This is a genomic window from Paenibacillus alvei DSM 29, assembly GCF_000293805.1.
Taxonomy (GTDB): Bacteria; Bacillota; Bacilli; order Paenibacillales; family Paenibacillaceae; genus Paenibacillus_B; species Paenibacillus_B alvei.
In genome coordinates this window covers 315,687-373,357 of sequence record NZ_AMBZ01000002.1, presented here as the reverse complement: position 1 = coordinate 373,357, position 57,671 = coordinate 315,687, and the positions used below count along the sequence as shown (strand labels likewise).

Sequence of the window (57,671 nt, the reverse complement as noted above, 5' to 3'; positions counted from 1 at the left end):
CGCCCAGGAGGGGCTGAACATCCTCCCGTGGACGAAGCAGGCGCGCCAATGTCAGGCGCGGCTTCAATTCATGCATCGGCATTTGCCAGAGGAATGGCCAGCTGCTGGTGAGGAGGAGCTTCTCGCCACCTTAGAGGAGTGGCTCGGTCCGCATGTGTACGGCATGAGAAGCCGTGACGATCTTGGCAAGCTGAACTTAGTTGCAGTGTTTGAATCGATGCTGTCATGGGAACAGCGTCAGCAATTGGATCAAGAGGCGCCAACGCATATCACGGTGCCGAGCGGTTCTCGCATTGCTGTAGACTACAGTGATCCAGAGCGTCCATTGCTGGCTGTCAGGCTGCAGGAGGTATTCGGTTTGCACAATACGCCGCGCATTGCCAGGGGCCGCGTATCGCTAACAATGCATCTGCTCTCTCCGGCACAAAGGCCGGTTCAGGTAACGCAGGATTTGGCGAGCTTTTGGGCGAGCACTTATTTTGACGTGAAAAAAGACTTGAAGGGACGATACCCGAAGCACTATTGGCCGGATAATCCACTCGAGGCGGTTGCAACTCGGCGAACGAGGCCATCAGCGAATAAAGGATGAGATATCGCCCTATTGAGTTGATTTGTAGTAGATACAAGTAGTCTTCTGCTGTCTATTGGTATGTGAAATCAGAATTCGATATAATAAAATACAGGAAATGACCAGCGGGTCTAATCTATACAGAATAAAAACAGCGTTAACACGGCTTGTAGTTTATGGAGGTGAAGGTGCATGTCACATGCACTCGTGTCATCACAGTTAATGTCGCTTATTGTGTCCTTGTGTGCAGGGACAGCAGTTATCGTGCTTCGTTTGCGCGCGTCGAACAAGCCGACCTCAATGAAGAAGATTATTATGCCGCCAATTGGCATGGCAACAGGCTTCGGCATGTTTCTCGTTCCGGCGGTGCGCATTCCGTGGCTATGGGCCATTGGCGCTTTTCTTGCAGGGGCTTCGATCTTCGCCTATCCGCTTATTCGCACATCGCGTTTTGAACGGATCGGCAAGGAAGTTTATTTAAAACGATCGAATATGTTCATTGTTGTAATTGTTGGGTTGCTCGTACTGCGACTCATCCTGCATGATGTCGTGGAGCAATATGTTTCAATTTCACAGAGTGCGTCCCTGTTCTTTATTCTTGCATTCGGCATGCTGCTGCCATGGCGCTTGGCTATGATGATGCAGTATAAGAAGCTGATGGCAGAGAAAGTGGAAAGTGAGCAGTAACAAAATCTTTTATGGATGTTCGATAACGAAAGAAGCTGTATCCTGTCTTGAAGAAGCAAGGCAGGATACAGCTTTTATGATAGTAATAAAATATTCTTGGGTATTTTTACTATATTCAAAATAAAACCTGGAGGCGGTTCAGGCATTTATTCATAGCACTGTAACTATGCCGTGCCCCACACAATGCCCAGCTCCTTCAAATATTGGCGGTAAGCGATGCTGACACGGTCGCATTTGAGCGATAATTCCACTTGCAAATCAAGCGGCAAATCTTCAGGTTTCTGATTTTCCACAATCGGCTTGTCCTGTGCAAAAATCATGTCTTGGAACTTCACAATCTCATCATCAGCCAAACCTGGGTCATAGTTGAAGGATAGAATTCCGTATGCGACAGAGGTTACTTCATCCTTCGGCTGCACCGTTAACAATATGGACATGAGATGACCTGTCTCCTTGTCGCGCTTCGTAAACTTGACGGTAAGCGGACGGGCAATTTCATACGTATAATAGACATTCTTTGCTTGACCGGAGCCGTCCGGATCTGGCTGAAACACTTCAATTTCCTCGGAGCGAATGCCTTCTGGAACGCGGTGAACTCGGTAATCGCCAATTTCCGTATGCGTTTCGACTCCTAGATAACCTTCGTGTACGACAGCAAGATGTCCCACATCAAGGAAGTTCTCTACAATGCGAGGCGGCTTGGCACCCACGGACTGAGGGCCCCATATAACATTGCGCCAGCCTTCAGCACCGAATTCTTCAAATGGAAACCACGGTATATCCGCATTCCCTAGATTGACCCAAATGAATCCATAGCGTTCCTCACAACCATACGTAATCGCATGAGCCTTTTTCGGAATGGCTTGTTCCGCGGGCAGCTGCGGAATTCGGGAACAGGCGCCGGAGCCCTCGAACTCCCAAGCATGATACGGACAGACAAGCTTGCCATCCTTCACGCATCCTAGCGACAAGGCGGCCCCACGGTGTACGCACAAATCCTTGAACGCATGCACACCTTCCTCATTACGGAACAGGACGACGCGCTCTCCCATTATCAGCACCTGCAGCGGCTTCTCTTGCACATCCTGCGCACGGCAAGCAACAATCCATTCATTACGCAATACGGCATCATTTACGATCATGATGTAGACAGTCTCCTTTAATGATCCGGCAATCAAAAGCTGAATCCGAATGTAATGTTCTCATCTATTGAGTGAGCAAAATCATGTGTAGAAAAGTATTAAGAAATTGAATGAAATCTTTCGTCTTTTCTGCGCACACGTTTATTTTAGGGAATATATTTGTGCGAGTCAACATAAAACACGAACAATATACAAAAAATATTTAATTAATATTCGTAATTTACCTATACAAAACGAAATGTACACTCTATAATCAGGGTGTGATCAAAATCATAACGAACGTTACAGCATACGTGGGGGGGGATGAGCATACATGGAACAATCAGCGAAGTCGAACACCCTTGTCGTTGGAGTGGATGATAAGATCAGTGCCGGAAAGGCCTTTCTGTTAGGACTCCAGCATGTGTTGGCTATGGATTTGTACATTGCACCGATCATTATTGCAGGATTGCTGTCACTAAATGCAACGGATACATCGTTTTTTATTCAAATGTGCTTTATCGGAACAGGAATTGCGACCTTAATCCAAACTGGCTTCGGCTTGCGGCTTCCTGTCGTTCAGGGGCCGTCTTACGTGCCTATTGGCGCAATGGGGGCGATTGGAAGCAAGCTTGGATTAGGAGCTATGACGGGGAGCTTGATACCGGGTGCATTGCTGATGATGCTGCTCGGCATGCCGCTGAAATGGTTCGCGAAGGCAGTACGCCGGATGATTCCACCGCTTGTAGGGGGAACGGTTATTTTGATCGTCGGCATATCGCTGATGCCAACGGGAATGAATAATATTTACCGCGCGGAAGGCAACTTGTGGACCAACATTCTGATTGCCGCTGTATCTGCAGGCGTTTTAATTATCTGCATGCTGCTTGGTCGCCAATCGAAGAAGCTGGGCACGGTGTCACGTCTTATTTCCGTCATTGTCGCGATTGTGGCAGGAACACTTTTTGCGTCGATGTTTGGCAAGGTTGATTTCTCACGAGTGGCAGAGGCTGATGCATTTTCCATTCCTAGCTTCTTCCCATTCGGTGCGCCTGAATTTAATCTAAGTGCGATTGTGACCATGATGTTCGTCTACTTCATTATCTTGATTGAAACGACAGGAACATGGTTCGTCATCTCCTCTATTACAGGCAAGGAGCTTACAGATGAGCGCTTGAACCGTGCAGCAGCAGGAGAAGGCTTGGGCTGCTTCGTAGGGTCATTGTTCGGCGGAACGCCAATGACAGGATACTCCTCTAATGCAGGGCTTATCGCGGTTACCGGCGTAGGGAGCCGTATGGCGATTATGGCAGGCGGCGGTATCTTGATTGCTCTTGGTCTTATGCCGAAGCTGTCTGCGGCGATTACTTGCATTCCAGAGCCGGTTATTAACGGTATCTTCGGTGTTGTCTGCGTGGCTATTGTCGTCAATGGGTTGAAAGTCATTCAATTTGTCGATCTGGACGAGCGTGCCATGATGATTATCGGCGTGCCAATTTTGCTTACGATGGCCGTGACAGTATTGCCAGACGGAGCGTTAAAGGGCTTGCCTGACTTCGCCGTGTACGTATTATCCTCCGGCATCACGGTTGGTGCTTTAGCAGCCTTGATTCTCAACCTGGTCATTCCAAGCGGCAAGCACAAGGCAGCGGCAGAAGGCACATTGGTGGCGTCCGGTGGGGAACAGACTGCGTCATAATTTCTTAGCTATTTTTCCTTCTGACCGAGCAACACATCGACAGAAATAGAAGAAGGCAGCAAGCATCGCTTGCTGCCTTTTATCGTATCTTCTATCCGATCATAATCTTTCCTTCAGGGTAACGGTATAAGGACTGCTCCTTGCGGTTGCCAAGCGCGTATGCAAGCGTCATGGGGCCGATACGGCCGATGAACATCGTGGCACATATGACGAATTTGCCAAATGCCGACATCTCAGGTGTAAGGCCCATAGATAATCCTACCGTTGCTACGGCTGATACCGTTTCGAAAAGCAGTGTGATGAACGGCTGATCTTCAGTTATGGCCAGCAGCATGGATACGCCCAGCACCATGAATATAGCGAGGAATATAATCGTCAGTGCCTTAATGATCTGATCCTTGGCAAGCCGATGGCGGAACAGCACAGCATCCTCACGGCCGCGCAGCATCGCATAGACGGCAGCCAATAGGATAGCGAATGTCGTCGTCTTAATCCCGCCACCCGCAGAACCAGGAGAGGCTCCGATAAACATGAGAATAATGAGCCCGAATTGGGTTACCTGCTTCATATTTGCCACATCAACCGTTGTCGTTCCCGACGAACGGGCGGAAATCGACTGGAAGAAGGAAGCGTATATTTTTCCGTCCCACCCAAGTGATCCGAGCGTATTCGTATTTTGGAACTCGAAAATGAAGATGAAGATGGCGCCAGCAACAACCAGGATGCTGGTCATGGACAATACCACCTTGGAGTGCAGTGTTAATCGTCGTGACTTCGGATAATCGTACAACTCAGCCAATACGATGAAGCCAAGCCCTCCGGACAGCACGAGAAAAGTAGCAACTACATTCGTTACGAAATCATCCACATGCAGTTGGAAGCTGGAGCCAAATAGATCGAATCCCCCGTTGTTGAACAAAGAGATCGAGTGGAACAATCCGTAATAGAATGATTGCAGCAGGGGCATATCAATAGCCCAGCGCAGCGTTAGAATGATCGTTCCTACTCCTTGGATAATGAACACGAATATAATGACACGGCGGATTGTTCGTACAATGCCCTCCATACTGTTCGCATTGATCGACTCCTGTAAAATGAGTCGTTCCCGCAGGGAAATGCGTTTCCCAAGCATAAGATAGAAGAGCAGGGCTACGGACATGAAGCCTATGCCGCCGATTTGTACGAGTGAAATAATAACCCCTTGTCCAAATGCAGAGTAGGTTGTCCCGATGTCGACGACAACCAGTCCGGTTACGCATACAGCAGAAGTTGCCGTGAACAAGGCGTCAATGAAGGAAAGGGAATGGCCAGCCGCCAAGGATATCGGCAGCTTCAAGATGCATGTCCCGATTGTGATGATAGACAAAAAGCCGAGAACCAGCACACGAGCAGGCGTCCAATGCATTGTCCGTTTTCTCCATGAAGTCATGTGAACGTCTCCTTTAACAATAAAAAAGTAATGAGGAAGGATTGAATCCTGTTACAGTCAGGTGCGTACGTTGGATAATCATTCGAATCAATCATTTTCCAAAACGTTCACTAGTATATCGTTCCCCAGAGTGGATGTAAATGGTCGATTTTTATTTACGAACATTTTCCTATTTTGAGAAGGACAATGCAAGGGAAGTGATTCTATCGGTATGTGAATTTAAAAGGGATGATACATGTGCGATAAGATATGAAGAGAATCCTGTTGTTCGTGAGATAGAAGCTTAGCTAACTTGGGAAATGGGCTGGTGGGGATGCATGGGGGAGTCTTCTTAGAACTGTTGGGGCTAGAGGGGTGCCGTTTACGACACCCACAACCGGCCATATACTTTCCAATTTACAAATCCGCGGCTAATCCAATACGTTGATACATGAAGTACGATAAATGCAATAAGCAGAGTTGGTTCAATGAGAGCGAATAAGGCCCATAAAATGACTAAAATCCATGGAGACAGCTTTTGCAGCATCTGGGCTGGCCACCATACGAGTCGGAACCACGGGTGGGATTTTTGTAGTGCATCCATATATTCGTTTCTCACTTGGCTATCTTCAGGATTTAAACGGATGGCCTCTTGCATGAATTGCATAGCGCGATCGTGCTCATCTCGCTGATCTGCCGCCCAAGCAAGCTGCATCAGGGTGTAAGCATGTTTCTCCTGCCAGGCTAAAGCTTGGCGTTCTGCTTCGCGGGATTCCGGATACCGCTTCATTTGCGCTAGTACATAGCTGTAGGTAGCATAAGCAATACCGGCAGGCTCAATGTCGATACTGCGCTCCAGCGATAGAAGTGCTTGATCCAGTGCGCCTTTGCGCAGCTGATACTGGGCAAGCAGCAGATGGGGCGTTGGATCTTCTTCTGCCACCAAGGCAAGCTGCCTCGCTGCTGTCTCGAAAGCAGGCCATTCTCTGCGCTCATAATAGATGGACATGCGAACTCGCCAAGCATCCGGAAGTCTCGTATCGCGCTTCAATGCCTCAGAGGCCCAATGCAGCGCCTGATCTGGTGCGATCGGCTTGTGAACAACTGCTGCCAGCGACATGACGGTTGGATGCTCCGGATATTGCTGCTGCAGGCGCATAGCCTCTTCCAGCGCTTCCTTGTAGCGCTGCTTCTGATATAGCTCATTTACCTGATGAATGGCCTCCTGGAGGCGTATTCTCTCTTCCAGCTCTTTGGCTGTCACGTTCTGTTCGCCAGATTCATCGGGCTGGTTCTCTTTTTCTGCAGTTTGTTCCAGCTCCTCATGCTCTACTTGTGGCATCCTCCATCACCTCCATGATGTACTCGGTTGTTATCTCTATTGCAAATCCATGAATGTTGAAATGATGGATCGACGCGTATGATCATCTTCATCGTCTGAGCCTTGAATGATGATCCTCTGGGTCGTTTTAACGACCTTCAAAGGGATTCGATAGATGCCTTATGTGTCAGCTTTAGCTTCGCTTCTTCAATCATCTACTCATTCGTGAAAGCTGTCTATTAGACTGCGCTTGTTGGCCGCAATCCCTCAGGTGAAGCTGACAATATTGTAGACCCACACTGCGTTCGGAGCAAGGGAAATAGGGTTTCCATTTTATATAATTATTTTGATTTGGCTGCCACAGTACCACATTACGGCAGATACCCCTGTTGAGAGAACAGCTTTTTACGCCGGAAATTTACTTGCTACGATATTCCCTTTGCCCATTGATGAAGGGTGTTATCGCTTGGAAGCATCCATGTCAGAAGACCGAATAAAGGAAGAAATCCACATACGATCATTACATTTTCAATTCCCCACGTGTCTATGAAGTACCCGAGTGCAAGTGCGCCAATGCCTCCCATGCCGAAGGCGAACCCGGTTATGAGTCCAGATACCGTTCCGATGTTGCCGGGATGAAGCAGTTGTGCGTAGATTACCGTAACGGAGAAGCTGGACAATAAAATAAATCCGGTCAAGGCCAAAACAACACCAGCCCAAAACAGCGATAAATACGGCAATATGAGGGCAAGCGGCGCAGTCCCAAGCATAGAGACGAGTATCAAGTTGCGTCTTCCGAAGCGATCGGCAAGCGGGCCGCCGAAGAACGTTCCGACTGCTCCTGCTCCGAGGAATAAGAATATGTATATTTGTGCGTCATCGAGTGTCAAATGGTAAGCATCCATCAAGTAGAAGGCATAGTAGCTGCCTATGGCGGCACTGTACCAGGAACGGGCAAAGACGAGCACAACCAATACGATGGTGGCGGCAATAACTCGGTTGCGCTTCGATGGATCCATCGTGCGTGCCTGATGCCGCTTTTTGAAGGCATATCCGCTATCCAGCATTGTACGGTACCAGCGTGCAATATAGGTTTGTACGGCTATGCCTGCCCCTGCAACGATCGTGAATACGAGTGCACCCGATTGCCCCAAGGGGATAAATATCCATTTTGTCAGCATGGGCGCGAGGGATTGACCCGCGTTGCCGCCTACCTGAAAGATTGATTGGGCGAGTCCTTTTCGCGCGCCTGCTGCCATATGAGCAACTCTCATTCCCTCTGGATGGAAGGCGGCTGATCCGAAACCGACGAGCACGACAGCCAGAAGCACCAGAACATAGTTCGGAGCATAGGCAAGCAGCAGTACGCCTGCGAAGGTGAAGCACATTCCAATTGGAAGCAGTGCTGGTGTCGGTCTGCGATCCGCTGCATACCCAACGACAGGCTGCAGCAAGGAAGCCGTCACATTGATGGCGAAGGAGATCCAGCCAATTTGAGCATACGACAGATTCATAGATGACTTCAGAATGGGGAAGATTGCAGGGATGACAGCTTGAATCGAATCATTGAACAAGTGCACGAAGCTAATGGCAAGCAGAATGCGGAACACCGTATCTGCTTGAAGATGGGGTGCAGGCTCCATGCTCGGAGATTTCATTTGTGATGCAGTCTGATGCCTGGGCGCTGCAATGGTTGATGCTTTATTGTCCATGAAGGAACTCCTTTCCTTAGGTGAATTGATAGCAGAGCGTTGTTTAATCGCATGAAGATTATGGAATGATGTAACGATAATCGTTTTTCCTTATTGTTGCAATCGAGAAAATGGCCCTGTTATTGGAGAAATATAGAAAATATCTCGCCAGACAGGGCCATTTCTTAGATTTTCATAATTAAAATAGTAGATGTGCCGCTAGCGCAATAATCGGCAGCGTGATAAGCGTACGCAGCAGGAAAATAATAATCAAATCCTTCATGTTCACAGGCAGCTTAGAGCCAAGTAGTAATCCGCCGACCTCGGACATATAAATGAGCTGCGTGACAGACAGGGCAGCAATGACGAAGCGGGTCATTTCGCTTGTAATGCCGGAGCCCAGCACTGTAGGCAGGAACATGTCTGCGAATCCAACAAGTATCGTCTGTGATGCTGCCTCCGCTTCAGGAAGTCCTAGCAGCTGCAGCAGCGGAATGAATGGCCAGCCGAGCCATTGAAAGACCGGAGTATACTCGGCAAGTGCAACGGCAATTGTGCCAATAGCCATCACAACCGGAATTACGCCGAACCACAGGTCAACAATGTTTTTGAAGCCCTCGCGAATGAAGGAGCCTGCACCCTCATGTTGCCGTGCCTTATTGACTGCTTGGCGAAGTCCCCACTGCCATGGGCTCCATGATGATGGGATTGCCTCTTCTTTAGCGGGTACTGCCCCTGCTGCATACGTGTCGGGCTTGCGCGATAGCGGCGGTATGCGCGGCATAATAACGGCAGCGATCATACCAGCTAATGTTACCGTCGCATAAAAGGGAAGGAACATGTGAGCCAGATTCACATTGCTCAATACGATGAAGCTGAACGTAATAGACACGGCAGTAAATGTCGTTCCGATGACGGCAGCTTCTCGCTTTGTATAGTAGCCATTCTCATATTGCTTGCTGGTCATCATCACGCCAATCGTACCGTCGCCGAGCCAAGACGCCATGCAGTTGATGGAGGAGCGTCCGGGCAAAGTAAAGATTGGACGCATAATTTTGGTCATGAGCGTGCCGAAGAACTCAAGCAGTCCGAAGTCAACGAGCAGCGGCAGAAGCAAACCTGCAAGCATAAAGACAACGAACAAGCCGGGAATAAGGCTCGAGAGCAGCATGCCGCCAGTATGTTCCGACCATATCCACTCGGGTCCAATCTGAGAAAAAGTAATGATCGCAAATATCATTCCTATTGTTCGAGCGGCGAACCAGAAGGGGGATATAGCGAACAATGCATTCCATAATGGCTGATGCAGCAGCTTCTCCGGCTTCAGCCAGCGGGTATATGCAGTTCCGATCCAGGCCAGGACGATGATGATCGTGGCAGCCAGTGGGAGCCAAGGCGCAAGCCATTGTCCGATCACCTTGGCCAAAAATGCAATGGGTACCGTTACTTCCCCATTCCATGGCACAGGAATAACGAAGAGCAGTAGCCCAAGTAAGGATGGTATGGCGAAATGCAGCAAGCCTGTCCAACTCAAATGCTGTGTGGAAAGCGAATTTTGCTGCATGTTGTCGTTTTTAACTGTCATGTATGAATAATTCTCCTTAGAGTGCGGTATATTTATGCAACATCGTTTACTTTAATACAAATAGAGTTGAATTCCAAGAGTAGAATAGTTAGAAAAAAGTGGAATCCCAGTTAAGTGCAGTATACCAGTTTTTCCTATGTTTTGAAAATCCCCGTTAAGTCATTATAGTGAAGGCACTCGGGTTATCATCGAGCAGTACTTGACTCCATTTCATTCGTGCGAAATACTTGATTCATCGGCTGCATTCATATGTGGAGCAGATCAGGAAGGGGGACTAGCATGTATGTTGTAGAGCTTACATATAAGAAGTCTGTGGAAGAAGTAGATGTTTATTTGGATGCCCACCGTGCATTTTTGGACGAGCATTATGCGAAGGGCGTATTTTTGTTATCAGGACCGAAGGAGCCTCGAACAGGAGGAATCATCATCGTAGATGCGCAGACAGAGGAGGAGGCTCGTTCTTATATCGAGCAGGATCCATTCTTTGTACATGGTGTGGCGGCGTATCATTATATTGCCTTCCGACCAACGAAAGCAGATGAGGGCCTGCAAGCGCGTTTATTCCAACGGTAGCTGCGGCTGAGGAGAATCATGAACCGTGGGTTCTGTTTACGAAGGCGCATACATAAAGGATATAAAAAAAGCGAGATTGCCTAAATGTGTAGGCAGTCTCGCTTCGCTTATAATCGGAGTTATCCTTCTACTTGTGGTGTGGAGGTTTCAACTGATCTCTGATTCATTTTCTGCATGGCAAGGCCTGCACAATAGCCAACCGCCACACATGTTCCTAAATTATTGGTGAGATGGCCCATTATCGCACCCATCATGATTCCAGAATAAACCCAAATTTCCCCCGTACCTTTCATTTTGCTCCAAGTGTCCTTTACCGTTTGTTGTTTTTTCATAATATTTAACGTCCTCTCGTTTGATTTGATACCTTTATTCTATAGGCATCTACATGTCCATTCCTTATTTTCTGGTTGAAATGCGCCTTTTTCGGATTGAACGAAGCTAGAGGAGGGATGAGTGGGCACATTGGAGCTTATTTGGATGAGGCCAACACAGCAGTAGAGCAGAATACGCAAGCTGCATAGAATGTATGAGCCGCTTCAATAGCTTCAAGTGTTATCGATATGAAAGGATAAAAAACGAGTCGTTCTATTTTGGTGACAAGCGCATATAATCCAGATTATATACTCGATTTTCCCGCCTTGCGTATAATGGCTCAGGAGCTCTTAAGGTTTAGTTGAGAGACAATAATGTTCAACGGGATATTGCTTGAGAAGCTGCATCCAGATATAAGTGCGGGGGAGAGAGGATTTAGCAGAACTCATTTGGGAAGCGCTTACAATAAAATAAGATGTGCCCGTACTCTTACTCCAATACTGGATAAGTGGATGGAACAGGGCATCTGTGAACGAGGCTGATCGAGATATGGAATTAGGCGTTCATCCTGAAGTATGGCAAATCAGCATGCTGGAGCTTACATTTCGCGTCATTATTGCCGTTGTACTGGGCGGTGCAATTGGTCTGGAGCGCGAATTCGGGGAGCACGCAGCCGGATTTCGCACGCATATTCTCGTTTGTCTAGGATCTGCGCTCATTATGATGCTGTCGAGCTATGGATTTTCAGACTTTATTTATGAAACGAATGTACGCATGGATCCGGCCCGGCTGGCGGCTCAAGTCATTAGCGGAATCGGATTTCTTGGCGCGGGTACGATATTACGTACAGGCATGACGGTATCAGGCCTGACGACTGCCGCCTCCTTATGGGTAGTTGCCGCAATCGGCTTGGCGGTTGGAGCAGGCTTCTATTATGGTGCGCTTTTGACCGCATTTACGGCATTTTTCAGCTTGTTCATGCTCAACAAGTTGGAGAAAAAATTCTCACCCTTCTCAAAGTCTGCTTCTGTAAGGAAGCTTGCACTTGTTATTGCGGATGGGCCGCGCCATATCGGAAAGGTACTATTCATTCTGAAGGAACAGAATATTGCTATTTCAGACATTTCTATTGAGCCTGTGGAACAAGGGGAAGAAGCAAGTACAACAGGCCCCTTATCGCCGGAGGATTCAAGTGACATGGATATCCATTGTTGTGTGCTGCTGCAGGTAAGCTTAAAATGCCGGACCTGGCATATCGATAAGCTGCTGGAAAAGCTGTTGTCTGAGCCGTGTGTGAGAGCCGTAAGGCATTTTGGCATTGATGAACCGATTGCTGAAAAGAGCAAATGGGGCTTTAGCGATTTATTTGAACGCAAGCAGGAGGATCACTCTACAGAGGAGAGCTCCAAGCAATAACTTATCACTCACAAACAGCACAGTCCTGAGGATTTCCGCTCATGGAGCTGTGCTGTTCGTGTTGCAGATAATAGAAAGCCGCTGTATATTTCTCGGGAAATAATGTATTTCCTGTCGGACAAACTCATTATGCGTCGTAACGTTTGCTGCGATATACAATCAGTGTAATGATAATTGAGGCGGCCATCCAGATGGTGATAATGCCTACGTGGATTGAAATGGAAAATAACCCTTGACCGTCCCACAGCTTCTGAGCAGCTTCCGACAATTGAGATGTTGGCAGGTATGCCACGATCGTGTCTACCACACTGCTGTTGAAGACATTGCTGAATGCAGGCCCCATAAGGAAGACAATCATAAGCGGCATGCCAACGAAGGAAGTTTCCATCGTCGTACGGGACAATAAGCCAGTTAGCGTACCGAATGCTACATACATGATAAGACTTGGCACAATCAGCATAGCAAGGCCAATAAGCGGAAGTCCTGGCGTTTTTGCAATCAGAAAAGTTGCGATCAGCGCACATAATGTCAGGAATACGGAGATTGCGCTCTTACCCAGCAGTACCTCGATCGGCTTGGCAGGGGACAACATCAGTACGCGCAGCGTATGCTTCTCCTTCTCTTCTGCCACCATCATCGATTGGGCAAATAAACAAGTAATCAGCAATGCCATGTTGATTGGCATCATCAGAAGAGTAGCGCCATCATCGATGGTCCCATTGCTGAACATGAAGGCGAAAATAAGCGGCAAAGCTGCTGTAATTAACAGCATTTGATTCCTCATAGCTTCTTTCCATTCCTTCTGAATCATGGCAGTTACTCGATTTATAGAAAATGTCATTGTAATACGCCTCCAGTCACTTTAATGAAAATATCGCTTAATGTTGGTTCATTTGAATGTATCGATATAAGCTTGCCGGATGTCATCCAATCGTGAATACGATTTGCTCCAGCCTCATTGCGTTCAACGGTATGTGTTCCATCAGTCGTGACCACCGTAATGGCGTGATCCATGTGGGCCAGCCGCAGCCGCTGCGGTGTATCCATAGCAGCGATGCATCCCTGATGAAGAAAGGCGATGCGATCACACAGTGATTCCGCTTCCTCCATATCATGCGTCGTCAAGAAGATGGTTGTTCCCATGCGGTTCAACTCCCGCAAGGCTTCATGTATTCGTTTCGTATTCGTTGGATCGAGTGCAGATGTCGGTTCATCCAGGAATAAAATATCTGGCTTATGAAGCAAGGCGCGAGCCAGTGTTACTCGCTGCTTCATCCCTTTGGATAAATGCTTCACTGTCGTTTTACGCTCGCTTGTTAAGTTGACCTGTTCTAGTGCTTCCTGTACTCGGCTCGTCGGCACATGATACAGCTTGCAGAAAAACACAAGATTATCCTCAATGGTAAGCCGCTCGTACAAGGTGCTATTATCCGTTAATATGCCGATGCGGGACAGATGCTGCTGGCGTTCTGAATCCTTCATTTTCGCGATGTCTACATCGAATACGCGGGCTGTTCCAGCCGTTGGAAGGAGCTGGTCTGTAAGTATCTTCACGGTCGTAGTTTTACCTGAGCCGCTTGGGCCGAGAAATCCAAAAATTTCGCCGCGCTGAATCGTAAAATCGATTGGCTTTATGGCTTGCTTGTTGCCGAATGTCTTGGTCATTGCTCTTACTTCAATAATTGGTTCCATGAGTCACCCTCGCTTTATCTAAATGATATTGTATACGATTCGAATGTCAGTGCCCGCTGTTGCTCATTTGCGGTCGGTGCAGCTCATTGCTGCGCTGCCGTCCCTGTCGACATCCTTATCGTACTGTGAAAGGGTGATCGGCACCTCAAAAACCCCGCGAATAGCGCACTCCAGTGGTTGAATGGAGCGTTTCGCAGGGAGGATGGAACCGATTAGAAGCTGATTTGATACGACGTTGCGGCTAAATGGAGCGGTCATCCTATCCGATTCCCATAATAGCCTTCATTTCTTCGTATTTATTCTTGGAGAGCGGCACCTTGCTCTTATTCTCATCATCAAGCACGAGGCTGTAGCTGTTGCGGGACCAAATAATGACTTCACGGACACGCTGCAAATTGACCAAGTAGGAGCGATGGCAGCGGAAAAATCCGAATGCCTTGAGCTTGCGCTCCAATTCTGTCAGCGTCATCGTGCAGGGCAGCGAACCGGAATGCATATGAAGCTGGGAAGCGCCATCTTGGCTTTCGATATAATTCAATTCAAGCGGATCAATAAGCACGATTTTATCTTCAATACGTGCTGGAATTTTGTCAAAGCTAATTTGCGGGACGAAGCGTTTGCCTACTGCTGCCGAATCAAGCTCGTCTTCCTTTTCCTCAGGCTTCGCATTAGGAGCGTCCTCTTTATGTACAAGTTCGGCATCTTCTTCGCTTAGCTCAGTATCTGATGTGTCTAAAACTGCGGCTGTACTCTTGTGGCCTTCCTGAGCTATTTCTTCCAAGCCTGACTGCTGGGCGAGGTTGGCTTGTTCATCTACGTTAAGGGCCTCAACCTCGGATATTTGATTTACAGGCTCGTCCTCAATGATGACTGGCTTAAAGCCGACAGGCGTTAAGCGTACAACATGATTGGTCATTGTGAGCGCACTCTCCAAGGAAGGCACAGTCATGAAGATGGAAACGCCCTCCTCGCACATCGTGTTAATCCATTGACGGAGCAGGTAGCTGCTTTCCAAGTCCATATGGAATTCAGGATCCTCGATGATAATCAACTCTGGACGATGAGCTGCGGCTCGTGCTAGGTGGAATCGGCGCTGTTCGGGCAATGAGCATTTGCCTAGCGGCGTATTCATGCGCTCATACAAGCCGGTTAGCTTCAAGAGCTGTTCCAAGCGGTCTTTATGGTAGGCCCCATACATTTTCATAAAGAAGGTCAAGGCTTCCTTCGGTGTTAATCGTTCATATAAGGCTTCACTCTGCCGAATCAAGCCGATTTTAGTGGCGAGAGAAGCGAAGGAAAATGGAATGCCGCGCCATGTCACGCTTCCAGCCGAGGGCTTGGCTCTATTTATTAGTAAATCAATAATCAACTGTCCGGTGATATGGTTGCTTTGCACCGCAATGCACTGTCCCGGATTTATTTGTACGCTCAGCGCATCTAAAAGTGTGGAGTTGCCTTTTGTCATCGATAGTTTGTCAATAATCAGTCCATCCCCAGCGGGGGGTTCAAGCGCGTTCATACGCGTGCCTCCAATCGTATGCATGCCAATCTTTGTTGTGAGTTATATCATAGGTAAATCATATATCGATAACCTCATTTTGGGTAGATGCTGACTGTGAAGGGGGGGGCAGTTTTGAATGCAGCAGGGAATAATGAAGCAAGTGGACAAAATAATAATGTTCGGAATTTGCTCTATTTATAATCGTGATTAGTAAATTATGATGTGGGATTAAAAATAATTAACGAACAATGGGCGTGAGTGTTGTTGACTTGTTCGTTAAATTTAGATACAATAAGGTTGCTCCCGCGGAAAGTGGAGAGCAAGGATTGATTGGCCATTATTTTGTTTATCCTGTTCGTATATCCCAGAGATAAGGTCTAGGGGTCTCTACCAGGAGCCGTAAATTCCTGACTACGATAGGTATGCTTTGGTATACCTGCACGTAACAGGATATTTTTTTGCCCAAATAGGTGCAGGCTCATCGGATAAGAGATAAATAGACCGAAACATCGTGAGCATCGAGGAGGAAACAATGAGTAAATATGATGTAATTGTTGTAGGAGCAGGTCCGGCTGGTATTTTCACTTGTTATGAATTATCTTTGAAGGCTCCACATCTGAAAGTATTGCTCGTAGATAAGGGACATGATATTTATCGCCGCAACTGTCCGATTTTGGAGGAGAAAATCCAAAAGTGTCCTCCAGCGGCAGGAAAGAAGGATTTTGCCGGCTGTCTCCCAGCTTGTTCGATTACAAACGGCTTCGGTGGAGCAGGGGCATACAGTGATGGTAAATTTAACGTAACGACAGAATTTGGCGGCTGGCTGACTGATTATTTGCCGGCTTCACAAGTACTGGACTTGATCAAATATGTAGATGCAATCAACCTGGAGCATGGAGCTACAACGGATATTACCGATCCAACAACAGAAACGGTACGTCGTATTGAACAGCTGGGCTATTCTGCTGGCTTGAAGCTACTGCGCGCACAGGTGCGTCATTTGGGAACGGAACAGAACCTGGAGATTTTAAAATCCATTTATGAATATTTGAAGCCTCGCGTCGAAATGGCCTACAAAACAGAAGTCGCGGATCTGATTTCAGAGAAGCAGGATGGGCGCTATATTGTGAAGGGGATTGAGCTAAAGAGCGGTGAGAAGCATGAAGCTGATCAAGTGGTAATCGTGCCGGGACGTGACGGCTCAGCATGGTTGACGGAAATATTGAAAAAGCGCCGCTTGAAAATGTACAACAACCAAGTCGATGTTGGGGTGCGGGTAGAGACCTCCGATATCGTTATGCGCGAAATCAATGAACACCTGTATGAAGGGAAATTCGTGTTCAATACGTCTGTTGGCACACAGGTGCGTACCTTCTGCAGCAATCCGTCTGGCCATGTCGTGGTGGAGAACCACAGTGGCATCATGTGCGCGAACGGGCACTCCTTCAAGGATCCGAAGCTGGGCTCTGCAAACACGAATTTTGCGCTGCTTGTATCGCATAAGTTTACGGAGCCGTTCGATAAGCCGAATGAGTACGCTCGTGAAATCTGTAAGCGCGCGAACGATTTGTCCGGAGGCGGCATTATCGTCCAGAAGTACGGGGACATCATTCGTGGACGCCGCTCAACAGAAAAGCGCATCCAAGAAGGATTCCTGGAGCCTACCTTGAAAGAGGCCGTTGCTGGGGATTTGGGTCTTGTACTTCCATACAATACGATGAAGAGTCTCATTGAAATGGTTGAAGCGCTTGATCGCGTAACGCCGGGCATCGCTTCTGAGCACACGTTATTTTATGGAGTTGAGGCGAAATTCTACTCCGCTCGTCCAAAGCTGGATACGACATTGGAGTCGGAAATTGAAGGCTTATACTGCGGCGGAGACGGCGCTGGCATTACGCGCGGACTCGCACAGGCAGGTGCCGCAGGTGTACACATTGCACGCAGCATCGTTGCCAAACGCGGCGCGTAAATGCACGATGCCACTCAAGCCAATTCATAGGGGAGGGCCAGTGAGTCGAGACCTTGACTTGCTGGCTTTTTTTGTATGCTGTGCACCTATTTCCTTGTATACGCAAAATGGTCAATATTTGAAATATACTTTGTGATAAAATGCACAACATCATGGTGAGGGCTTCGTTACAATGAATTTGCAACCTGTTCAGTTGACATTCCAACCGGGGTGAATCGCATCTGGGTAGGTGCGAATGGAAAGCAGGCCTTGGGATGATCAGGCTTGCATCGGAATATGCACAAGCAGGAGGTTATGTCGATGTCAGGTTATTTGAAGCCGCAGCAAATTGCGGAAGCAACAGTGGAAACCGGAACGATCAAAGCGAGAAATCCTTTGTCTGCCATGCTGATCTTAGGTTTTCTTGCCGGGGCATTTATTGCGCTCGGTTATCTCTTATATATACGGGTGACGGCAGCCGCGCCCGCGGAATGGGGAAGTATTAATAGCTTGATTGGAGCAGCGTTGTTCCCCGTAGGGTTGATCCTTGTCTTATTAGCTGGCGGAGAGCTGTTGACCGGGAATATGATGGCCGTACCGCTCGCTCGAATGAAAGGCTGCATAACGACCGGAGAGGCCATCCGAAATATCGTGGTGATTACGTTTGCTAATTTCTTGGGGGCTTTGTTTGTAGCGTATTTCTTCGGTCATGTAGTGGGGCTTACGAGTTCTGGCCCATATTTGCAGAAGACAGTTGATGTAGCGGCTCATAAGCTGGATGAAAGCTTTATTCAGGCTTTTGTCAGCGGGATTGGCTGCAACTGGCTTGTTGCACTGGCGGTATGGTTGGCTTATGGGGCGAAGAGCTTCAGCGGAAAAATTATGGGCATTTGGTTCCCGACGATGGCTTTTGTAGCCATCGGGTTCCAACACGTTGTTGCCAATATGTTTGTCATTCCAGCAGCCATTTTTGAGGGGCATTTCAGCTGGGGGCAATATATGTCGAACTTCATTCCTGTCTGGCTGGGCAACTTGGCCGGAGGGGTTGTCTTTGTAGCAGGTGCTTACTATATGGTGTACTTGCGTTCGCAGCATGTGAACAACCAGAAGGTAACGAATGGGGCTTCCGAGCATCTGCATTCGAAGGATGCAGGTGCTGAAAGCAACGCGATGCCTTCGGGAGCGGCGAGCTCGCCTGTTCACTAACTGAGGCAGCAGCGCAGAACATTGGTATGTAAAGGTAGGCAAGATCGAGTCATGATTAGGCTCGGTCTTTTTGTTTGCCGAAAACGCAGGTATGCTGCTCTTTATATAAATTCACGGGCTTGTCACCTCCATTACAGATAGATGTGGTAAACTACGGGTGACTAGTGTGCGCCATATATAGAAGAGAAGATAGCGATATCATGTCGTATCTGTAAGCGCATCCAACAACACGTGGGGAGGGATCTGCTGTGAAGTTACAGTTTATAGGCAGTGTCGAGCAACTATTGCCAGGGATCCAAGAATTGCAGTCGTTATTAAATATGGAAGCAGGTACAGAAGGTACTCTCGTACGAGTGGAGCAAGAGGAAGGGCCGCTTCGTGCCGCATGGGATGGAACAAAAGGGGTGATTTGCTATGAGGCGGACATTCATTTCTTCCGTGCGCTTGGCCTGTTCGTCGAGCAGCTTCGCAAAGGACAGCCGTTCGATATTACGGAGCACCCGCAATTTACGTATAACGGAACGATGATCGATGCATCTCGGAATGCGGTTCCGAATGTGCATATGATGAAGCAAACGCTGCGCTCAATGGCGCTGATGGGCTTGAATGGCGCAATGCTATATACCGAAGACACGTATGAAGTTCCAGGACGTCCGTATTTCGGCTACATGCGCGGACGCTACTCAACTGAGGAGCTGTATGAAATTGATCAATATGCCGCCATGTTCGGTATTGAGGTAGTCGCTTGCATTCAGACGCTTGGCCATTTGGCGCAGGCGCTGAAGTGGGACTATGCGAACGAGATGAAGGATACGGAGGATGTCCTTCTCATAGGCGAAGAGGAGACGTACCGTTTCATAGAGGATATGGTTGTAGCGGCAACGAAATCGCTTCGATCCAAGCGCATTCATATCGGGATGGATGAGGCGTTCGGTCTCGGTCTGGGCAAATATATGCACAAGCATGGCTTCCGTGAGCGTTTCGATATTATGAATGAGCATTTGGCTCGCGTCTTGGAGATTACGGGCAAGCACGGCTTGACTCCAATGATGTGGAGCGACATGTATTTCCATCTGCTTATGAAAAATGGCGGGCATTACTATGATCTTGACATTAACTTCACAAATGAGGTTGTTGATCAAATTCCGAAGGGTGTTCAGTTTGTCTATTGGGATTACTATCACGATGATCAAGGCTTCTATGAAGAGTTCATCGAGAAGCATCGCCAGCTTGGATCTGATCCAGTATTCGCAGGCGGCGTATGGGTATGGGGCGCTATGAGCCCGAACTATGGCAAGACGTGGCAGAATACGAATCCAGCCCTGCTCGCCTGCAAGTCGAAGGGGATTCAGGAAGTATTTGCGACAGCATGGGGCGACAATGGCCAGGAGACGAACCATATGACGATTCTCCCAGGCCTGCAGTTGTTCGCTGAGCATGGTTATACCGAAGGCGAAGTGGATGAAGTGAAGTTGAAGGAACGCTTCCAACTGTGCACAGGCCAGAGCTTCGATGATTACTGGCAATTGACTTATTTGGATGAGACTCCAGGTGTTGCGGAAAATAATATGCACGGCTCGAATGGATCGAAGTTCCTGTTGTTCCAGGATGCGCTGCTCGGGCTGTTTGATATCTACCTTACAGAGGAGCTGGAAGCGAAGCTGCCGAAGCATTACAAGGAGTTGGCGCAACGCCTTGCGGCTGCACGAGATAACACGACGGGCGATCATGCGCTCGTATTCGATATGTACGCAAAGCTGTCCGCGGCTGTCGGTGCAAAGTCGATGCTTGGTGTACAGGTAACCCGTGCATATCGGAATGGCGACAAGGAGGAACTGCGTCGCATCGCTACCGAAGTGATACCTACGATTCGTCCGCTCGTGGATGAAGCGCGTAAGGCGCATCGGGCACTCTGGATGGCGACAAGCAAGCCATTCGGCTGGGAAGTGATCGATAGCCGCTACGGTACCGTAATGGCACGTCTGCAGTCGGCGGAAGAGCGTATCCTCGACTTTGTTGACGAACGTGTAGCTTGCTTGGAGGAGCTTGAGCAGGAGCGCCTTCCTTTCTACAGTGATGATCCAGTCGGCGAGCATCGCGTAGCGCATCAGCCATTCTTCCATCGCATCGTGACCGGTACTGTATTCTCTGCCATTTAATAGATGAAGCATATGCTGTCATGCAGCTGAACAGCTGAACATCGCAAGGAGGAGACTCTGCCTTATCTGGCATGGGTCTCCTCTTTGTCGGTTACGGGGGAAGGAAGCATGTGGATTAACTTATATATTAAGGGAAATTGAAACGAATCTTTACAAAGGAGATGCTAGAGTGGAAATATACGGCCTCCTATTGGTCATCGCCTCTGCCTTTGCACATGCCACCTGGAATATGTTCGCGAAGCGGAGCATTCATAAGGAATCTTTTTATTTTGCTTGCACGGCTTGGCTGCAGTTGTGTTTATGCCGTTTTTTGTTCATGATTTGTTAGTTATGAATTGGTCATGGGAAAATGGGCTCCTATTATTCTTATCTCTACTGCTTCAGGGAGTTTACCTATGGCTCGTATCAAAGGCTTATCAGGTCGGCGATCTGTCCAAGGTCTATCCAATGATGCGAGGAACGGCTGCACTCATCGTACCTATTGTGAGCGTATTTCTGTACGATGAAAGCTTATCTCTAATCGGCTGGCTTGGCTGGCTGCTGATTGTCGGAGGATTGTTTGCGCTCAGCGGCATGTTCTCCTCGAAGGAGCCGCGCAGCAGACTCTGGTGGCTAACCTTAGCAATTACGACCATCGTTGGGATGTGCACAGCCAGTTATACGCTGACTGATAAGATGGTGGTGGAGTTTTTCAGTCCCTTGGGACTGATTCAAATTTCGAACTTAGGCGCGCTTCTGTTCTTAGCACCTTCTATCATACGTACGAAGCGGATACGCCATGAGTGGAAGGCAAATTGGCGTACGATTGTACTGGGCTCTATCATTTCGCCTGGTTCTTATTTATTGTTCTTGTTCGCAATGACACTGGGGCCGCTTGCCCATCTCGCTCCGATCCGCGAATTCAGCATTGTAATCGGAACAATGTTAGGTATCGTTGTACTGAAGGAGCAGCAGGGGTGGACGAGAATCGCGACATCGGCTGTTGTGGCATCCGGCATGGTCTTGATAAGCATGTGGGGATGAAGGTCGATTTGCCTCGTTGAATATCAGAGCATATGTTTGAAAAAAGCAAGCGCCCGCTATCTTGAATCGACTGCTAGAGCAGGTTCGATTAAGGCAGCGGGCGTTCTATTTTTCCGATAAGTAGCTTATTAATTGACAATCTTATACTTATCGTTCGTTAACTCGAAAATTTCCTTAATGCCTGACGTACAGTACACCTTGTGGTCGGTCGTTATGAAGATGGCCTCGACATTCGGATCTTCTTCGACGAACTTCAAGCCCTTCTCTACGCCGAGGGCGAATAGGGAAGTGGACAGCGCATCGGCATCCGTCGAGCTGTTCGTCACAATCGTCACACTGCTGAGACCATTATCGACCGGATAGCCGGTAGCGGGATCAAGTATGTGATGATAATGCTTGCCGTTCTCTACAAAATATCGTTCATAAACGCCGGACGTCACAATCGTCTTGTCCTGCACCTTCATCTTGCCGATTTGGTTGCCGCGAGTTTCATCTGGATCTTGAACGCCGATCGTCCAATCCGAACCGCCAGGCTTCGCTCCAACCGCAAAAATATTGCCGCCTAGATCAATGATAGCGCTCGGGAAGCCGTTATTGCGCAAGTAGTCCGCGATTCGGTCGGCGGCATACCCCTTGCCGATACTGCCCATATCAAGTTCCATACCTTCACGGTTCAACTTAATGGCATGCTTCGCAGGATCAAGCGTCACGTCCTTATAATTGACCAGCTTTAACGTCTGTGCCAGCTTGTCTGGATTCGGCACCTTAGCATTCTCATGGCCAATATTCCATAAGTCCACGATCGGGCCAACGGTAGGATCGAAGCGTCCTTCAGTACGCTTGGCATAATCCAGCGATTTGGCAATCAAGTCAAAGGACTCCGGTGTGACGGTAACAGACTCCTTGCCCGAAGCAGCATGGATCTTCGCCAGCTCACTTGTGTCCTTTGTCCGGTTCAGACGCGAGTCGATTTCATTCAAAAGGTTCTCAATATCCTTGAATTGTTTTTGATCCGCTCGCTCATCATAAATCTTGACGGTGACGATCGTATCGAAGATAAAGTAGGATTGCTGCTTAATGGCGGATTTCTTGCTAGCAGTATCGTTCGTGCCCGAGGCCTCCTTTCCGCTGCTGCCGCATCCGCTCAAAATAAGGGCGCAAGCAGACAGCAGAACGATGGCGCTGCGAAGCAGGCTGCGTGAACGTGTCATAAGGCGATTCCTCCATCTATATGTGTAATGAAAAAGATAGGTTTTGAACATCCTTTTTATTAAGGGAATGGGGCTGTAACCAAGCATTTTATTATAGCAGTTCCCCAAAAAGTTGCAAATCAAGCATATCACAACAGAACGGTTAGCGAGGCTGAAATCCGTTGATGTTCACGGTTATGCCATGGACGAACATTGAACCTTCTTTCACGAAGAGGTATAATAAAAATAGCTTCAAAATTAAAATGAAACCCGAGGAGTCAACAAGATGAAACGTGGAGATCTGATTCTCATCGGAGTCATTATTGTCGCGGCGCTTGCATTTCTTGTGCCGAAATGGTTCTTTCAAAATGAAAGTGAAAATTTGCACAATTCCAAGGTGTTTGCTCATATCACGGTAGATGGGAAACCCTATAAGAAAGTGGAATTAACCGAGAAAGAACAAACCATTCGAGTCGAAACGGATCATGGCTTCAACCTTTTGAAGGTGCATGACAAAGGAATCGAAATGATCGATGCCGACTGCTCTGACAAGGTATGCTTGTCGTTCGGCTTCGTGTCTAGACCGAATGATACAATCGTATGCTTGCCTCATCGCGTGCTTGTCGAGCTGTTCAGCGAGGGCGATGCTGGCGAGGAGAGTGACATCGATGCCGTCGTACAATAATACGAAGCGTGCAGCCGTATCCCAACAGTCGGAAGCGTTGAAGAAGGCGGTTATTATCGCAATATTCAGCGCTGTCGCTGTTGTACTCGGCTTCGTGGAGGCGATGCTCCCGGTGCAGACGATTCTGCCTATTCCGGGAGCGAAGCTCGGTCTAGCCAATGTGATGATATTGGCTTGCTTATATTTCTTGAATGGAAGGGACGCCTTGACGCTCGTCATCTTGAAGACGCTGCTCATGACGCTCATGCTGGGGACATTCTCGGCCTTTCTATTTAGTTTCTTAGGATCTTTGTTCAGCTTTATGGTGATGTACGCCATTTTGAAAATTGGCCGCGACAATGTCAGCCTGATCGGTATCAGTGTTGTTGGCGGCGCCGCGCACAACGCCGGTCAGTTGACTGCGGCGTATATTGTGTTTGGCACGGCAAATATTTTCTATTACTTGCCGGTGCTGCTTATTACAGGTGTTGTAACAGGTATCTTTATCGGCATTGCGGTGAAATACATTGTTGCAGCACTTGCCAAGCTTCCGCTGTTCGATTCGCTAGTTCCGCAAATCGATGCGTCGGACGGCAGGGGGAATGAAGCGGAAATTAATGCGGCACATGCACGTTCACAAGCTGGCGGATCGGTGAGTGCAAATGTTGTGGGGGCTTTACATGCTAAAAGTGACGGGGGTGCTTCAAGTGTATCCGACACAGCCGTTTCTTCTCATGAAGAAGCGGTGTTTATGGAGAACATCCATTTTCAATACTCAAACGGCCCAGCGTTATTCGATGGCATATCGCTTCAGGTTCCCCGGGGCCAATGGGTATCCGTTATCGGGCCGAATGGCTCGGGCAAATCGACGCTCCTGAAGCTCATCAATGGTTTGTTCACTCCGCATAAAGGGAATATCTATGTGAATGGGAAGCAACTGAACGAAGAGAGTATTGCAGAAATTCGCCGCTGCGTAGGGTTTCTGTTCCAGAATCCAGACAATCAGTTCTTCGCCACGACCGTGCGGGATGACATTGCATTCGGTATGGAAAATCGCCAAATGCCGCTTGCTGAAATGGAACGGCGTTTGGAGCGCGCAGCGGATGAATACCAGGTGCGGGAATGGCTTGATCGGCATCCGGCAGAGCTGTCTGGAGGACAGAAGCAGCGTGTGGCGATTGCAGGCATGATGGTGCTCAATCCCGACATTTTGATCTTTGATGAAGCAACCTCAATGCTGGATGAGCGTTCGAAAAGGCAACTGACTGCACAGCTCAAGAGCTTGCATGCTTCGAATCGTTATACGATTTTATCGGTTACGCATGATGCGGAGGAAATTCTTGCTTCAGATCGTGTCATCGTTGTTAAGGATGGCGTGATCGCGGCTGACCTAACGCCAACCGAGCTGTTTGCAGACGAAGCGCTTATGAAAGCATGCCGCCTGCAAGCGCCATTTACGCTGCAATTGGCGAAGGCGCTGCAAACGAACGGGATAGATGTGCCGGATACGAATGATGAGAGAGAGCTGGTGAACGCACTATGGCCATCATAACTGCAGAACGGGTAACGTACCGTTACCATGGGCAGGGAGTACAGGGCGCTCCTGCACTGGATAAATTGCAGGTCACGTTCGAGCAGGGGCAGTTCATCGCGCTGCTTGGCGCAACCGGCTCCGGCAAATCAACATTGCTTCAGCATTTGAACGGTATATTGCAGCCTACTGACGGCAAGCTGCAGGTGCTCGAGTATACATTCCAAGGAGGCACGCAAGAGCGCGGCTTGAAGGAGCTTAGACGGCGCGTAGGTCTTGTCTTTCAATTTCCAGAGCATCAGTTGTTCGAAGACACGGTGGAACGGGATCTTCTGTTCGGCCCCTTGCAGTTCGGGCAGAGCGAGGAGGAAGCGAAGGCTTCCGCACGTACGGCGATGCGGCAGGTAGGGCTGCCGGACACACTGCTTGAGAAGAGCCCGTTCGAACTGAGCGGCGGACAGATTCGCAAGGTGGCGATTGCAACGGTGCTTGCCTCGAATCCGGAAATTGTTGTATTAGATGAGCCGACAGCGACGCTAGATCCTGTGAGCCGGACAGAGCTGATTGAGCTGCTCTACAAGCTGTGCAAGGAAGAAGGCAAGACAGTCATCATGGTGACCCACCGTCTGGATGAGCTGTTTGCTTATGCCGATTCCTTTGCCTTAATGAAGGACGGACGAGTTACGTTTCAAGGCACTCGCTCAGAACTGATGGCGCAGCCGGAGAGGCTGGAGGAGGCAGGAATATTATTGCCCGCCACGATGCGGTTGGCCGCCCTTGTCATGGAGCGGACTGGTGTGCCGAAGGAGAAGCTGCCATGCAGTGCTGCCGAATGGGCAGAATGGATAAAGGCACAGATGGAGCACAGATTACAGGAGCAGGGGAATCGTCTACCGGTGGAGGAGGAGGAATAGCGTATGCAGGCAAAAATGATGCTAGGCCGCTACGTAGCGGCCGATTCCTGGATTCACCGCCTTGATCCGCGCGCGAAGCTGATCGCGATGGTTATCTACCTTGTCGCTGTCATTCTCGCGGAACAGTTCGTGGAGCTTGCGGCGCTTACGGGCTTTGCGCTGCTCATGATGTCAAGCTCGCGTATTTCGCTGTACCGCTATTTTCGTGCTTCTCGTCCACTGTGGCTCATAATGGCCTTCATGTTTATTTTCTATCTTCTGTTCGATTCGAGCGGCAGTGCTTTGGTGCAGGTAGGCGGCTTGAAAATAACGACTGGTGGCGTTACTTACGGAGCTTACGCCGTATGGAGAATGGCGCTGCTTGTCACGCTGACGGCGATCCTGACATTTACAACGGCCCCAGTGGAGCTGAATCTCGGGCTTGAGCGCGTACTAAAGCCGATCCGGCTAATCGGCGGTTCACCGCAGCGCTGGTCCATGATGATCGGGATATCGCTTCGCTTCATTCCGACGATATTCGAGGAAGCGGAGAAGGTAATGAAGGCACAGGCATCCCGCGGAGCGGATTATGCGGATTTGTCCTTTGCCCAGAAGGGCAAGCTCGTCATGACACTGATGGTGCCTGTTATCGTGAGCGCCTTTCGCCGTGCAGAAGAGTTGGTGCAGGCGATGGAAGCGCGAGGATACGTACTGAATGCGCCGCGCACGTCGCTGCGTCAATTGGTATGGAAGCTGACGGATACGTTGTTCATGGCATTGTTTGTTGCGATGTTAGTACTAGTTCTACTATGGTAGAATGGTAATGGTGCGCAGTTCGTTGTTTCTTTTCTAACGAAAAGGAGGTGCAGCGAATTGCGCGTTATTTATTGTATATATTGTGAAATTAGTCACATAAACAATTTTAATATGGTATATTTAAGATATAAATATTTGGTTTTTGGTTATTTGCTTATTCTTATAAGGACATATTTCGATACGTTGGACAAGACTACTGAGAAGAACTGACTTGGGGGAGAGCGACTGTGGCTAGATATTTTAATGGAAAAGAAATTGAATTGTTGGCACCTGCCGGAACGTTTGACATCTTTAAAACGATCATTGACGCGAATTGCGACGCTGTTTACTTCGGGGGACCGTCCCTGAACATGCGGATGATGCGCAAGGGCTATAATCTTAGCTATGAGGAAGTACGTGAAGCCGTGAACATGGCTCATGACCGCGGCAAGCGCGCTTATATTACCGTCAACAACCTGCTTAATGAAGTTGATTTGGACGAGGCAAAGCGTTATTTATCGTTCTTGAACGAAGTAGGTCCAGACGCCATTATTGCACAAGATCTGGCCGTATTCCCACTCATCCAAGATATGCAATTAACGAATGTACCGATTCATTCTTCTGTTATGATGAATGTACACAACTTAGATATGATTGAAGCGCTGAAGGAAATGGGCGTAACTCGTGTTGTTGCTTCCCGTGAAATGGATTTGCATACGGCAGAGCTGCTGCAGGCGAAGACAGGCATGGAGTTCGAATATTTCGTCCATGGTGACATGTGTACAGTACATGGCGCCAACTGCTTCTACAGCTCGATGCTGTATGGCAATAGTGCAAACCGCGGACGCTGTATGAAGCCTTGCCGCTGGGACTACCGAGTGAAGAAGGACGGCAATGTGTATCCGACCGAATATCCGCTGGCGGCAAAGGATATGTACATGTATGAGCATATTCCTGAACTTATTAAAGCAGGAATTACATCATTCAAGCTTGAGGGGCGAATGCGGGATCTAGAGTTCCTGCTTATGATCGTCAACAGCTATGGCGACGCGATCGATCGCTATATTGCGGATCCGCTTGGCTATAATCGGAAGAAAGACAGTGATACACTATATGAAAACCGCAAGCGCGACTTCTCCACGGCCTATGCGTTCGGCAAGCCAGGACTTGATTATATTAACACTCGCTATGAGGGCACGGGTAAATTTTACAGTACGGGCAAGGTATTCAGTACACCTACTGCTGAGCGTGAGGTAAAGCCAGAGCGTCTGGAGCAGGTGCGCGAGACGTTAGCTGATGTCCGCCAGCCAGAGAAGATGGAACAGCCTCAATTGTCTGTTCATGTTAACAATGTGGAGCAGGCGAAGGCTGTTATCGAAGCAGGCGCAGACATTGTTTATTTGACCGGCGACGTGTTCCAGCCAGATGTGCCATTTACGCGCAAAGATATTGAAATGCTGACCGAGATGAAAGATTCCTCCCAAATCGTTCTCGGCATGCCGCGGATGATGAATGAGCTGCATATGGAGCAGTACAATCATTTCTTGCAAGGTGGGAAATACGGTCTTGACGGCCTGCTCGTTACGAACATCGGGGCCATGCATAAGTTCCGTGATTGCGGGCTGCCGATGATAGGCGATTTTAACCTGAATGTGTTTAACCATATGTCGGCGAAGCTCTACCATGATTATTTCGGCCTGGAGCGCGTACATGCATCGCTTGAGCTTCCGCTTAACGATTTAGCGAACCTGCTGCAAGAGACGAAGCAGGTGCCAGTAGAAGTCATCGTGCACGGTTCTCCTATCGTCATGTATTTGGAGCTGGATTTGTATGAGAATACGGTTGCGATGGAGCCGATTATGCAGGAGGATAACAAGCATGTCGACAATCAGTATCTCGTGCTGATGACTGACAAGGGCGAGAATCCGGTGTACCGCGACTGGAGCGGACGCAACCATTTGGCGACGGCCAAGGAGCTGTGCTACCTGCCATTCTTGAAAGAGCTGCATGAAGCGGGTGTTAACCATTTCCGCATCGAAGGCAAGTCTTACACAACAGAGCAGCTGCGCAGCATCGTGGGCACATATCGTACAGCACTTCAAGATCTGTCACGGTGCGGCGAATTGTATGCAGGCATGAAGCCGGTATACGCAGGTTATACGCTTGGTTCGCTGCAATTCGGTCAGGCGCTGTCAATGGACTTGGAACCGGTGCATGCCTAACTTCTTTTTCTTGTGAAATCGAATGTGTACTTCCTTGCGCTTGACTGATTCCGAATGAGTAGGATGCGCACATGACATATAGATAAAGTAATGAATGCAATTCAAGTATTGAGATGAGAAACGACATGGCTTGATAGGAAGCAGTCAGGCCGTTTCCGCAGTTTAGGATGAGAAAGGGTGCTTACGACGTGAACAAGGAGCAAACATCGTATATCGGAGCAGAAGGTGTCATTGAGAAACGGAAGCAATACTTTTTCCCATGCACACAACACTTCTATCGCAATCCGCCGCAAATTGTACGCGGCTCGATGCAGTATTTGTACGACGAGAAGGGTACACAATATACTGACTTCTTCGCAGGGGTGTCGGTCGTAGCGAGCGGTCACTGCAATCCAGCAATTACGGGTGCAACAATTAAGCAGTTACAGACGCTTCAGCATACGACAACAATTTATTTAACACAGCCGATGGTCGATTTAGCGGAGCGGCTTGCAAACGGCGTTCTGCCGGGCACTCTGAAGCGTACCTTCTTCTGCAACAGCGGCTCGGAAGCGAATGAGGGTGCGATGCTGCTCGCCAGACTGCACACGAAGCGCCGTAACTTCATTGCACTGGAGTATGGTTTGCACGGACGCACGTTTCTGACGATGGGGGTAACAGGCATTCCAATGTGGCGTGCTGATGATTATCTGGACAGCGGCGTTACCTTCATCCCGCGCCCATATGATCCAGAGACAGATGATGAGACGGCTGCACGCCGTTCTATTGAGGCGTTAAAGAAGGTGCTGGAGGAGAAGGGTGAGACTTTCGCGGCGATGCTTGTAGAGCCGATTCAAGGCAATGGAGGCATGATTGCGCCGCCAGATTGGTATTTTCGCGAGGTGAAGGCGCTGCTGGAACAGCATGGTGTCCTGATGATTGCCGATGAAATTCAAACCGGCTTTGGCCGTACAGGCCGCATGTTCGCGATGGAGCATTACGGCGTTGTGCCTGATATTATTTCGATGGCGAAGGCGCTTGGCAACGGTGTGCCAATTGGTGCATTTGCGACAACGGATGAAATTGCAGCAAGCTTCAACCGCGCGTCAGCTTCTACATTTGGCGGCAACCCGGTATCCTCCGTTACTGCACTGGCTGTGCTTGATTATATTGAGCAGGAAGGCTTGGTAGGACGTGCAGAGCGACTAGGTAATCAGTTGAAGACAGGATTGCAGGCGCTGCAGGCGAAGCATAAGGTGCTCGTGGATGTGCGCGGCAAGGGGATGATGCTTGGTGCGGAGCTGCACGGTACAGATAACTTGGATAGTGCGGCACTAACGGATCAAGTCCTGGAATCGATGAAGGATCGCGGCTATATTATCGGGAAAAATGGTCTTGGACGCAATGTGATAGCCTTCCAACCTCCGCTCGTCATGACAGAACAGGATATCGACAGCATGCTGAAGGAACTGGATGAAGTATTAGCGGAGGCGGTCCAATAGAATTTCCACGCCGCAATCCAGGAATGTCGATAACACGGTAGATAGAGAATGCTTGCAGGGAAGCATAATTGCACATATTATATGTAGTTCTTGCAGGGCAACAGATATTTGAACACTCATGGGGTGTATGTAAGCTATGGTTACTATTCAAAAGGTTATTCATAAAACGCGCATGTTCGGAGAACTCGTTATGTTCTCCCATACATTATTCTCGCTGCCGTTCGCCATTATCTCGATGGTATGGGCGGCAGGCGGGATACCTTCCTTCCACGTGATGCTTTGGTCGCTCATCGCGCTGGTGGCAGCCCGAAACGGAGCGAATGCATTCAACCGTTTGGCCGATTTGCCGTTCGATACTGCCAATCCGCGCACGGCGCACCGGCATATGCCGCAAAAGCTGCTGCATGGACGAGAGGTAACTCTGTTCGTCATCATCAACTTTGCCATCTTCATCGCGGCAGCAGGCATGCTGAATTCGCTCTGCCTTTGGCTGTCGCCTGTTGCAATTGTGCTTATCTGTTCGTACTCGTATACGAAGCGGTTCACATGGCTGTGCCACCTGTATTTGGGCTTTACGATCGCATCTGCCCCAATTGGCGCTTGGTTCGCGGTGACGGGCAAATTTGCCGTGACGCCGTTTATTCTGGGCACAATCGTCATGCTGTGGATTGCAGGCTTTGATATCATCTATGCCACGCAGGATATCGAATTCGACCGCAAGACGGGACTATGGTCAGTGCCAAGCATCTTTGGCTACGAGGACTCGCTCTTTATTGCACGCTCGCTCCATACAATCATGGTTGTGCTGCTGCTGACGCTGTACGTCATTCGCGGTCTAGGCACCATCTACTTAATCGGCATCGGCATCGCGATCATTTTGCTTATGCTGGAGCACAACATCATCAAGCCATCCAGCCGCAAGCGGATGAACGTGGCCTCGTACAACTTGAATCAAGTCATCAGTATGACTATCCTGTGCTGTACAATGGCAGACTTTTTTATGAATTAAAGAGGGTGAAAATAGGGGGCCTGTCTTGAAGCGGGTCCTTTTTTATTTATTGATATTTCCGATTTTATGGTTTGTGAAGCGTTTATCACTTCTATTAAAAATTTGTTTATTGAAATTGACGCGTAAGTAAAAATATGGTAGGTTTCTAATGGGCTTAATAAATTAACATAATTTATATTTTTGCATCTCATTACTAGTGTCATAGAAAGGGGGATGACTGAATGAACTTATGATTGAATTCAAAAACTTAAAGTTCTGTGCCAGTAACAACTCTTCAGAAATAATCCATAATTTTTTCCCCATGAATTTTTACTTGAAAATAAACACCCTCCAAATTATCGCTATTACTACAAAAAATCTGAATTTTCCAAAACCATGTATGACAATCAAGCAATTAGCTTCTAGATTTGATAATGATTCGAAATAATAATAAGGGGATTTTTTCAGTTTCCTATTCTTAAATTTATGATAACAAGGTATTTAATAGATTGAACGATCATAAATAATGGAGGAGACTTTATTTGAAAACCATTACTAAAACAACGATCGTAATGTTACTAACTGTGTTTGTGCTAAGCAGTATTTTATTCAGTGCAGATTCATTTGCGATTGCGAGTGATGAATTACCAAGTAAAGAAGAGTTTTTGCAAATGGTAACGATTGATAACAATTATGTTAAATACAAAAATGACTTAATTAAAAGTGAACCAAAATTAATGAACTATCTTAGAGATGAGAATAATAATCTTTACGGATATATTGCTCAATTTCAATTTGAGTATGGTTATGATGTGCAAGAAACGATTCAATTAGCTTCTCTTTTGACTTTCACTTCATGATGTAAAGAAAAAGCAAGTTGATACTCTGATTATCGATTACAGCAAATCGTATTCAGACGGAAAATATATGTAAGAGATCATGCAGGGGATATTCAAGCTTCTTACCAAGTTAATGAAAATGAAAATTTGAGAAGCTACCTTACGTCATTAACAGATAAAGCTGAAAAACTAAAAAAATCATATGACAGTGATGTGACTTTGGTAGATCGATATTGTTGGACTTGTACAAGATACGAGGAATACGGAGATACTTATGAAGGTACATGTGCAGCAATGGTTGGTGGAGCTTGTGTGTTTGCTGATAAAATTCCTTTTGGGAGAATTATTTGTGCTGGAGCTACTGTGATAGGTTGTTATGTTCCACCATACAAAATTTGTGCAGAGGGACGATGGAATACCAGATGTCCTGTTGAGGAATGACTCTTCATGGATAATTTTGTAAGTAGTATTAGAACAAGTAAAAGCAGATGTAGATCATCTGCTTTTACTTGTTCTAGGTAAACAAATTGATATATTTAAAAAGGAGAGGTGTGTATGAATATCAAAGAAGGAATGCTTTCGATCGTTATCCATGCTTTTCTTGGTTACCTGTGGGTTCTGTTTATCAATCATACACTTAGCATCGCGAATTCAATGAACCATATGATACTAAGCGGTTTATTTTTGTTTGTAGGCACACTTTTGTTCGGGTTCATTGCCAATCGAATCGCTCCTTTCCATAATTACAAGCTTACTCATCCTGCTAAAATGGTTGGTGCTATCTCTTTTATGACAATCGTATTGATACAAGTCCTTGTTTATAACGCTGCATAGAAATAGGGGAGAGAAGTGCAATATTCCATCCGTACCATCATCCTGTAAGGAATATAATGAATATCAAAGAAATGGGAAGTTATTCATCGTTTATACATTTCACCGGATAGCCGCATTTGAAGCGCCGCATTGAGATAAATGTTATTGTAATGTCTTTTATCGACATGGAGAGCGATGGAAGCGTTACTATGTCATGAACTGATTACTAAGGTTGCTTGAGTGCAATCAAGCTCAAGACAAGACCGTCAGGATGGGGTGTTTCCTGACGGTCTGTGAGCTGATGGTACGTATTTTGTTCGGCGTTGCTGGCGAAACGTTATCCGACCATGCCAGCTGAGAAGCTCTGCTTATTTTACGCCCTTCATAAAAGTTTGTATCTTTGGGGACAGCACATAAAGCAGAAGACTCAGCAATAATGCTACCCCGCCAATAACTCCGAAGTACAGCATCTCGGTTTCGGGGGTATAAAACTTTACGATTTGTGCGTTGATGGCCTGTGCGGCAGCGTTGGACAAGAACCATAAGCTCATGGTTTGAGCCGAAAAGGCTGCAGGCGCGAGCTTAGTGGTAGCCGAGAGGCCAACCGGCGATAAACATAACTCTCCGATTACAACGACGAAGTAGCTGAGAACGAGCCACAATGGGTTAACGAGCGAAGCGGCTCCGCCGAAGTATGCCGGCAGCAAAATAATCAAAAAGGACAGACCGGCGAACAACAAGCCAAGTGAAAACTTTTGGGGCACGGTTGGCTGGCGATTGCCGAGCTTCACCCACAGCCAGGCGAATACAGGCGCAAATATAATAATAAAGAGCGGGTTCAATGATTGAAACCAAGCAGGCGAAATATGAATGCCCGCAAAGTCCAATTCGGTACGTTTGTCCGCAAAGTTAGCAAGAATTGTGGATCCTTGTTCCTGAATTGCCCAGAACATAATCGAAGCAATAAACAAAGGAATGTACGCAATGAGTCGGGATCGCTCGACAGGCGTTGTTTTCGGACTGCGGTACATAACGACGAAATAAGCGGTTGGAATCAGTATTCCCAACACCCCAACGAGTTTGATAAAAGTATCGAACGTAAGAACGCCGAACATAATGCCGAACGTGATCAAGACAGCGAGAACAACGACGCTCGCACCTAGAACGGTAAATACTTTTTCTTCTCGGCAGGTGACAATGGGTTAACTATAACCGTACCGGCAAGACCCAAATTTTTGGGGCGAGTTGTCACGTAAACAACCAAACCCAGCAACATCCCGACAGCAGCAAGACCGAAACCAAGATGGAAATTATTCATCCCAACGGTTCCTACGATCAAGGGAGAGATGAAGCCTCCGAGGTTAATCCCCATATAAAAAATACTGAAGCCCGCATCTCGCCGATTATCCTCTTCCTTATAAATATCTCCTACTAGACTGGATACATTAGGTTTCAGCAATCCTGTACCCAACACAATCAAGATCATGGATACAAAGAAAAGTGCAGCATTACCAGGTATGGCCAGCACGATATGACCACACATAATCAAGATGCCGCCATAAAAAACGGCCTTCGACGTACCGAGTACTCGGTCAGCCAACCAACCTCCAATAATGCCGGACATATACACGAGTGAGCCATAGATGGACACGATGGCAAGCGCGATGTTCTCCGGGAAACCCAGTCCGCCCTTCGTTACTTCATAGTACATGAAGAATACAAGGATGGCCTTCATTCCATAATAGGAGAATCGCTCCCAAAATTCGGTGAAAAAGAGGGTGAAAAGGCCTTTGGGGTGACCAAAGAAACCTTGTTGCGGGACACTTTCTGCAATCTTCTTCTTATCATAATTCGGCATAACATCGCTCCTTTGATGATGATACCCTGTATCAAGTTCAACGTATAAAAATTAATTTCATCTTATTATAATGCTTTTTGCAGTTTGACTTCAACGTTCCATGACTAACAATATAAGTAAAGTTAATAATATTTATACCAATATTAATATTCCATGTTCAGGTATATTCATCATTTTCAATACTTTTACATGGTAGTATTTCCCGAAGTTTTAGCTGTAAGCTAACACTGGATCCAGATAAGTTGGTGATGGGGATGCTTATCGTTTTCAAGCAAGGTGATTTGGTGTTATCTCGGTAGAGAAAGCAGCTACTAATCTAGTTTTCATTGCTAGAAGGTGGTGGGCGGGACGTGTTTTATTATGAGGTGAGGTTCTCTGAATACAACAAGCCCGCCTCTTAAATCGATAAGGGCGGGTTGTCATTATTTCGTATTGGAGTCACCGGGGACTTCCTCATGCTCCAAAGCGTACTCGAAATCATCAATATCGTATATTGGAATCGGAATTTCATTCGTAATGAGACGATCCACATATTCGAACTGGTCAGTGAGCAGCGGAGCCTGTTCGCGCATCGCCGTAAGGATGAGCTCTGTTTCAACAGGGTCGAACGTTTCGCCATAGCGGGCATTGTCCATCGCATTGACAATAATGCAGGAGACGTTGTCCTGTAAAATAAGCGGCGGGCTATGGCGCCATGGGGCCGTCAGAGCTCGCTCAATCTTTTTCTTATTGAGCTCGTTCTCGAAGTAGGCAATAAGCTCCTCGATTTGCTGCTTGGCATATATGTCTTCCTCTGGATCAGGCATAACCTGATCGCCTTCTAGTCGCATTTCGTAAAGCTCTAGAATCGTTGTGTAAGGGATAATATATTCGACTGGACGCTTTGGCACGGACAGTTGACCATAGACCGCCAGCATGACTGCTTCAATTACAAATTGGCGAGGCTTCATCGTCGTACCCCAACCTCCTTCATCTATGGTGTAAGTGACATACATGCAGCCTGTACATATCCATAATACCACCTTGCCCGAACACACAAAAGAGTAAACGGTACAATTTGTAAACATTTGATTATATAAAAGAAGCCAAACCCTTGAAATATCAAGGATTCGGCCATATTTTCTTCACCAGGACATTACCTAATTGTACATGCTGGATCTGTTCAATTTTCAGCACCGAGAAGGTTGCAAGAACTCGAAGCGTATGCATTCGAAGCGAGTTTTGCAGAGCAAAACTTGCAAGGAGCGGAGTGCAGGCTAACTACATGAGCACTACAATGCTTCCGTCAGGAAACATACATCGAAAGCATACGCTGTTGAGAGTGAATGCAAGATTCGATGTCGAGTCACTCCTCTGCAGATTCTTCGTGATCAGAATTGAACTTACTAATAGGTGCGGGCTTCGAAATAATGCCACAGCGCCTTCAAATCCCGGTGGGCAGGATAAGCGGACAACTGCTCTGTTATTTCCCAAGCCTGCTTCATGAACGCATGGCTCATCTGAAGAGCTTCCTCCAGCGAGCCGCTGCGATGAATAAGCTCTATCGCTTCATTGAACGCTTCATCAGGCGAATCTGCCTTCAGTTTGTGCAGCTTGGCTGCGAACGACGCGTCACGCATTGCCAGAATGACTGGAAGCGTTGCGTGTCCGTTCCGCAGATCAACACCAGAAGGCTTGCCGAGTGATTCAGAGGATTGCGTGAAGTCAAGAATATCATCCCTTACTTGAAACGCCATCCCAAGCTGATCGCCGAATGCGTACAACTGATCGACTACCTCCTCATCTGCACCGGCTGCTTTCGCACCAAGCTGCAGGCAGGTAGCCATCAAGAGCGCAGTTTTGTTGCGCGTCTTCTCCCAGTATGCATCAAGCGAGAGGTCGAAGTTGAATTTCAATTCCATCTGCTGATATTCACCGAGACATAGCTGCGTTGTTGTGATGGACGCTAGATCATGCGCGTACGGCTCATGTTCCTTGCCGCTTGACGTCATCAGCTCGATAACGCGACACATAATGTAATTTCCAATATGAACCGCGTTATAGATGCCTGTCTTGCAATGCAGCGCCGGTTCACCGCGGCGGGTGTCAGACTGATCCAGGATGTCGTCATGAATAAGCGATGCCATGTGAATGAGCTCAGCGGCAGAGGCTAGACGATACACATCCTCTGATTCAGCATCGGTGCCGAAGCGGCTACCGACAATCGTCATCATTGGCCTCAGGCGCTTGCCTCCTGCACGGATGAGATCCAAGACGCTCTTGGCGACAATGGATCGGGAGGGGACATCCGGATCGTGCAGAATAATACGTTCCAAATCCCGATTAATTCGCCGAAGGGAGATGTTAAGCTGATCGCTCAGCGTACCGTTAAATGATGCCATAAGAAGCCACCTGCTTATAATGGGCTGCCACGAAGCGGCCCATTCGCTGATGCAGCATCATATCTGAAGCAGCACCCTCAACACGGCGAATCTGGATGCGCTTATTCGTTGTTGCCAGCTCAATAATGAGCTGAGTCATTCCATGGCGAACGGCGAATTGATAGTACAGGCTGAGCAGGAAATCACCGTCTAGCACAGCCTTGCCTGCAAGCTGTTCTTCCTCTGGCACATGCTGATGGGTGCGCAATGCTTGACGCAGGAGCCAGTAGCAGCCGAGCAGAACCTGGCGTTCATGCTGCTCCATCTCGTAGGCATTCAGCATGCGAGCCATGTCGAGCAGCCAATATTCATCCGTTTCAGCCGTCAATTGAATGCCGGTGATCGGCGGTAGATGCTGAGTCAGAAGGTTACTTGTTTGATTCAAGAGTTGCCGATTCATGGGAACCCCCGTTTCCCTCAGAAATAAGGAAAGTAATGTGACACGAAGTACACATTACTTTTCCAGTACAACATACCATCTATTCTCGTTGAGCTATTAATCCGTATACAGGTACCAACGTTTCACGAACGGAACCTTCTTCCAGATGCGCTTCAGGCGTGGATACAGGTAGTAGTCCAGACCGAACGTGCTGCCGGAACCGCCGATAAGCGCGATGCCGCCGAAGAAGTACCAGAACATTTCATAAGGAGCCATACCGGACGTGTAAATCATAACGCCCATCGCAACAGTTGCGATCGAAGCAATCGCTGTGAACAAGCCCAGGATCAACATAATACCGAAGATAACCTCGGCAGCAACCATACAGCCTTGGAAAATGTACGCCATAGCCGTATATCCGCCGTCATGCGTATAGAACATCAAATCCATCGACCAGTCTACAATGCCTTTGATGAAATCAGGCACTGGAATAGCCTTGATTGCCGTGCTTGCACCTTCAACAGCAGAAGCTGCTGTTTGTGCATCAACCGTTGTATGAACTGCATCAACGGCTTGAGAAGCTGCTGTTACACCATCCATTGCCTTAGGCGGGATGAGGAACATCTGCGAAGGATCCTTCAGTAATTTCGAGGCCTTTTCCCAGCCTTGGGTTAACCACATGACACCGATATAGATCCGCAGTGGTACGAGCCAGAAATTCGGGGAACGCTTGGCAAAATGTCCACCGACGAAGCTGCGGCGATTCTTCACATGGAAGAACTCGTGCATCATGTAAGACCAGATTTTATGGAAGCCTAGTACTTGCAAGAAGTACACAATATTAATCATATGCTTAAAGAACATGGCCATGAAGCCAGTGAAGTGGAACATTTTCTTCGGTGTACCGATTGCGGCTACCCCGTAACGTCCACCGATACATACCATCGTACCGTGGAATGTAGGCTTGTACGACTTATGTGTGCCATTCTTCAAGTCAGCAACGATATTATGTGCGATAAGACCAGCCGAGTGCTCGGCGTTCTCAACCATTTGTGGAACAGGACGCTCTTCGCCTTCTGGAATATAGAAGATGTTGTCGCCGACAACATACACATTTTTGTGGTCAACGGACTGCAACTTGTCATTTGTCAAAATGCGCTTGCGTCCTTGCTGCTGTACATCGAGGTTGCCTACGAGATCGGAACCTTCGACACCGGCAGTCCAGATAACAGTGTTTGATTTAATTTCATTATCGCCAAGGATAACGGAATTTGGAGTAACGCCGGAAATCTTCGCGCCTGTTATAATTTCCACTTTCATTTTGCGGAGGTACTTGTCCGCTTTATCAATGAGCTTTTGCGGCAGGATTGGCAGGATCTTCGGAGCCATATCCGCTACGACGAGGCGAACCTCAGATTCGTCCACATGGAACTCATGGCACAACTCTTCGCGATATTCAGCCAATTCGCCGACCATTTCGACACCAGTGAAGCCGGCGCCAACGACGACGAATGTGAGCATTTGCTTACGCAGCTCAGGATCTGTGACCTTCGTCCCGTCCATGAACATTTGGCGAATTTGCTGCTTCAACTTAACTGCATCCTCGAACGACCAGAGGGAGAAGGAATTCTCTTCTGCACCTTCGATACCGAAGAAGGATGGCTTACAACCTGTACCGATAACAAGGTGGTCGTAATTGTAGGATTTCTTTCTGCCTTGCAGCTTCTGGCCATTGAAATCGATGTTCTCGATCTCATCCAGTACAACGTCCACTTTCAGACCCGCAAAGATTTGCTTCAGGTCCATTTTGATTGCTTCTTCTTCGACACGGCATGCTGCAACCTCATGCAGCTCCGTCATCATCGTATGGAAAGGTTTACGGTCGATGAGCGTAATGCGAATGTCTTTGTCCTTCTTCAGACGCTTCGCCAGCTTTTTCGCTGTCAGTACGCCGCCATAACCGCCGCCCAATACAACGATCTCTTTCATGGTTTCACCCCGTTGTAATGCTTATTTGTCAATATTTAAAAATTGAACTATCCAATGCGAACAAGGGAGCTCCGCGAATAAAAAAGCGAGTATCTTGCTTTCCTACTGCGGAGCTTCCGAGTTATATCTATATTAATCAAGGAAGGAGTAAACTTATCTTACTTTGCTTTAGCCAAAGCTTCTTGAGCCAGTTGCACGAAGCTTCCAACGTGGATAGATACGCCGGATACAGCGTCTGTTTTGCCTTCGTTGTTCACAGCGATTGCAGCTGGATCTTGCTTAGCGATAAGTTCTTGCTCCATTTTTTCAGCTTGCTCGTGCCATTCGGAAGAAGCACCGCCAGCTTTCATACCGTATTTGCCATCTTTAGATTGCTTTTTCTTTGTATCTCCGCCGTCTTTATGAACGCCATCCCAGTTTACAGCAGTGATTTTGCCGTCTTTAACTGTGATGTCCATTGTTTCTTTCCAACCGGATTTCTCATCGAATTCAGGAGATTCTGCATGATAGTCGCCGTCTTTCAATGTTACTTGAGCTGCGTCTTTATTAGCTTCTGTTGATGTGTTTGTTTCAGGCTGCTTTGCAGCTTCTTCTTTCTTATCTCCACAACCGGCCAACATACCTACAACCAATACTGCGGACAGTAACAGTACAAGTTTCTTTTTCATAAAGAGTCCCCACCTTTTCTTTAGTTCAAAATTACTTTGTGAAAATTATAACTAACGGATTTACAATGTCATTTTAACATTAACTCCCTCTTTGTGAATGTGATAAATGTCACACTCAATGGATAAATCTTTAACTAAGGGAATCCTTGCCATGATCATTTTACATCCTGCTCATCGATAAAGCAGTGAGGTATGACAATATATTCCCTCCGTATCGTCCACAATATACGAAGGGTAGGGTAAAGACCTTTTCATACAGAATATGAAGGAATTGCTTCCACTTAATATAGGGGACAAATAAAGTCAAAACTCACCATGCATCCACTGTGTGTTTCCTATTGGCATGAACCGCCTCTGTATGATAAAGTTATGGCTTGCGCGTATGCGCCGCGGTTCGTAACCATCCCGCGTAATCAAAACTAGGAGGAATTTCATAAATTATGTTCAACTTTACTTGGGGCATTTTGTTCATCCTCGCGAACTTTGCCTTTTTCCTAATTTGTTATCGTGCATTCGGCAAGTCGGGGCTCTATGCTTGGATTGGTGTAATGACAGTTATCGCCAATATTCAAGTCGGCAAAACAATAGAGATGTTCGGTGTTGTGATGACACTGGGCAATACAGCGAATGCAACACTGTTTATGACGTCGGATTTGCTAAACGAGAAGTTCGGTCGCAAGGAAGCGAAGCGTGCAGTATGGTTTGGATTTTTCACCTTAATTATGACGACAATCATTATGCAGATGGCTCTTCGCTTTACGCCAGAGGCGTCTGATATGGCAAATACGGCACAAGCGTCGCTGTCAACTATATTTGATTTCATGCCGCGTCTTGTTGTGGCAAGTTTAACGGCCTATTTCGTTAGTCAGTTCCTTGATGTGAAATTGTTCAGCATGGTGAAGGAGCGCTATCCGAAGGCAGGTCAGCTGTGGATTCGAAGCAACGGGAGCACCGGCATCAGCCAAATGGCGGATTCGCTCGTATTTTGTACGATTGCATTTGCCGGCATTGTCCCTTGGGATGTCTGGTTCCAAATCTTTATTACCACTTATGTAATTAAACTTATTATCTCGGTGTTGTCGACACCAATTCTATATTGGGCAAGAAGCTTCCCGGTTCGTGATGATCTACCGCGGGAGCAAGTGCAATAAGCGAAACGAGACAACTGGTTTTAATTTTCTATCCGTATAGAAGAAAAGGAAAGGCAGAAGCTTCCCTAAACCTAAGCCCAGCACCAAAGACTGCGCTGGGTTACTTGCCTATAACGACACAGGAACAAATGACAGAGGTTCTAAAATTGGAATATTGTACCTTGTTTCACATGGAACTTTTTTCGACAAGTTTCATGTGGGTGTACGAATTTAATGCTAATGTAGGTTCTTTGGTTGTTATGTTATGCATCATTTTGTGGGTATACTCACATTGGAATTTTGCTCTTTCTCTGATCATTGTTACTGGACTTTCTGGTAGATGAGGTCTATAATTACCCATGTAAATGATAGCTTCGATAACTGCATATGCACGCTAGGGGTGCTGGAATACGGCCGGCTGAGATTGTATCCCATTAAGATACCGACCCTTACACCTGATCTGGGTAATGCCAGCGTAGGAAAGACGTTGAACCGCGTCATTATTGTTATATAAAGGTTATTGCTTATTCGCCAGCTTCGCATGAATGTGCGCTGCTTCGGACAGCATTGTCATGATGCTGCACATATGGATGAATATCGCCATACCTGTGACGCGGACATCGTATGATGCACATTTTCGCATATACGCGCAGAACGGCACACATAGCGTCCCAGATGGGGCGCTTTTTTTGTGGATCTGAATCGTGTTGCAGGACGGCGGGACGGGAACTTGCTCATCCATACATATACGATCGAGCGGATCGTCCAACTGGTGAATGCGGCAGGCGTTATCGAAGCATCTTATGATTTCATACCGACTCTCTACTAGAGCGGGGCAAGAGAAGGGGGATTCATCATATGCAACGCACACGCTTGGAACGAGGATTGATGCTGGCGCTCATCATTATGATGACGTTTGCGCTTACTGCTTGCAGCGGCAAAGGACAAGAAGCGGGACAAGGAGACCAGACATCGGGAAATCCAGCACAAGAGCAAGGAACGAATCAGAATAAGGCGAAGGAAAAACGCGATGTGAAGATCGTGCTCGACTGGACGCCGAATACGAATCATACAGGGTTATATGTAGCTAAGGAGAAAGGCTTCTATGAGGAAGAAGGGCTGAATGTCGAGATTTTGCAGCCAAGCACAGGCGCATCTGATGCGATGATTGCATCGGGAGAAGCGCAATTTGGAGTTAGTGTTCAGGAAGGCATTACGATGGCTCGACAACAAAATGTTCCGATCGTGTCGATTGGAGCGATCATTCAACATAATACATCCGGATTTGCTGCGCCGAAGAGCAAGAACATCAAGTCGCCGAAAGGCTTTGAAGGGAAGACTTATGGCGGTTGGGGCTCTCCAGTCGAAGAAATGATTATTCACACAATTATGGAGAAGGATGGCGGCGACTACAGCAAGCTGAAGAGTGTCAATATGGGTAACGCCGATTACTTTACAGCTGTGAAGAAGGATATCGACTTCGCATGGATTTTCTATGCATGGACAGGTATTGAAGCAGAGCTCCGCGGTGAGCCAATCGATATGCTGTATGTGAATCAATACGCGAAGGAATTAGACTATTACACGCCTGTTCTATCCACAAGCGAGAAGCTAAGTAAGGAAGATCCTGAATTGGTTAAGGCATTTATGCGAGCAACGTCCAAAGGCTACCAATTTGCAATCGACAATCCAGAGGATGCGGCGAATCTGCTGCTTAAGGCTGTGCCGGATTTGAACAAAGATCTGGTTATTGCCAGCCAGAAATGGCTGAGTCCGAAGTATAAGGACGATGCGCCTCGATGGGGTGAGCAGAAGCGCGAAGTATGGGCGAATTACATGAATTGGCTCGTAGAGAACAAATTAATGGAAAAGAGCATCGATGTCGACAAGGCATTTACGAATGACTTCTTGCCTGCTTCATAAGCACAACGTTACGAAGAAATCGGCAAGGGGCGCGCAGGCGCCCTTTTGCTGTATATGAATTTCTATGTATCCGATGGTGATATGCAATCGAGGAGGAGAATCGAGATGGCGAATAGCTTAGTGAGCATTCAGATCGTTCCAAAGACGAAAAATGGGGAAGACGTAATTCCTTATGTGGATCGCGCAATCGAAGTGATTCAAGCATCAGGCGTGAAGTATCAAGTAAATCCACTAGAAACTACGATGGAAGGCGAGCTTAGCGAGCTATTCCGCATTATTGAGGATATGAACAAGGCGATGATAGAGATGGGAAGCAACAATGTATTGTCCCAAATCAAAATTGTGTATAAGCCTTCCGGCATTACGATGGACGAATTGACGGTGAAATACCGGCCATGAGTAGGAGTCGACTTACGAAGATAGGGCCTCCGCTTATAGCCTTTGTTCTCTTTCTTGCGATATGGCAGGTCGGAGTCATGGTATCGGGCATTGAGAAGTGGATGCTGCCCAGCCCGCTTGATATTTTTCAGGAGGCAATCAGCAATGGGGGCGGGCTGCTTATGCATACGTGGGCGACCGTTCAGTTGACCCTAATTGGATTCTGCGTCGGAACAGCAGTCGGGCTGCTGCTCGCATGCGCGCTTCATCCGCTGCCATGGCTGAAGCGGGCCATTTATCCGCTGGTGATTGTCAGTCAGAACATCCCGACAATTGCGCTATTGCCATTGCTTATGATCTGGTTCGGTTTCGGTCTCATGCCGAAGATTGTAACGATCACGCTTGTTTGCTTTTTCCCGGTATGTGTGGCAACACTGGATGGTCTTGCGCAGACGGATCGTATGATGGTGAATTACATGCGCATGGCGGGCGCAAGCCGGGCCCAGCTGTTCTTGAAGCTGGAGCTCCCGCATGCGCTGCCGTCGGTCTTCTCTGGTTTAAAGATCGCAGGCACGTATAGTGTCATGAGTGCGATTATCTCGGAGTGGTTGGGGACAGACAAGGGGATCGGCTATTACATGGTTCTGCAGAAAGCGGCATACCGTACAGATCGGATGTTCGTGGCGATAGCGGTTGTGATTCTGTTGAGCTTAGCCATGTTTGGCCTCGTGTGGGCAATGGAACGGCTGCTCATTCATTGGCGCCGCGACGATAAGCAGCGGTGAAGGGGGAGCATAATGATGATTACAAGGAATGAACAGCAGTCGTCTGATCGCATTCAAGGGGAGCGACTGGGTGAGCCTCTTCCAGAGCGGGAGCAAGCAGCGCTTGAATTGCGGGATGTTAGTATGTCTTTCGACGGTCGTGCCGGGAAGCTTCACGTGCTCGATCATATCTTCATCGATGTGCAGCCAGGTGAATTCGTCTCGATTATCGGCCCGTCTGGTTCAGGGAAGAGCACATTATTTCATCTCATTGGCGGACTGCTTCGCCCATCAGGAGGGGATATTCTTGTACATGGGCAGAACGTTGTCGGGCAGACAGGACATATTAGCTATATGCCGCAGCAACCTGCATTGTTTCCTTGGCGTACGGTAGAGGATAATGTCATTCTCGCTCCGGAAATTGCGGGCAGGTCGAAGAAGGAGTCTCGTGCGGAAGCGCGCCGCTGGCTGAGCAATGTGGGCTTGGCTGGTTATGAACGCTCATATCCTCACGAGCTGTCAGGCGGCATGCAGCAGCGTGTAGCCTTCCTGCGTGCGATGATGAGCCCGCATGAGCTGATGCTGCTCGATGAACCTTTCAGTGCATTGGATGCCTTAACGCGCAGTGATATGCAGCGCTGGCTGCTTGAACTCTGGGAGAGGAACCGCCGTTCAGTGCTGTTCATTACACACAGCATTGAGGAGGCCTTGCTGCTGTCGGATACGATATATGTATTATCCAATCGCCCGGCACGAGTACTGGAGCGGGTCAGAGTACCGTTCGCCCGGCCGCGGACGGAGGCACTTGCTTCTGAAGCCGAATTCGTGCACATGAAGCGGGAGTTGTCGGAACTGCTGCGCCGTGTACAGTCGGTGCCAATTACGAAGTAATGTATAGAGCTGTCCCTTCATGGGGGGCAGCTTTTTTGGTTCAGTCAGGATGTTTTCATAAGCTCAGTTATTAGATATAGCTGGAGTGGGCTGATTATTGCACAGATAGTGCAAGTCACACACATTGTCTGGAATGACCCGTTGTTCATTTTCTGGTGGAAAAAGTTAGATGCAAGGCTTATAATTAAATCTCGTTAGACATGGATGACTGCATGTCTGTACCTATTTGTATAGAGATGATGGTTTGTCCTGAGGAGGAATGAAATCGAATGATTACGAAGGAAAGCAATCTGCGGATGGTCGTCGCCGGCCTGCTGCTCGGCATTTTGATGGCAGCGATGGACAATACGATTGTGGCAACGGCGATGCCGACGATTGTACGCGAGATGGGCGGCTTCAATTTTTACGTGTGGGTAACCTCTGCGTACATGGTTGCTACGATGGCGGGTATGCCAATTTTCGGAAAGCTGTCTGACATGTACGGCCGCAAGCGGTTCTATGTGTTCGGTCTGCTTGTCTTTTTGCTCGGCAGTGCGCTGTGCGGTACTGCAGACAGTATGATTCAGCTTGCAATTTATCGAGCGATTCAAGGGATTGGCGGCGGTGCTGTCATGCCGATCGCATTTACGATTATTTTTGATGTTTTCCCGCCTGAGAAACGGGGCAAGATGACAGGATTATTTGGTGCGGTCTTCGGCATATCAAGCGTGGCAGGGCCGCTGCTTGGCGCATACATTACTGACTACATCGGCTGGGAATGGGTATTCTACATCAACCTGCCGCTTGGTCTTATCTCCTTGTGGTTCATTATGCAATTCTATAAGGAAAAGGCTTCCACGAAGAAGCAGCGCATTGACTGGGGCGGAGCCATTACGCTCGTAGTGGCAGTAGTCAGCTTTATGTTCGCGCTGGAGCTTGGCGGCAAGGAGTACGCTTGGGATTCGGCAGTTATTTTAGGTCTATTTGCTACATTCCTTGTGTTCTTAATTGCCTTCCTGTTCATTGAAACGCGGGCGCAGGAACCGATTATTTCGTTCAGTTTATTCAAGCGCCGCTTATTTGCGGCAAGTCAGGGTGTCGGGTTTTTCTATGGGGTATCGTTCGTAATCGCTACGGTATATATCCCACTGTTCGTTCAATGGGTATATGGAGGTTCTGCCTCGGATAGCGGTCTCGTCTTGACGCCAATGATGGTTGGTTCTGTTGTCACCAGCTCCGCTGCTGGTATTTTGGTTGCAAAACGCAGCTACCGCAGCTTAATGATCGTGTCCGGTATTTTCTTTATCGGAGGGATGTTTGCATTAAGCACAATTTCAACAGATACCCCGCGGACGCTCCTTACGCTATACATGATCCTGACGGGGCTCGGTGTAGGTTTCTCCTTCTCTTTGCTTAGTATGTCATCCATGCACGGCATGGAATTCCATCAGCGTGGAGCAGCGAACTCAACCGCGTCCTTCTCGCGCTCACTGGGAATGACAATTGGCATTACGCTGTTCGGCACGATCCAATCGCATCTGTTCCAAAGCCGATTACAGGAGGTTATGCCCCCAGGCGGCGCGGCGATGGATGTGAAGCCGGAGACTCTGATGAGCGGCCAGATGGGCAATCTTCCGCCTGAAGTAGCGAAAGGGCTGACAACCGCACTCGCAGACTCGATCGCCGGGACGTTCCAATGGGCGCTCATTCCAGTTGTGTGTGCGCTGGTATGTATTGCGCTGATGGGCAATGCCCGAATGATCCGGGGAGGCCAAGGTCAAGGCGAACATTCGGATGATGCAGCGAGTCAACTAAAGGTCGGGGAAATATAATTCGATAGTGATGAAACGGGATTTGCCGCAGGAGGTTCGTCTACGACGTTGCGCCTGCGGCATTTTTGGCAGATAAGGAGATGAGTGATATGAGACATGATGATATTCATGTTGTAGATGCACATATCCATGTTGACGGATACAAGCTCGACGCTGCTGCTGAGTTGGAGGAGGCATTGGCTGATCCATCCTTGGAGTACGTCATTGCGGTATCTATGAATCTTGCCTCGTGCCATCACACTGAGCAATGGGCGAAGCGTTATCCGAACAAGGTACTGCCGGCATACGGATTCCATCCCGAGCAAGCACTTCCGAGCGATGAGGAGCAGGAAGTGCTGCTGGCTTGGCTTGATGGTCATAAGGAGAGCATGGCTGCAATTGGCGAGGTTGGTCTGCCTTACTATATGCGGGAAGAGGCGTTAAAGCGGGGAGGTTCATTTGACCGTTCTCCCTACATAGAGCTGCTTGAACCATTTGTAAAGCGGGCTGCTGCGTGGGACATGCCGATTGTACTCCATGCGGTGTATGACGATGCGCCGATTGTAGTTGATCTGCTTGAACGCTATAGTGTGCGGCGGGCGCACTTCCATTGGTTCAAGGGAGATAACAAGACGATTGACCGCATGGCGGGCAACGGTTATTTTATTTCTTTCACGCCAGATATTTGCTACGAGGATGAGATTCGCGCATTGGCTAGACAATATCCGCCTGAACAGGCGATGACCGAAACCGACGGGCCGTGGCCGTTCGAGGGGCCTTATGACGGGCGGCGGACGTTGCCGACAATGGCTCGCGATGTTGCTTTAGAGTGGGCAGCGCTGCGGGGCATGGATGTGAGGGAAGCAGCGAAGTTGCTGCGAGAGAATGCGAAGCGTTGTTATGGGGTGTGAGGTTAGTATCCCTATACATGCAAAACAGGGATTGCTCCAGCCAGTCATCTGTCGATTCGGCTTAAAGCAATCCCTAACTTGAAACAGAAAGCTTGAAAACTGCATTTGCTGTGTATTATGGGCAACTGCTCTCCTTACAACACCATCGCGGCGATGAAGCCTGCAATGAGAAGCGGCACATTATAGTGCAGGAAGGTAGGTACACACGTATCCCAGATATGATCGTGCTTACCGTCTGCATTCAATCCAGCAGTCGGGCCGAGCGTGCTGTCCGAAGCGGGTGATCCGGCATCGCCCAGCGCACCGGCTGTTCCGATAAGTGCTACCGTGGCCAGCGGGCTGAACCCTAATCCAATGCACAACGGTACAAATACGGTGGCGATAATCGGAATGGTAGAGAACGATGAGCCGATGCCCAAGGTTACAAGCAGACCGATTGCCAGCATCAGAAGGGCAGCAATTGCCCGATTGTCGCCAACAGCTTCCACGGAAGCCTTCACAAGTGTCTCGATATGCCCTGTCTCGCGCAGAACGGCGCCGAAGCCAGAAGCTGACATCATGACGAAGCCGATATAGGCCATCGACCGCATGCCGTCAGTTAGTACTCGATCTGCTCGGCTCCACGGCACGACACGGGATATGAGGAGAATCACCAATCCCGATGCAGCCCCATAAATCATGGAGCCAGTGCTTAACTGGACAGCCAGCATAGCTGCAATGGCACCAAGTCCAGCCCATGTTGTGAAGCTTGTTCCGTTATTAGGTGATTCATTTTCTATATTTGGTGAATCCGGCGAATCCGTCGCGAATGTATCGTCGCTGCCAGCAGTTGTATATTCACGCGGCTTACGATAGCTGAATGCAATTGCAATGATGAGTCCTGCCACCATCCCGATCGCGGGGATGAACATGGCATGCGGCAGCATGGATGCATCAATGGGAAGACCGTTTTTCGTTATATTTCCTGCAACGACATCATGAAAGATTGCTCCAAAACCGACGGGAAGCAGCATATATGGCGTGATGAGACCGAAGGTAAGCGCGCATGCAACAGCCCGCCGATCGATTCGCAGCGAATCGAACAGAACGAGAAGCGGAGGAATCAGCACCGGAATGAAGGCGATGTGAACAGGTACGGCGTTTTGCGACATACAGGCGATAATAGCAATGGCGGCCAATACCAAATAGCGTACAGCGGCACGCGGATTTACGGAGCTGTCCTTGCCTCGTACTAAGATGACGGCACCGCGAACAAGCTTGTCAGGCAGTCCTGTCTCTGTCAAACCAGCGGCGAATGCACCTAGCAAGGCGTAGCTTAAGGCGATGCCGGCATTGTCCTTCAAGCCTTCCCCGAATACATCGAGCATATGTGCAATGCTTAGACCGCCAGTCAATCCGCCTACCACAGCAGCTGTCAGCATAGCAAGCACAACATGTACGCGGAGCATACTCAAACCGAATAATATTGCTAATGATAGTAATACTGCATTCATGATTTATGCCCACCTTCAATTCAACTTTGCGTTATTATGATAACTAATTAAAACATTACCACTTTACCATGGCAACGTACAATCATTTCCTATGCGTGAATGTGCATTTTTTTGAACAAATTGTTTTACGAAAAGTCCATAAATATCCGTCTAGGAACCGATTGAGATCTTTTTTAATTCACGTACACTAATGGAGTTCATGGTTAGATTAGAGAGAAAGAGCCCTGATTTATTTATTTTGGAGGGAGAGATGTAATATGACTGCCGTGCAATCTGAACATGCACAGTCAGAAGAGAGTAAGTCGGTATTTGGTCTATTCCGCAACCGCTTTGTACAAGCCATAATGGTTGCAGGTTTATTTATGCAAATTGGTGTATGGGTACGGAACTTTGCCGTACTGTTATTTGTAATGGAAATGACGAATGAAGATCCGTTCGCCGTTTCAATGGTATCAGTAGCTGAATTCGCTCCTATCTTTATCTTTTCCTTTATCGGAGGAACATTTGCAGACCGTTGGCGTCCAAAACGGACGATGATATGGTGTGACTTCCTGAGCGCACTGTCTGTATTTGCAGTTATGTGGACGATTGTAATAGGGGATTGGCATGCCGTATTCTTTACAACGTTTATTTCCGCAATTTTGTCTCAATTCTCTCAGCCTTCTTCCATGAAGCTATTCAAGCAGCACGTGCCCGAGGATATGCTCCAGGCGGGCATGTCGATATTTCAAACGATGGTGGCGCTGTTTATGGTGCTTGGACCGGCGATCGGTACGGCGATTTTTCAACATTACGGGATACAGGTATCTCTCATTGTGACAGGGATTGCCTTCATCTTGTCTGCAGCAGCGCTTATGTTCCTTCCTGCTGATCATGAGGAGGACAAAGAGGAACGAAAGCAATCAAATGTCATGCAGGAACTGGCGGCCGGATTCCGCTATGTAATGAAAAGTTCTATTTTGAAGCCGCTTGGAGGCTGCTTTGCTTTTGCTGGATTAGCCATTGGGCTTATTCAACCGATGGGAGCGTTCCTTGTTACGGAGCGTCTAGGATTGCCGAAGGAACATCTCAGCTACTTATTAATGGCAAACGGTGTTGCGATGCTTATCGGCGGTGCGCTTGCAATGGGCATCTCGAAGAAGCTACTTCCACAGCATATGCTTGCTGTTGGGATGTTCATGAGCAGCGGAGGCATGCTGTTAGCGGGATTATCGACGCAGCTGTGGCTGACACTGGTTGCTCAGTTCATCAGTGGATTGTTTTTGCCTTGCATTCAAATTGGGATCAATACGATGATCCTGCAAAATACAGAGGGCGAATTCATCGGCCGTGTAAATGGCATCCTCAGTCCGATGTTCATGGGGGCTATGGTGCTTACCATGACACTTTCCGGAGGAATTAAACAACTTACTTCCATTGTATTCATGTATGAGGCAGCGACAGTGTTGTTTATATTGGGTATTCTCGTTATGCTTCCAATCCTGATGAAGCGCAAGTCTTCTTCGAATGCTGATCTTCAACAGGGTACGGGGACAGAAGGATAATGTTCCCCCAGAGGCGAGAGCATTTATACTGGATCTCTTTTTCGTCCTTGATCGGTATACAAGCGTCCTGCTTGTACAGATATAGTAGGAACAACTTAGGAACAACTTAGGAACAACTGCGGCGGCCCATTGACATCGGGTGCGCCGCATGTTCATAATAAGGGATAATAGTTACCAGACAGGTTAACAATTGATGACGAGAACGAGTACGCTATGAAGCAGTCTTAAGAGAGTCGACGGGTGGTGCGAGTCGATGGCTGGCGTGGCCGAATATCCTCTCCGAGATTCCATGCTGAACCCAATCTGCGCAGTGTATAAACTTAACGTATGGCGCAAGTGCGAAATAAGCAAGGACGGCCATCCACCGTTATTCGGATTCGCGATAAATGAATGCGCGGCCAAGCGCTGCAGCAGCGTGCAATCGATACCTTCGAATGATGGTTCGGTGATGCCCAGTTGCAGAACAAGGGTGGTACCACGAGATCGAACTCGTCCCTTTCCAGGGATGAGTTTTTTGTTTTTATAGGTTATTTAAAACCGATCACTTTTGATTACAAAGTGAAACAGGAACCGATCTTTTTGAACTTCCTTTATCATGGTATACAAATGACGTATATTCGATCGAAAGCGAGGAACCGACAATGGAAACGACCCAAGCAGCACATGCAGTTACTATGGAACATATCGTTCGTGCACATCACGTGCTCAAAGAAGTCATCGTTCGGACACCGCTTCAGCGTGACCCGATATTGTCCGCTAAGTATGACTGCAACGTCTATTTGAAGCGTGAGGATTTGCAGATTGTCCGCTCATTCAAGATTCGCGGTGCCTACAACATGATTCGCCATCTGACAGATGAGGAGCTTGAGCGCGGCATCGTCTGCGCAAGTGCAGGCAACCACGCACAAGGCGTGGCCTATTCCTGCCAAACGCTACAAATTCAGGGCACGATCGTGATGCCGAGCACAACGCCAAGTCAGAAGGTATCCCAGGTGAAGCGATTCGGCGGATCGTACGTCAATGTTGTACTGACTGGGGATACGTATGATGATGCATATGAAGCAGCCATGAACATTTGTGAGGAGAAGGGAAGCACCTTCATCCATCCATTTGATGATCCTTATATCGTTGCGGGCAACGGGACAGTAGGCATGGAGATTATGGAGTCATTGAAAGGCGCGGCAGACTATGTATTCGTCACAATTGGCGGCGGTGGATTGGCGGCAGGCGTAAGCACTTATGTGAAGACCGTCAGCCCATCGACTCGCATTGTAGGCGTAGAGCCAGAAGGAGCCGCGTCGATGACGGCAGCGCTTGAACGTAAGGAAGTGCTCACGCTGGAGTCGATCGACAAGTTTGTCGATGGTGCGGCAGTGAAGCGCGTCGGTCAGCTTCCTTATGACATTTGCTCCAATTTACTGGATGATGTCATTCAAGTGCCAGAGGGCAAGGCATGTACAACGATTCTTCAGTTGTATAATGAAAATGCAATTGTAGTCGAGCCTGCTGGTTCTCTCCCGATCGCGGCACTTGATTTGTATCGGGATCAGATTCGCGGCAAAACGATCGTATGTGTCATCAGCGGCGGCAATAATGATATTGATCGGATGCAGGAAATTAAAGAGCGTTCGCTCATTTATGAAGGCTTGAAATATTACTTCACTGTCAACTTCCCGCAGCGGGCAGGCGCCCTTCGGGAGTTCCTGCAAGACGTGCTGGGACCGAACGATGATATTACCCGATTCGAATATAATAAAAAGCATAACAAAGATAATGGATCTGCGCTTGTCGGTATTGAGCTGAAGTATAAGGAAGATTACGAGCCGCTTGTGGAAAGGATGAACAAAAGGGGCATCCAATACATTGAAGTGAACAAGGATAAGACGCTGTTCGATCTTCTGGTATAGAAGAAGCGTCTGGATCAGGGAATGTCGGCGGTTCATTGCGCACGTGCAGTACGTTGTAAGTGGACAATCGGTGTTGAACTCGCTTGACGATACGGGTATATTTATAAACAAAGTGTGTTAGGGCAAAGAAAGGTTGATGACTGGTGGACAATCCGAATCATAGTTCCAACTTTATCCGCAATATTATTGTGGATGATTTACAGGAAGGCCGCGTAGACAATATCGTTACACGCTTTCCGCCTGAGCCGAACGGCTATTTGCATATCGGACATGCGAAGTCGATATGCTTGAACTTTGAGCTTGCGCGTGAGTTCAAGGGTCGTGCGCATCTGCGCTTCGATGATACGAACCCGCTAAAGGAAGATACGGAATACGTCGAATCGATTAAAGAGGATGTAGAGTGGCTCGGCTTTAAGTGGGACGGACTCTATTTTGCATCCGACTACTTCGAAGAAATGTACAATCGTGCCATATTACTGATTAAAAAAGGTCTGGCTTACGTTGACGACCTGTCCGCGGATCAAATCCGTGAGACGCGCGGAACGCTTACAGAGCCTGGACAAAACAGTCCTTATCGTGATCGCTCAATTGAGGAAAATCTGGACTTGTTTGCTCGTATGCGCAATGGCGAATTCAGCAACGGAGAAAAAGTACTTCGCGCCAAAATCGATATGGCATCACCGAACATTAACTTGCGTGATCCGGTCATTTATCGTATCGCTCATGCATCACATCACAATACAGGCGATGCATGGTGCATCTATCCGATGTACGCTTTCGCGCATCCGCTTGAGGATGCCATTGAGGGTGTAACGCATTCCATCTGCACAGTTGAGTTTGAAGATCAGCGTCCATTGTATGACTGGGTCGTTGAGCAAAGCGAGATGGAAAAAACACCGCATCAATATGAATTCGGGCGTCTGAATCTGACGAATACGGTCATGAGCAAGCGTAAGCTGAAGCTGCTCGTAGACGAGAATGTTGTGGACGGCTGGGACGATCCGCGCATGCCTACAGTATCCGGTCTTCGCCGTCGCGGGTTTACACCAGAGTCTATCCGTACGTTCTGCCGAGAGATTGGTGTAACGAAATCGAGCGGTGTGATTGATTTTAAATATTTGGAGCACTTCCTGCGTGAGGATTTGAAGCTGAAGGCGCCACGGACTATGGGTGTATTGAAGCCGCTGAAGGTCGTTATTACGAACTATCCGGAAGGACAAGTAGAATGGCTGGATGCAGAAGTAAATCCAGAGAATCCGGAAATGGGCGTTCGCCAAATTCCGTTCTCGCGTGAAATTTACATTGAGCAAGATGATTTCATGGAGAATCCGCCAAGCAAGTACTTCCGCCTGTTCCCAGGCAATGAGGTACGCTTGAAGCATGCTTACTTCATCAAGTGCAATGACTTCGTGAAGGACGAAAACGGAAATGTAGTGGAAATCCATTGTACGTACGATCCAGAAACGAAGAGCGGAAGCGGGTTTACAGGCCGCAAAGTAAAGGGAACGCTCCATTGGGTAGATGCTACACATGCTGTTCCTGCTGAGTTCCGCTTGTACGAGCCGCTTATTCTTGACGAGCAAGAGGATGAGGACGAATCCGCTACCTTCCTGGAGCGCATTAATCCGAACTCGCTTGTTGTAGAACAAGGCTTCATCGAACCGAATATGAAGGATGTGGAGCCGCATGACAAGTTCCAATTCTTCCGCCATGGCTACTTCAATGTTGATCCGAAGTATTCCGTTCCTGGTAAGCCGGTATTCAACTTAACTGTTTCGTTGAAGAGCTCGTTCGCATTGCCGAAGCAATAAGAAGAATCAGGAATGTTAATGTTCCTGTAAGCGCCGCATCTTGACGCGAGAAGGACACCTGATGCTGTGCCGATTGGACAGACGGTACATCGTGCAGGCGCGAAGATGAAGGAGGTCTTTCTATGAAAGGCAAAGTCATTTTACTGACATCAGATACAATTGGTGCTGCTGAGAATGGTCTCGGCGCCACAATTTTGGAAACCTTCCTGACGCTCGTTAAACAACAGGAAGAGCTTCCAGTAGCAGTTTTCTGCATGAATCGCGGCGTTCTCGCCTTGACTTCACAGTCATTGGCGTCCTTACAGCTGGCTGAGATTGAGAAGCTTGGCGTGCCGGTGCTTGCCTGCAAAACTTGTGTCGATCATTATGGGATTGCTGATACTCTAACAACAGGGGAGATTTCCGGTATGGGTACGTTCGTTGAGCTTGCTGCCAAGCACGAGGTCTTGACTATCGGATAATCTATAGATGGATACCGGCAGCTTATCTTAGCTGTATCGACCGGATTCTCTTCGGAGAGTCCGGTTTTTTGTCTGCATCGGAGAACGAGAATTAGTAAGTCAGATGCAGCGGTTCATCAGAATCAAGGAAAAAGGCAGAATCATGCACCACCATGATCCTGCCTTTTCGTTATGCCGTAACACCGGGCAAAGGTATGGAAATCCTTAAATATGGACTGCAGTAGATACCGACCCGGCAATGATTTCATCTGCGGTTACTTCACGCCCGAGTGAACTAGACATGTAGATGCCCTGACTTATCAGCATCGTATTCAACGCCAACTCCGCAGTAGGAAGCAAAGGTACAATGCCTTTCAATGCCGCGATCCAGTGTCCTTGGGAAGAGTCATACGCCCATTCATTTGGGTTAAGAAGGTGTCTGCGGTGGTTCATCGCATGCACATCCACCGCCGTATTGAAGTCCATATCCGACACGGTATTATGGAAGGTGAATGGATGCTGGGCCTGACTCGTATGGTATGGCATGCGCAGCCCGCCCTTCGAGCCTACAATGCTGCTGCCTTCAAAGCCATCCAGATAGATCGCCCATGCTTCGATAATATCAAGGGTTAGGCCACCCTCGAACTTCACAAGGCCGACACCAAGCTCTTCTACGTCAAACTTGCTAATTTCCCGGCGCTCCTGTAGCATATCCATTTCTTGATAGGTTTGGCCGCTGATGCGGGTAACCTGCGGCATGCCTAACAAGTACAGAAGCTGGGTGATATGATAGACGCCCATATCGTATAAAGCACCGCCAGAAGCGATTGCCTTCTGGGTGAAGGCCGGTGTGCCGTACCCGTCGACATAAGGGCGTCCGCGGCGACGGAAGCCGGTTGAACGGGCGTGGTACAGCTTGCCGAGCTGCCCATCATCAATTAATGTTTTTGCGGCTTTTGTTTCCGCATTATACAGGGTAGCTAGTTGAATATGCAGCATGCGTCCAGTTGCCTTTGCGGCCTCGATCATAGCTGCTCCGTCGAAATAAGAGCCTGCTATCGGCTTTTCGCAATAGACATGCTTGCCTGCTTCCAATGCAGCAATGGTGATTGGTGCATGGAAGTTGTTGTGCAGGCATACATCGACGGCCTCGATATCGTCACGCTTCAGCAGCTCGCGGAAGTCCGTATATACGTGAGGGACTTGATATTGCTCGGCTACACGGCGTGCCTCAGCTTCATTGACATCGCACAGCGCAACTATTTCTGCACCGCCGACGCGGGCATATTCATCCAGATGATGCTTGCCAATCTGACCTACTCCAATGACGGCAATACGCTTTGATTCCATCGTTATTCGTTATCCCCTTTACTCTCCGTTCTAAGTTGATTGGCTGCATGTGAGAGCACCCTATGAAGGAATGCGGCGCGCCAGAACAGGTAATGCACTATGCCTACTTGTTACGCAGACAGTGAAGTCAGATGCCCTTTCAGCTTCCCAAGAGCCTCATCCATGGCAGCCAATTGATCATACGGCGCATTGTATTCAATTGCCCAATATCCGTTGTAGCCGGCGTTCTTGAGCGATGCTAACCGATCCTTGGCATCTGGCGATTCAATCAATCGGTAATCTACATGGGTATGTCGTACCCATGGCGCTGCCTGTAGGTCGCCCTCGATTGCATAGCTATCCCATGTTCCCGGCGTAGCGTTGCGAATCGAGAAGGAATCACCAGGCGGCTTCCAGCGGCCAATATGGAGCAGAATGCCGTAATTCGGATGATTGACTTCTTCAGAGATACGAACCAGTGTATCAGGCTGCAGTGCACAGCCAGTATGATTCTCTGGCCCAACCCAGTATCCCCCCTCAGCGCCACGCTGTGCGTATTCACGATATCGCATCGTGATATATTCAAGCGCCTCATCACTGAGCACGTCGTCCCCATGAAGAACAGCATCAATTCGCACGGATTGTGCGCCCATAATTTCGGCTGCACGAAGATGGGCGAGGGCATTTTGATGAAGCGCTTCTCGTATCTCAGGATCTGGA

Annotated in this window: 48 protein-coding genes, 1 pseudogene, 2 riboswitches and 1 other annotated feature (2 of these 52 cut by a window edge); of the genes and pseudogenes, 30 read left to right on the top strand and 19 right to left on the bottom strand. The window is 48.1% G+C overall.

The genetic code is table 11. From position 1 onward, the window contains the following. Both hrpB and PAV_RS08085 read left to right on the top strand, forming a co-directional pair. Window positions 1-589, top strand: partial view of an ATP-dependent helicase HrpB gene (gene hrpB / locus PAV_RS08090; RefSeq protein ID WP_005545035.1) — the 3' portion only. 2,030 nt of this gene lie to the left of the window's left edge; the window shows 589 of its 2,619 coding nt (coding positions 2,031-2,619); its start codon lies beyond the left edge, outside the window; it ends in the stop codon at window positions 587-589. A gap of 171 nt (window positions 590-760) precedes the next feature. Further along, window positions 761-1,255, top strand: coding sequence for a CcdC family protein (locus tag PAV_RS08085; protein ID WP_005545033.1), 495 nt, complete (start codon window positions 761-763; stop codon window positions 1,253-1,255). A gap of 164 nt (window positions 1,256-1,419) precedes the next feature. Here PAV_RS08085 and PAV_RS08080 read toward each other — a convergent pair whose 3' ends face one another. Then, window positions 1,420-2,397: an aromatic ring-hydroxylating oxygenase subunit alpha gene (locus PAV_RS08080; RefSeq protein WP_005545032.1), complete on the bottom strand. Its 978-nt coding sequence runs from the start codon at window positions 2,395-2,397 to the stop codon at window positions 1,420-1,422. 313 nt (window positions 2,398-2,710) lie between these two features. Between PAV_RS08080 and PAV_RS08075 the strand changes: the two genes are divergently transcribed. Then, a complete protein-coding gene (locus PAV_RS08075; RefSeq protein ID WP_005545030.1) occupies window positions 2,711-4,075 on the top strand; it encodes a nucleobase:cation symporter-2 family protein in 1,365 nt (454 codons plus the stop codon). 91 nt (window positions 4,076-4,166) lie between these two features. Here PAV_RS08075 and PAV_RS08070 read toward each other — a convergent pair whose 3' ends face one another. The 4 genes from PAV_RS08070 to PAV_RS08055 form a co-directional block, all read right to left on the bottom strand. After that, window positions 4,167-5,504, bottom strand: a complete 1,338-nt coding sequence (locus PAV_RS08070) for a TrkH family potassium uptake protein (protein ID WP_005545028.1) — start codon at window positions 5,502-5,504, stop codon at window positions 4,167-4,169. A gap of 361 nt (window positions 5,505-5,865) precedes the next feature. Continuing rightward, a complete protein-coding gene (locus tag PAV_RS08065) occupies window positions 5,866-6,825 on the bottom strand; it encodes a tetratricopeptide repeat protein (protein ID WP_005545026.1) in 960 nt (319 codons plus the stop codon). Between the two features lie 404 nt (window positions 6,826-7,229). Beyond that, on the bottom strand, window positions 7,230-8,462 hold the full coding sequence (locus PAV_RS08060; RefSeq protein WP_238555798.1) for an MFS transporter: 1,233 nt from the start codon (window positions 8,460-8,462) through the stop codon (window positions 7,230-7,232). A gap of 232 nt (window positions 8,463-8,694) precedes the next feature. Continuing rightward, window positions 8,695-10,080, bottom strand: a complete 1,386-nt coding sequence (locus PAV_RS08055) for a YjiH family protein (RefSeq protein WP_005545023.1) — start codon at window positions 10,078-10,080, stop codon at window positions 8,695-8,697. 279 nt (window positions 10,081-10,359) lie between these two features. Here PAV_RS08055 and PAV_RS08050 point away from each other — a divergent pair, with 279 nt between their 5' ends. Continuing rightward, complete coding sequence (locus PAV_RS08050; protein WP_005545021.1) at window positions 10,360-10,653, top strand: YciI family protein; 294 nt, start codon at window positions 10,360-10,362, stop codon at window positions 10,651-10,653. A gap of 119 nt (window positions 10,654-10,772) precedes the next feature. Here PAV_RS08050 and PAV_RS08045 read toward each other — a convergent pair whose 3' ends face one another. Then, a complete protein-coding gene (locus tag PAV_RS08045; protein WP_005545019.1) occupies window positions 10,773-10,985 on the bottom strand; it encodes a hypothetical protein in 213 nt (70 codons plus the stop codon). Window positions 10,986-11,514: 529 nt separating this feature from the next. On the opposite strand from PAV_RS08045, the gene PAV_RS32245 reads away from it, so the two are divergent. Next, window positions 11,515-12,381 (top strand): MgtC/SapB family protein, encoded by an 867-nt coding sequence (locus PAV_RS32245; RefSeq protein ID WP_005545016.1) that lies wholly within the window; start codon window positions 11,515-11,517, stop codon window positions 12,379-12,381. 127 nt (window positions 12,382-12,508) lie between these two features. On the opposite strand, the gene PAV_RS08035 is transcribed toward PAV_RS32245, so the two are convergent. From PAV_RS08035 to PAV_RS08020, 3 genes are all read right to left on the bottom strand, one after another. Next, on the bottom strand, window positions 12,509-13,222 hold the full coding sequence (locus PAV_RS08035) for an ABC transporter permease (RefSeq protein WP_005545014.1): 714 nt from the start codon (window positions 13,220-13,222) through the stop codon (window positions 12,509-12,511). Continuing rightward, the gene (locus PAV_RS08030) at window positions 13,219-14,073 is read right to left on the bottom strand and encodes an ABC transporter ATP-binding protein (RefSeq protein WP_005545012.1); all 855 of its coding nucleotides are present in this window, start codon (window positions 14,071-14,073) and stop codon (window positions 13,219-13,221) included. The genes PAV_RS08035 and PAV_RS08030 overlap by 4 nt, the downstream gene beginning before the upstream one ends. A gap of 259 nt (window positions 14,074-14,332) precedes the next feature. Beyond that, on the bottom strand, window positions 14,333-15,592 hold the full coding sequence (locus tag PAV_RS08020) for a LytTR family transcriptional regulator DNA-binding domain-containing protein (protein ID WP_005545008.1): 1,260 nt from the start codon (window positions 15,590-15,592) through the stop codon (window positions 14,333-14,335). A gap of 317 nt (window positions 15,593-15,909) precedes the next feature. Continuing rightward, window positions 15,910-16,008, top strand: a riboswitch (purine riboswitch). 98 nt (window positions 16,009-16,106) lie between these two features. Here PAV_RS08020 and PAV_RS08015 point away from each other — a divergent pair. From PAV_RS08015 to PAV_RS08000, 4 genes are all read left to right on the top strand, one after another. Continuing rightward, window positions 16,107-17,543, top strand: coding sequence for an NAD(P)/FAD-dependent oxidoreductase (locus PAV_RS08015; RefSeq protein WP_005545006.1), 1,437 nt, complete (start codon window positions 16,107-16,109; stop codon window positions 17,541-17,543). Between the two features lie 300 nt (window positions 17,544-17,843). Beyond that, on the top strand, window positions 17,844-18,728 hold the full coding sequence (locus tag PAV_RS08010) for a formate/nitrite transporter family protein (protein WP_005545004.1): 885 nt from the start codon (window positions 17,844-17,846) through the stop codon (window positions 18,726-18,728). A 248-nt stretch (window positions 18,729-18,976) separates the two neighbouring features. Continuing rightward, complete coding sequence (locus PAV_RS08005) at window positions 18,977-20,887, top strand: beta-N-acetylhexosaminidase (RefSeq protein WP_005545002.1); 1,911 nt, start codon at window positions 18,977-18,979, stop codon at window positions 20,885-20,887. 330 nt (window positions 20,888-21,217) lie between these two features. Then, window positions 21,218-21,910: a DMT family transporter gene (locus tag PAV_RS08000; RefSeq protein WP_238555779.1), complete on the top strand. Its 693-nt coding sequence runs from the start codon at window positions 21,218-21,220 to the stop codon at window positions 21,908-21,910. A 128-nt stretch (window positions 21,911-22,038) separates the two neighbouring features. On the opposite strand, the gene PAV_RS07995 is transcribed toward PAV_RS08000, so the two are convergent. After that, the gene (locus PAV_RS07995) at window positions 22,039-23,121 is read right to left on the bottom strand and encodes an FAD:protein FMN transferase (protein WP_005544998.1); all 1,083 of its coding nucleotides are present in this window, start codon (window positions 23,119-23,121) and stop codon (window positions 22,039-22,041) included. 265 nt (window positions 23,122-23,386) lie between these two features. Here PAV_RS07995 and PAV_RS07990 point away from each other — a divergent pair, with 265 nt between their 5' ends. The 9 genes from PAV_RS07990 (at window position 23,387) to PAV_RS07945 (ending at window position 33,347) form a co-directional block, all read left to right on the top strand. After that, window positions 23,387-23,785, top strand: a complete 399-nt coding sequence (locus PAV_RS07990) for a NusG domain II-containing protein (protein WP_005544996.1) — start codon at window positions 23,387-23,389, stop codon at window positions 23,783-23,785. Continuing rightward, window positions 23,769-25,316, top strand: a complete 1,548-nt coding sequence (locus PAV_RS32240) for an energy-coupling factor transporter ATPase (RefSeq protein ID WP_005544995.1) — start codon at window positions 23,769-23,771, stop codon at window positions 25,314-25,316. The genes PAV_RS07990 and PAV_RS32240 overlap by 17 nt, the downstream gene beginning before the upstream one ends. Next, the gene (locus PAV_RS07980) at window positions 25,304-26,209 is read left to right on the top strand and encodes an ATP-binding cassette domain-containing protein (RefSeq protein ID WP_005544993.1); all 906 of its coding nucleotides are present in this window, start codon (window positions 25,304-25,306) and stop codon (window positions 26,207-26,209) included. The genes PAV_RS32240 and PAV_RS07980 overlap by 13 nt, the downstream gene beginning before the upstream one ends. A gap of 3 nt (window positions 26,210-26,212) precedes the next feature. Beyond that, on the top strand, window positions 26,213-27,004 hold the full coding sequence (locus PAV_RS07975) for an energy-coupling factor transporter transmembrane component T family protein (protein WP_005544991.1): 792 nt from the start codon (window positions 26,213-26,215) through the stop codon (window positions 27,002-27,004). A gap of 227 nt (window positions 27,005-27,231) precedes the next feature. Continuing rightward, window positions 27,232-29,205, top strand: a complete 1,974-nt coding sequence (locus PAV_RS07970; protein WP_005544989.1) for a peptidase U32 family protein — start codon at window positions 27,232-27,234, stop codon at window positions 29,203-29,205. A 188-nt stretch (window positions 29,206-29,393) separates the two neighbouring features. Then, window positions 29,394-30,686 (top strand): aspartate aminotransferase family protein, encoded by a 1,293-nt coding sequence (locus tag PAV_RS07965; protein ID WP_005544987.1) that lies wholly within the window; start codon window positions 29,394-29,396, stop codon window positions 30,684-30,686. 136 nt (window positions 30,687-30,822) lie between these two features. Then, window positions 30,823-31,695 carry a UbiA-like polyprenyltransferase gene (locus tag PAV_RS07960; RefSeq protein ID WP_040735612.1) on the top strand — a complete coding sequence of 291 codons (873 nt, stop codon included), beginning with the start codon at window positions 30,823-30,825 and terminating at the stop codon, window positions 31,693-31,695. Window positions 31,696-32,216: 521 nt separating this feature from the next. Next, a complete protein-coding gene (locus tag PAV_RS36040; protein ID WP_005544983.1) occupies window positions 32,217-32,534 on the top strand; it encodes a hypothetical protein in 318 nt (105 codons plus the stop codon). Window positions 32,535-33,068: 534 nt separating this feature from the next. Then, window positions 33,069-33,347: a hypothetical protein gene (locus tag PAV_RS07945; protein ID WP_005544979.1), complete on the top strand. Its 279-nt coding sequence runs from the start codon at window positions 33,069-33,071 to the stop codon at window positions 33,345-33,347. 347 nt (window positions 33,348-33,694) lie between these two features. Here the strand turns inward: PAV_RS07945 and PAV_RS07940 are convergent. The 6 genes and pseudogenes from PAV_RS07940 to PAV_RS07915 form a co-directional block, all read right to left on the bottom strand. Further along, window positions 33,695-35,184: pseudogene (locus tag PAV_RS07940) on the bottom strand (peptide MFS transporter). A gap of 422 nt (window positions 35,185-35,606) precedes the next feature. Continuing rightward, entirely contained in the window at window positions 35,607-36,134 is a 528-nt protein-coding gene (locus tag PAV_RS07935; RefSeq protein ID WP_005544977.1) for a hypothetical protein, read from the bottom strand. Window positions 36,135-36,569: 435 nt separating this feature from the next. Then, window positions 36,570-37,565, bottom strand: coding sequence for a polyprenyl synthetase family protein (locus PAV_RS07930; RefSeq protein WP_005544976.1), 996 nt, complete (start codon window positions 37,563-37,565; stop codon window positions 36,570-36,572). Beyond that, window positions 37,552-38,004 (bottom strand): hypothetical protein, encoded by a 453-nt coding sequence (locus PAV_RS07925; RefSeq protein WP_005544974.1) that lies wholly within the window; start codon window positions 38,002-38,004, stop codon window positions 37,552-37,554. The genes PAV_RS07930 and PAV_RS07925 overlap by 14 nt, the downstream gene beginning before the upstream one ends. A gap of 96 nt (window positions 38,005-38,100) precedes the next feature. Continuing rightward, window positions 38,101-39,972 (bottom strand): FAD-dependent oxidoreductase, encoded by a 1,872-nt coding sequence (locus tag PAV_RS07920; protein ID WP_005544972.1) that lies wholly within the window; start codon window positions 39,970-39,972, stop codon window positions 38,101-38,103. Window positions 39,973-40,130: 158 nt separating this feature from the next. Further along, window positions 40,131-40,640 carry an FMN-binding protein gene (locus PAV_RS07915; protein WP_005544970.1) on the bottom strand — a complete coding sequence of 170 codons (510 nt, stop codon included), beginning with the start codon at window positions 40,638-40,640 and terminating at the stop codon, window positions 40,131-40,133. A gap of 440 nt (window positions 40,641-41,080) precedes the next feature. On the opposite strand from PAV_RS07915, the gene PAV_RS07910 reads away from it, so the two are divergent. The 8 genes from PAV_RS07910 to PAV_RS07880 all read left to right on the top strand — a co-directional run bounded on the left by PAV_RS07910 (window position 41,081) and on the right by PAV_RS07880 (window position 48,427). Then, window positions 41,081-41,791 (top strand): queuosine precursor transporter, encoded by a 711-nt coding sequence (locus PAV_RS07910; protein ID WP_005544966.1) that lies wholly within the window; start codon window positions 41,081-41,083, stop codon window positions 41,789-41,791. A gap of 365 nt (window positions 41,792-42,156) precedes the next feature. Next, a riboswitch (TPP riboswitch) is annotated at window positions 42,157-42,270 on the top strand. A 191-nt stretch (window positions 42,271-42,461) separates the two neighbouring features. Continuing rightward, the gene (locus PAV_RS34530; protein WP_157266707.1) at window positions 42,462-42,599 is read left to right on the top strand and encodes a hypothetical protein; all 138 of its coding nucleotides are present in this window, start codon (window positions 42,462-42,464) and stop codon (window positions 42,597-42,599) included. Between the two features lie 29 nt (window positions 42,600-42,628). Next, window positions 42,629-43,693, top strand: coding sequence for an ABC transporter substrate-binding protein (locus PAV_RS07905; protein WP_005544965.1), 1,065 nt, complete (start codon window positions 42,629-42,631; stop codon window positions 43,691-43,693). Window positions 43,694-43,798: 105 nt separating this feature from the next. Beyond that, a complete protein-coding gene (locus PAV_RS07900; RefSeq protein WP_005544963.1) occupies window positions 43,799-44,092 on the top strand; it encodes a thiamine-binding protein in 294 nt (97 codons plus the stop codon). Next, window positions 44,089-44,856 (top strand): ABC transporter permease, encoded by a 768-nt coding sequence (locus PAV_RS07895; protein WP_005544962.1) that lies wholly within the window; start codon window positions 44,089-44,091, stop codon window positions 44,854-44,856. The genes PAV_RS07900 and PAV_RS07895 overlap by 4 nt, the downstream gene beginning before the upstream one ends. Window positions 44,857-44,871: 15 nt before the next feature. Next, window positions 44,872-45,726, top strand: coding sequence for an ABC transporter ATP-binding protein (locus PAV_RS07890; protein ID WP_005544959.1), 855 nt, complete (start codon window positions 44,872-44,874; stop codon window positions 45,724-45,726). A gap of 269 nt (window positions 45,727-45,995) precedes the next feature. Next, entirely contained in the window at window positions 45,996-47,537 is a 1,542-nt protein-coding gene (locus tag PAV_RS07885; protein ID WP_005544957.1) for an MDR family MFS transporter, read from the top strand. A gap of 89 nt (window positions 47,538-47,626) precedes the next feature. Then, on the top strand, window positions 47,627-48,427 hold the full coding sequence (locus PAV_RS07880) for a TatD family hydrolase (RefSeq protein ID WP_005544955.1): 801 nt from the start codon (window positions 47,627-47,629) through the stop codon (window positions 48,425-48,427). Window positions 48,428-48,561: 134 nt separating this feature from the next. Here the strand turns inward: PAV_RS07880 and PAV_RS07875 are convergent, their stop codons facing one another. Further along, window positions 48,562-49,920, bottom strand: coding sequence for a Na+/H+ antiporter family protein (locus PAV_RS07875; RefSeq protein WP_005544953.1), 1,359 nt, complete (start codon window positions 49,918-49,920; stop codon window positions 48,562-48,564). 257 nt (window positions 49,921-50,177) lie between these two features. Between PAV_RS07875 and PAV_RS07870 the strand changes: the two genes are divergently transcribed. The 4 genes from PAV_RS07870 (at window position 50,178) to PAV_RS07855 (ending at window position 55,643) form a co-directional block, all read left to right on the top strand. Next, window positions 50,178-51,464 (top strand): MFS transporter, encoded by a 1,287-nt coding sequence (locus tag PAV_RS07870; protein WP_005544951.1) that lies wholly within the window; start codon window positions 50,178-50,180, stop codon window positions 51,462-51,464. A 184-nt stretch (window positions 51,465-51,648) separates the two neighbouring features. Beyond that, window positions 51,649-51,964, top strand: a binding site (T-box leader). 141 nt (window positions 51,965-52,105) lie between these two features. Next, window positions 52,106-53,371 carry a threonine ammonia-lyase IlvA gene (gene ilvA / locus PAV_RS07865; RefSeq protein ID WP_005544949.1) on the top strand — a complete coding sequence of 422 codons (1,266 nt, stop codon included), beginning with the start codon at window positions 52,106-52,108 and terminating at the stop codon, window positions 53,369-53,371. Between the two features lie 143 nt (window positions 53,372-53,514). Further along, window positions 53,515-55,182, top strand: coding sequence for a glutamine--tRNA ligase/YqeY domain fusion protein (locus tag PAV_RS07860; protein ID WP_005544947.1), 1,668 nt, complete (start codon window positions 53,515-53,517; stop codon window positions 55,180-55,182). A 122-nt stretch (window positions 55,183-55,304) separates the two neighbouring features. Continuing rightward, complete coding sequence (locus tag PAV_RS07855; RefSeq protein WP_005544944.1) at window positions 55,305-55,643, top strand: DsrE family protein; 339 nt, start codon at window positions 55,305-55,307, stop codon at window positions 55,641-55,643. 204 nt (window positions 55,644-55,847) lie between these two features. Here the strand turns inward: PAV_RS07855 and PAV_RS07850 are convergent, their stop codons facing one another. Then, window positions 55,848-56,972: a Gfo/Idh/MocA family protein gene (locus PAV_RS07850; protein WP_005544942.1), complete on the bottom strand. Its 1,125-nt coding sequence runs from the start codon at window positions 56,970-56,972 to the stop codon at window positions 55,848-55,850. A 110-nt stretch (window positions 56,973-57,082) separates the two neighbouring features. Beyond that, window positions 57,083-57,671 carry the 3' portion of a sugar phosphate isomerase/epimerase family protein gene (locus PAV_RS07845; protein ID WP_005544940.1) on the bottom strand. Its footprint extends 257 nt past the window's final position, so only the last 589 of its 846 coding nucleotides appear in the window; its start codon lies off the right edge, out of view; the stop codon is at window positions 57,083-57,085.

Coding starts and splice junctions, on each gene's coding strand:
- PAV_RS08035 (WP_005545014.1), bottom strand. CDS start 13,222: ATGACATTTTCTATAAATCGAGTAACTGCCATGATTCAGAAGGAATGG.
- PAV_RS07980 (WP_005544993.1), top strand. CDS start 25,304: ATGGCCATCATAACTGCAGAACGGGTAACGTACCGTTACCATGGGCAG.
- PAV_RS08070 (WP_005545028.1), bottom strand. CDS start 5,504: ATGACTTCATGGAGAAAACGGACAATGCATTGGACGCCTGCTCGTGTG.
- PAV_RS08085 (WP_005545033.1), top strand. CDS start 761: ATGTCACATGCACTCGTGTCATCACAGTTAATGTCGCTTATTGTGTCC.
- PAV_RS08020 (WP_005545008.1), bottom strand. CDS start 15,592: ATGAACGCGCTTGAACCCCCCGCTGGGGATGGACTGATTATTGACAAA.
- PAV_RS07990 (WP_005544996.1), top strand. CDS start 23,387: ATGAAACGTGGAGATCTGATTCTCATCGGAGTCATTATTGTCGCGGCG.
- PAV_RS07960 (WP_040735612.1), top strand. CDS start 30,823: ATGGTTACTATTCAAAAGGTTATTCATAAAACGCGCATGTTCGGAGAA.
- PAV_RS07890 (WP_005544959.1), top strand. CDS start 44,872: ATGATTACAAGGAATGAACAGCAGTCGTCTGATCGCATTCAAGGGGAG.
- PAV_RS07875 (WP_005544953.1), bottom strand. CDS start 49,920: ATGAATGCAGTATTACTATCATTAGCAATATTATTCGGTTTGAGTATG.
- PAV_RS07910 (WP_005544966.1), top strand. CDS start 41,081: ATGTTCAACTTTACTTGGGGCATTTTGTTCATCCTCGCGAACTTTGCC.
- PAV_RS08055 (WP_005545023.1), bottom strand. CDS start 10,080: ATGACAGTTAAAAACGACAACATGCAGCAAAATTCGCTTTCCACACAG.
- PAV_RS08080 (WP_005545032.1), bottom strand. CDS start 2,397: ATGATCGTAAATGATGCCGTATTGCGTAATGAATGGATTGTTGCTTGC.
- ilvA (WP_005544949.1), top strand. CDS start 52,106: ATGGAAACGACCCAAGCAGCACATGCAGTTACTATGGAACATATCGTT.
- PAV_RS07880 (WP_005544955.1), top strand. CDS start 47,627: ATGAGACATGATGATATTCATGTTGTAGATGCACATATCCATGTTGAC.
- PAV_RS08015 (WP_005545006.1), top strand. CDS start 16,107: ATGAGTAAATATGATGTAATTGTTGTAGGAGCAGGTCCGGCTGGTATT.
- PAV_RS07995 (WP_005544998.1), bottom strand. CDS start 23,121: ATGACACGTTCACGCAGCCTGCTTCGCAGCGCCATCGTTCTGCTGTCT.
- PAV_RS07920 (WP_005544972.1), bottom strand. CDS start 39,972: ATGAAAGAGATCGTTGTATTGGGCGGCGGTTATGGCGGCGTACTGACA.
- PAV_RS07935 (WP_005544977.1), bottom strand. CDS start 36,134: ATGAAGCCTCGCCAATTTGTAATTGAAGCAGTCATGCTGGCGGTCTAT.
- PAV_RS32245 (WP_005545016.1), top strand. CDS start 11,515: ATGGAATTAGGCGTTCATCCTGAAGTATGGCAAATCAGCATGCTGGAG.
- PAV_RS07915 (WP_005544970.1), bottom strand. CDS start 40,640: ATGAAAAAGAAACTTGTACTGTTACTGTCCGCAGTATTGGTTGTAGGT.
- PAV_RS08065 (WP_005545026.1), bottom strand. CDS start 6,825: ATGCCACAAGTAGAGCATGAGGAGCTGGAACAAACTGCAGAAAAAGAG.
- PAV_RS08030 (WP_005545012.1), bottom strand. CDS start 14,073: ATGGAACCAATTATTGAAGTAAGAGCAATGACCAAGACATTCGGCAAC.
- PAV_RS32240 (WP_005544995.1), top strand. CDS start 23,769: ATGCCGTCGTACAATAATACGAAGCGTGCAGCCGTATCCCAACAGTCG.
- PAV_RS07925 (WP_005544974.1), bottom strand. CDS start 38,004: ATGAATCGGCAACTCTTGAATCAAACAAGTAACCTTCTGACTCAGCAT.
- PAV_RS07905 (WP_005544965.1), top strand. CDS start 42,629: ATGCAACGCACACGCTTGGAACGAGGATTGATGCTGGCGCTCATCATT.
- PAV_RS07855 (WP_005544944.1), top strand. CDS start 55,305: ATGAAAGGCAAAGTCATTTTACTGACATCAGATACAATTGGTGCTGCT.
- PAV_RS07895 (WP_005544962.1), top strand. CDS start 44,089: ATGAGTAGGAGTCGACTTACGAAGATAGGGCCTCCGCTTATAGCCTTT.
- PAV_RS07975 (WP_005544991.1), top strand. CDS start 26,213: ATGCAGGCAAAAATGATGCTAGGCCGCTACGTAGCGGCCGATTCCTGG.
- PAV_RS07945 (WP_005544979.1), top strand. CDS start 33,069: ATGAATATCAAAGAAGGAATGCTTTCGATCGTTATCCATGCTTTTCTT.
- PAV_RS07850 (WP_005544942.1), bottom strand. CDS start 56,972: ATGGAATCAAAGCGTATTGCCGTCATTGGAGTAGGTCAGATTGGCAAG.
- PAV_RS08010 (WP_005545004.1), top strand. CDS start 17,844: ATGTCAGGTTATTTGAAGCCGCAGCAAATTGCGGAAGCAACAGTGGAA.
- PAV_RS08000 (WP_238555779.1), top strand. CDS start 21,218: ATGAATTGGTCATGGGAAAATGGGCTCCTATTATTCTTATCTCTACTG.
- PAV_RS08075 (WP_005545030.1), top strand. CDS start 2,711: ATGGAACAATCAGCGAAGTCGAACACCCTTGTCGTTGGAGTGGATGAT.
- PAV_RS07870 (WP_005544951.1), top strand. CDS start 50,178: ATGACTGCCGTGCAATCTGAACATGCACAGTCAGAAGAGAGTAAGTCG.
- PAV_RS08050 (WP_005545021.1), top strand. CDS start 10,360: ATGTATGTTGTAGAGCTTACATATAAGAAGTCTGTGGAAGAAGTAGAT.
- PAV_RS08045 (WP_005545019.1), bottom strand. CDS start 10,985: ATGAAAAAACAACAAACGGTAAAGGACACTTGGAGCAAAATGAAAGGT.
- PAV_RS07930 (WP_005544976.1), bottom strand. CDS start 37,565: ATGGCATCATTTAACGGTACGCTGAGCGATCAGCTTAACATCTCCCTT.
- PAV_RS08060 (WP_238555798.1), bottom strand. CDS start 8,462: ATGAAATCTCCGAGCATGGAGCCTGCACCCCATCTTCAAGCAGATACG.
- PAV_RS07900 (WP_005544963.1), top strand. CDS start 43,799: ATGGCGAATAGCTTAGTGAGCATTCAGATCGTTCCAAAGACGAAAAAT.
- PAV_RS07885 (WP_005544957.1), top strand. CDS start 45,996: ATGATTACGAAGGAAAGCAATCTGCGGATGGTCGTCGCCGGCCTGCTG.